This window comes from Vibrio lamellibrachiae (assembly GCF_050337265.1).
Lineage (GTDB): Bacteria > Pseudomonadota > Gammaproteobacteria > Enterobacterales > Vibrionaceae > Vibrio > Vibrio kyushuensis.
The window spans coordinates 57,672-115,342 of record NZ_JAKJSU010000011.1 but is presented as its reverse complement, the minus strand read 5'-3'; the positions used below and the strand labels follow the sequence as shown (position 1 = coordinate 115,342).

At 43.2% G+C, this 57,671-nt stretch carries 46 protein-coding genes and 1 other RNA gene (2 of these 47 cut by a window edge); 35 read left to right on the top strand and 12 right to left on the bottom strand.

Features of this window, described 5'->3' with window-relative positions; all coding sequences use genetic code 11:
* Positions 1-1,677, bottom strand: the 5' portion of a protein-coding gene (locus L4C54_RS18665; protein WP_428809330.1) for a penicillin-binding protein activator. It extends 129 nt beyond the left edge of the window; the window shows 1,677 of its 1,806 coding nt (coding positions 1-1,677); it begins with the start codon at positions 1,675-1,677; its stop codon lies beyond the left edge, outside the window.
* Between the two features lie 69 nt (positions 1,678-1,746).
* On the opposite strand from L4C54_RS18665, the gene rsmI reads away from it, so the two are divergent.
* From rsmI to lpxC, 16 genes are all read left to right on the top strand, one after another.
* Positions 1,747-2,610: a 16S rRNA (cytidine(1402)-2'-O)-methyltransferase gene (rsmI, locus tag L4C54_RS18660; protein WP_428803225.1), complete on the top strand. Its 864-nt coding sequence runs from the start codon at positions 1,747-1,749 to the stop codon at positions 2,608-2,610.
* A gap of 112 nt (positions 2,611-2,722) precedes the next feature.
* An RNA gene (rnpB, locus tag L4C54_RS18655) (RNase P RNA component class A) lies at positions 2,723-3,115 on the top strand.
* Between the two features lie 197 nt (positions 3,116-3,312).
* The gene (gene rsmH, locus L4C54_RS18650) at positions 3,313-4,263 is read left to right on the top strand and encodes a 16S rRNA (cytosine(1402)-N(4))-methyltransferase RsmH (RefSeq protein WP_428803226.1); all 951 of its coding nucleotides are present in this window, start codon (positions 3,313-3,315) and stop codon (positions 4,261-4,263) included.
* Positions 4,264-4,268: 5 nt separating this feature from the next.
* The gene (gene ftsL / locus L4C54_RS18645; RefSeq protein ID WP_428803227.1) at positions 4,269-4,586 is read left to right on the top strand and encodes a cell division protein FtsL; all 318 of its coding nucleotides are present in this window, start codon (positions 4,269-4,271) and stop codon (positions 4,584-4,586) included.
* Complete coding sequence (locus L4C54_RS18640) at positions 4,583-6,331, top strand: penicillin-binding transpeptidase domain-containing protein (protein WP_428809329.1); 1,749 nt, start codon at positions 4,583-4,585, stop codon at positions 6,329-6,331. Before ftsL ends, L4C54_RS18640 begins: the two co-directional genes overlap by 4 nt.
* Positions 6,332-6,343: 12 nt before the next feature.
* Positions 6,344-7,831, top strand: a complete 1,488-nt coding sequence (murE, locus tag L4C54_RS18635) for a UDP-N-acetylmuramoyl-L-alanyl-D-glutamate--2,6-diaminopimelate ligase (RefSeq protein WP_428809328.1) — start codon at positions 6,344-6,346, stop codon at positions 7,829-7,831.
* Entirely contained in the window at positions 7,828-9,189 is a 1,362-nt protein-coding gene (gene murF / locus L4C54_RS18630; RefSeq protein WP_428809327.1) for a UDP-N-acetylmuramoyl-tripeptide--D-alanyl-D-alanine ligase, read from the top strand. The genes murE and murF overlap by 4 nt, the downstream gene beginning before the upstream one ends.
* On the top strand, positions 9,186-10,268 hold the full coding sequence (gene mraY, locus L4C54_RS18625; protein ID WP_428803231.1) for a phospho-N-acetylmuramoyl-pentapeptide-transferase: 1,083 nt from the start codon (positions 9,186-9,188) through the stop codon (positions 10,266-10,268). Before murF ends, mraY begins: the two co-directional genes overlap by 4 nt.
* A 28-nt stretch (positions 10,269-10,296) precedes the next feature.
* Positions 10,297-11,616 (top strand): UDP-N-acetylmuramoyl-L-alanine--D-glutamate ligase, encoded by a 1,320-nt coding sequence (gene murD / locus L4C54_RS18620; RefSeq protein ID WP_428809326.1) that lies wholly within the window; start codon positions 10,297-10,299, stop codon positions 11,614-11,616.
* Positions 11,617-11,634: 18 nt separating this feature from the next.
* Entirely contained in the window at positions 11,635-12,834 is a 1,200-nt protein-coding gene (gene ftsW / locus L4C54_RS18615; protein WP_428809325.1) for a cell division protein FtsW, read from the top strand.
* Positions 12,821-13,882, top strand: a complete 1,062-nt coding sequence (gene murG / locus L4C54_RS18610) for an undecaprenyldiphospho-muramoylpentapeptide beta-N-acetylglucosaminyltransferase (protein ID WP_428809324.1) — start codon at positions 12,821-12,823, stop codon at positions 13,880-13,882. Before ftsW ends, murG begins: the two co-directional genes overlap by 14 nt.
* Before the next feature lie 65 nt (positions 13,883-13,947).
* Positions 13,948-15,402, top strand: a complete 1,455-nt coding sequence (gene murC, locus L4C54_RS18605; RefSeq protein WP_428803235.1) for a UDP-N-acetylmuramate--L-alanine ligase — start codon at positions 13,948-13,950, stop codon at positions 15,400-15,402.
* Positions 15,403-15,637: 235 nt separating this feature from the next.
* Positions 15,638-16,420, top strand: coding sequence for a cell division protein FtsQ/DivIB (locus L4C54_RS18600; RefSeq protein ID WP_428809323.1), 783 nt, complete (start codon positions 15,638-15,640; stop codon positions 16,418-16,420).
* Positions 16,413-17,675 (top strand): cell division protein FtsA, encoded by a 1,263-nt coding sequence (gene ftsA, locus L4C54_RS18595; protein WP_428803237.1) that lies wholly within the window; start codon positions 16,413-16,415, stop codon positions 17,673-17,675. Before L4C54_RS18600 ends, ftsA begins: the two co-directional genes overlap by 8 nt.
* A 30-nt stretch (positions 17,676-17,705) precedes the next feature.
* Positions 17,706-18,932, top strand: a complete 1,227-nt coding sequence (gene ftsZ, locus L4C54_RS18590; RefSeq protein WP_428803238.1) for a cell division protein FtsZ — start codon at positions 17,706-17,708, stop codon at positions 18,930-18,932.
* 98 nt (positions 18,933-19,030) lie between these two features.
* Positions 19,031-19,948 carry a UDP-3-O-acyl-N-acetylglucosamine deacetylase gene (gene lpxC / locus L4C54_RS18585; protein WP_428803239.1) on the top strand — a complete coding sequence of 306 codons (918 nt, stop codon included), beginning with the start codon at positions 19,031-19,033 and terminating at the stop codon, positions 19,946-19,948.
* Positions 19,949-20,098: 150 nt separating this feature from the next.
* Here lpxC and L4C54_RS18580 read toward each other — a convergent pair whose 3' ends face one another.
* The gene (locus L4C54_RS18580) at positions 20,099-20,560 is read right to left on the bottom strand and encodes a DUF721 domain-containing protein (protein WP_428809322.1); all 462 of its coding nucleotides are present in this window, start codon (positions 20,558-20,560) and stop codon (positions 20,099-20,101) included.
* Positions 20,561-20,876: 316 nt separating this feature from the next.
* Here L4C54_RS18580 and secA point away from each other — a divergent pair, with 316 nt between their 5' ends.
* From secA to L4C54_RS18545, 7 genes are all read left to right on the top strand, one after another.
* Entirely contained in the window at positions 20,877-23,609 is a 2,733-nt protein-coding gene (gene secA, locus L4C54_RS18575; RefSeq protein ID WP_428803241.1) for a preprotein translocase subunit SecA, read from the top strand.
* A gap of 85 nt (positions 23,610-23,694) precedes the next feature.
* The gene (gene mutT, locus L4C54_RS18570; RefSeq protein ID WP_428809321.1) at positions 23,695-24,093 is read left to right on the top strand and encodes an 8-oxo-dGTP diphosphatase MutT; all 399 of its coding nucleotides are present in this window, start codon (positions 23,695-23,697) and stop codon (positions 24,091-24,093) included.
* A gap of 114 nt (positions 24,094-24,207) precedes the next feature.
* Positions 24,208-25,017 carry a 4-hydroxy-tetrahydrodipicolinate reductase gene (dapB, locus tag L4C54_RS18565; protein WP_428809320.1) on the top strand — a complete coding sequence of 270 codons (810 nt, stop codon included), beginning with the start codon at positions 24,208-24,210 and terminating at the stop codon, positions 25,015-25,017.
* Between the two features lie 535 nt (positions 25,018-25,552).
* On the top strand, positions 25,553-26,692 hold the full coding sequence (carA, locus tag L4C54_RS18560; protein WP_428803244.1) for a glutamine-hydrolyzing carbamoyl-phosphate synthase small subunit: 1,140 nt from the start codon (positions 25,553-25,555) through the stop codon (positions 26,690-26,692).
* A 16-nt stretch (positions 26,693-26,708) separates the two neighbouring features.
* Complete coding sequence (carB, locus tag L4C54_RS18555; RefSeq protein WP_428803245.1) at positions 26,709-29,939, top strand: carbamoyl-phosphate synthase large subunit; 3,231 nt, start codon at positions 26,709-26,711, stop codon at positions 29,937-29,939.
* 223 nt (positions 29,940-30,162) lie between these two features.
* Complete coding sequence (locus L4C54_RS18550; protein WP_428809319.1) at positions 30,163-31,041, top strand: helix-turn-helix domain-containing protein; 879 nt, start codon at positions 30,163-30,165, stop codon at positions 31,039-31,041.
* 160 nt (positions 31,042-31,201) lie between these two features.
* Positions 31,202-33,232 carry an oxidoreductase gene (locus L4C54_RS18545; RefSeq protein ID WP_428809318.1) on the top strand — a complete coding sequence of 677 codons (2,031 nt, stop codon included), beginning with the start codon at positions 31,202-31,204 and terminating at the stop codon, positions 33,230-33,232.
* A gap of 145 nt (positions 33,233-33,377) precedes the next feature.
* On the opposite strand, the gene L4C54_RS18540 is transcribed toward L4C54_RS18545, so the two are convergent.
* The 4 genes from L4C54_RS18540 to mtnN all read right to left on the bottom strand — a co-directional run bounded on the left by L4C54_RS18540 (position 33,378) and on the right by mtnN (position 36,615).
* Entirely contained in the window at positions 33,378-33,998 is a 621-nt protein-coding gene (locus L4C54_RS18540; RefSeq protein WP_428803248.1) for a TRIC cation channel family protein, read from the bottom strand.
* Between the two features lie 70 nt (positions 33,999-34,068).
* Positions 34,069-34,920 carry a vitamin B12 ABC transporter substrate-binding protein BtuF gene (gene btuF / locus L4C54_RS18535; RefSeq protein ID WP_428809317.1) on the bottom strand — a complete coding sequence of 284 codons (852 nt, stop codon included), beginning with the start codon at positions 34,918-34,920 and terminating at the stop codon, positions 34,069-34,071.
* Positions 34,921-35,874, bottom strand: a complete 954-nt coding sequence (locus L4C54_RS18530) for a cobalamin biosynthesis family protein (protein WP_428809316.1) — start codon at positions 35,872-35,874, stop codon at positions 34,921-34,923. It lies immediately after the preceding gene.
* Between the two features lie 45 nt (positions 35,875-35,919).
* The gene (gene mtnN / locus L4C54_RS18525) at positions 35,920-36,615 is read right to left on the bottom strand and encodes a 5'-methylthioadenosine/S-adenosylhomocysteine nucleosidase (protein WP_428809315.1); all 696 of its coding nucleotides are present in this window, start codon (positions 36,613-36,615) and stop codon (positions 35,920-35,922) included.
* A gap of 222 nt (positions 36,616-36,837) precedes the next feature.
* On the opposite strand from mtnN, the gene rpsO reads away from it, so the two are divergent.
* From rpsO to L4C54_RS18500, 5 genes are all read left to right on the top strand, one after another.
* Positions 36,838-37,107, top strand: a complete 270-nt coding sequence (rpsO, locus tag L4C54_RS18520; RefSeq protein ID WP_017035498.1) for a 30S ribosomal protein S15 — start codon at positions 36,838-36,840, stop codon at positions 37,105-37,107.
* A 425-nt stretch (positions 37,108-37,532) separates the two neighbouring features.
* Entirely contained in the window at positions 37,533-39,656 is a 2,124-nt protein-coding gene (gene pnp / locus L4C54_RS18515) for a polyribonucleotide nucleotidyltransferase (protein WP_428809314.1), read from the top strand.
* 127 nt (positions 39,657-39,783) lie between these two features.
* Entirely contained in the window at positions 39,784-40,731 is a 948-nt protein-coding gene (gene nlpI, locus L4C54_RS18510) for a lipoprotein NlpI (protein ID WP_428803253.1), read from the top strand.
* A gap of 140 nt (positions 40,732-40,871) precedes the next feature.
* A complete protein-coding gene (locus L4C54_RS18505) occupies positions 40,872-41,279 on the top strand; it encodes a MarR family winged helix-turn-helix transcriptional regulator (protein WP_428803254.1) in 408 nt (135 codons plus the stop codon).
* Positions 41,280-41,379: 100 nt separating this feature from the next.
* Complete coding sequence (locus tag L4C54_RS18500) at positions 41,380-42,717, top strand: MATE family efflux transporter (RefSeq protein ID WP_428803255.1); 1,338 nt, start codon at positions 41,380-41,382, stop codon at positions 42,715-42,717.
* A 70-nt stretch (positions 42,718-42,787) separates the two neighbouring features.
* On the opposite strand, the gene L4C54_RS18495 is transcribed toward L4C54_RS18500, so the two are convergent.
* The 3 genes from L4C54_RS18495 to L4C54_RS18485 all read right to left on the bottom strand — a co-directional run bounded on the left by L4C54_RS18495 (position 42,788) and on the right by L4C54_RS18485 (position 46,900).
* Complete coding sequence (locus L4C54_RS18495; RefSeq protein WP_428803314.1) at positions 42,788-43,666, bottom strand: U32 family peptidase; 879 nt, start codon at positions 43,664-43,666, stop codon at positions 42,788-42,790.
* 34 nt (positions 43,667-43,700) lie between these two features.
* Complete coding sequence (gene ubiU, locus L4C54_RS18490) at positions 43,701-44,714, bottom strand: ubiquinone anaerobic biosynthesis protein UbiU (RefSeq protein ID WP_428803256.1); 1,014 nt, start codon at positions 44,712-44,714, stop codon at positions 43,701-43,703.
* A gap of 146 nt (positions 44,715-44,860) precedes the next feature.
* Positions 44,861-46,900, bottom strand: a complete 2,040-nt coding sequence (locus L4C54_RS18485; protein WP_428803257.1) for an EAL domain-containing protein — start codon at positions 46,898-46,900, stop codon at positions 44,861-44,863.
* 252 nt (positions 46,901-47,152) lie between these two features.
* Here L4C54_RS18485 and ubiT point away from each other — a divergent pair, with 252 nt between their 5' ends.
* From ubiT to rimI, 4 genes are all read left to right on the top strand, one after another.
* Positions 47,153-47,680 carry a ubiquinone anaerobic biosynthesis accessory factor UbiT gene (gene ubiT / locus L4C54_RS18480; protein ID WP_428803258.1) on the top strand — a complete coding sequence of 176 codons (528 nt, stop codon included), beginning with the start codon at positions 47,153-47,155 and terminating at the stop codon, positions 47,678-47,680.
* Positions 47,664-48,170, top strand: a complete 507-nt coding sequence (locus L4C54_RS18475; RefSeq protein WP_428803259.1) for a GNAT family N-acetyltransferase — start codon at positions 47,664-47,666, stop codon at positions 48,168-48,170. Before ubiT ends, L4C54_RS18475 begins: the two co-directional genes overlap by 17 nt.
* A gap of 65 nt (positions 48,171-48,235) precedes the next feature.
* Entirely contained in the window at positions 48,236-48,637 is a 402-nt protein-coding gene (locus L4C54_RS18470) for a DNA polymerase III subunit psi (RefSeq protein WP_428809313.1), read from the top strand.
* Between the two features lie 8 nt (positions 48,638-48,645).
* Complete coding sequence (rimI, locus tag L4C54_RS18465) at positions 48,646-49,089, top strand: ribosomal protein S18-alanine N-acetyltransferase (RefSeq protein ID WP_428809312.1); 444 nt, start codon at positions 48,646-48,648, stop codon at positions 49,087-49,089.
* A 12-nt stretch (positions 49,090-49,101) separates the two neighbouring features.
* Here the strand turns inward: rimI and L4C54_RS18460 are convergent, their stop codons facing one another.
* Positions 49,102-51,165 (bottom strand): EAL domain-containing protein, encoded by a 2,064-nt coding sequence (locus L4C54_RS18460; protein WP_428809384.1) that lies wholly within the window; start codon positions 51,163-51,165, stop codon positions 49,102-49,104.
* A gap of 218 nt (positions 51,166-51,383) precedes the next feature.
* On the opposite strand from L4C54_RS18460, the gene prfC reads away from it, so the two are divergent.
* The gene (gene prfC / locus L4C54_RS18455; protein ID WP_428803262.1) at positions 51,384-52,973 is read left to right on the top strand and encodes a peptide chain release factor 3; all 1,590 of its coding nucleotides are present in this window, start codon (positions 51,384-51,386) and stop codon (positions 52,971-52,973) included.
* A gap of 210 nt (positions 52,974-53,183) precedes the next feature.
* Here prfC and srmB read toward each other — a convergent pair whose 3' ends face one another.
* Together srmB and L4C54_RS18445 are read right to left on the bottom strand one after the other, a co-directional pair.
* Positions 53,184-54,404 carry an ATP-dependent RNA helicase SrmB gene (gene srmB, locus L4C54_RS18450; protein ID WP_428803263.1) on the bottom strand — a complete coding sequence of 407 codons (1,221 nt, stop codon included), beginning with the start codon at positions 54,402-54,404 and terminating at the stop codon, positions 53,184-53,186.
* A 90-nt stretch (positions 54,405-54,494) separates the two neighbouring features.
* Entirely contained in the window at positions 54,495-55,214 is a 720-nt protein-coding gene (locus L4C54_RS18445) for a tRNA1(Val) (adenine(37)-N6)-methyltransferase (protein WP_428809311.1), read from the bottom strand.
* A gap of 307 nt (positions 55,215-55,521) precedes the next feature.
* Between L4C54_RS18445 and brnQ the strand changes: the two genes are divergently transcribed.
* Positions 55,522-56,838, top strand: coding sequence for a branched-chain amino acid transport system II carrier protein (brnQ, locus tag L4C54_RS18440; RefSeq protein ID WP_428803265.1), 1,317 nt, complete (start codon positions 55,522-55,524; stop codon positions 56,836-56,838).
* Positions 56,839-56,981: 143 nt separating this feature from the next.
* A protein-coding gene (gene prfB, locus L4C54_RS18435) for a peptide chain release factor 2 (RefSeq protein ID WP_428803266.1) occupies positions 56,982-57,671 on the top strand; the annotation gives its coding sequence in 2 pieces (ribosomal slippage) (positions 56,982-57,056 and positions 57,058-57,671; 1,098 coding nt in all) (it continues 409 nt past the right edge of the window).

Genomic DNA, 57,671 nt, shown 5'->3' with positions numbered 1-57,671 from the left:
CATATGATAGGCATCGATACCTAATGCTTGAAGTCGGCGTTCAGCGTTTGAATCACGTGGCCATAACTGCTCCATCTGCGCATTTAAAGCACTGTCGTTTTGCAATAGCAGAGGAATATCGCTATAGGTGATCCCTGTTAGATCTTCGTATTGTTTATTGCCGCTATTACTGCGAGAGTTTGAAAATAGCTCTGGTGGCTTAGTGTCTGGGTTGATCGCGACTTCAATAAAGGGCTTAATCAGCGTTAACTCTGAACTGTTAGCAACAATGTAGACAGCATCGATATCACGACGGCTGCGCGGTTGGCTCTCTAAAGGAATATCCATCAGTGCTTCTATTTGAGCAATATGTTGCTGGCTCTGCTGAAGCCCAAACACGGAATTTATATTACGTTGAAGCTGTCTTTTATCACCAAATAAATTCACGGCAACTTTATTGTCGTTGAGTTTTTCCCACTCAGCGCTGAAGGCTTCACTCACTCGCTGACCAAGCTTACCTTGAGGCGCAAGGACTAGTGGGTATTGATAACCCTGCTGGTGAAGGTATTTAGCGGCTTGAGCGACTTCTTGCTCAGGGGAAAGCGCTAAGTAACAAGTTCCCGTCCCTACTTCTAGGTGCTCTGGAATGTTAAGTGCGAGCGTTGGGATGTGATAAGCCAGATTTGCTTGGATCTCTTCAAGTTGCTCGACATTATCCTTGGTCAATGGACCAACAACAAAATCGATATTTTTCTCAATCAAGATCGTTTCAAGTTCATCTTTTGATGTTTTGTTAGTATCAATAATGGTTAAGGTCGCTTCTTCATCGCGATCACTGTCGTTCATCATTGCCATAATAAAGCCATCGCGAATAAGCTGAGCTTGCTTACCAAACTTGCCTGATAGCGGCAGTAAAATAGCGGTATTTGTTGGTTTAGCTATTTCTAGATCCAAAATATCCTGAATCGCTTTTGGTGTATAAAGACTTGCAGGGTGATTGGGATTCTCTTCTAGCCAGTTAGCCAGGCTATTTTTGAGCATTGGAATATCTGTTGAGAGCGTTTTCATGTAAACGCTTAATTGCACCCACCCATCAATAACGGCTTCATCCGTTGAAGAGCTGAGCAGTGCCATTTGATCGGATTCATAGCGTTCTAAATTACTCCAAATCAAATCAGCAGTGTTATGTTGCTCGACTTCGTCTTGATACTCAGTGAGTTGAACAAGCTCTTTACTTGCTTCAAAGAATCTCGATTGATTGGTGTATAGCTCTGACCTTAGCTGGTAGTAATCGATCCATTGCTCATCTGGTAGGGACCAATCTGATTGGAAATTGAGTCGGGATAAAGCCTGATGATACTCACCTTGAAGGCCTAATGATTCAGCTCTTGAGAGCTGCCACTCTGATTGCTGCAATTGAGTCAGAGGTTGTTTAACAATTCGTTTTGATAGACGGTCTGCCAATTCCAAGTCATTACTTTCAATCGCAGCTTTAAATGCCATGATTAACCAATCATTTTGAATCTGGCCTTGTGAACTGTCCGCCTGCATTAGGTAGTTCTGAGCAGATTGGACAGGGTCGAGCAAAATATCAACATAGGTAGGTGCTGAAGGTTTAGACGAACACGCTGACAACACGATTGCGAGTGCAACAGGGGTGAGTAAGCGTGGTACACTGATTCTCTTATGGTTCTTCATAGCCATGCATTCTTATACTTGTATGTGTAAAATTATCTCTATATTAATCGTTGAAGTGATGGTAAACAAATGACAGACAACAAAACATTGCCAGCAGAGATCCCAACTCTCTATATTGTTCCGACTCCAATAGGCAATTTGGGTGATATTACCCAGCGTGCCATCGATATATTATCCACTGTCGATGTGATTGCCGCTGAAGATACTCGCCATACGGGTCGTTTACTTGCTCACTTCAATATTAAAACCAAAACGTTCCCCTTGCATGATCACAATGAACAGCAAAAAGCTCAAGTCTTAGTTGATAGATTATGTGAAGGGCAGTCCATTGCATTAGTTTCTGATGCTGGAACGCCGTTAATTAGTGATCCAGGATACCATTTAGTTAATAAATGTCGTCAAGCAGGTGTAAGAGTTGTTCCTCTGCCAGGTGCTTGCGCCGTTATTACCGCTTTAAGTGCTTCGGGTCTTCCGTCTGACCGTTTTAGTTTTGAAGGTTTTTTGCCGCCGAAGAGTAAAGGCCGCAAAGATAAGTTCTTAGAAATTGCTAAGGCAGAGCGAACCTGTATTTTCTATGAATCACCACATCGTATCTTAGACTCTCTGGCTGACATGCTCGATATATTGGGTCCAAACCGTGAAGTGGTATTGGCTCGAGAGATCACCAAGACGTTTGAAACCATTAAAAAATTGCCTTTGGGCGAGCTTATTGAGTGGGTGAGCAGTGATGAAAATCAACGTCGTGGTGAAATGGTACTGTTGATCCACGGCTATCGTGAAATTGCTGACGATACTATTGCAGAGGAAGTCACGAGAACGTTGACGATTTTGACCAAAGAGTTACCTCTTAAAAAGGCCGCAGCAATGACGGCTGAAATTTACAACTTAAAGAAAAACGCGCTTTATAAATGGGGTCTTGAAAACCTAGATTAAACTGGTCTTTGTTGGCTGTTTATTGAACGATTGAACGGGCTGTTTAACCCTAATGGCGTTTAAGCTTACTTCACTCTAGACACGCTCTGCGCTTATCTATACAATCCGCCTCGGAGTTGACTGGGTAATCGCTGCTTCATTGATGTCCTTCGGGAGACTGATGAAGGGGAGGAACGTCCGGGCTCCTTAGAGCAGGGTGCCAGGTAACGCCTGGGTAGCGTGAGCTAACGACAAGTGCAGCAGAGAGAAGACCGCCGATGGCCTCATTTCTTCGGAAGAGGTACAGGTAAGGCTGAAAGGGTGCGGTAAGAGCGCACCGTGCGTCTGGCAACAGTGCGTAGCAAGGTAAACTCCACCCGGAGCAAGATCAAATAGGCCCTCACATTGCGCTGCTCGCGTATGGGGGCGGGTAGATTGCTTGAGCCTGTGAGCGATTGCAGGCCTAGACGAATGGTTACCGCCGCGCAAGCGGAGACAGAACCCGGCGTATGTGTCAACTCCACCAATTCGAAGCCCATCATAACGTAGAGTTATGATGGGTTTTTTGCTTTATATTGACGAAAATTATTCTGTTACCACTAAACTTAGCGCAATATCACGTGATGTTTTGCGCAAACAGTAGCGATAGCTCGTGAAATCAGTACACTGATGTTTATCTGTTTTTAGTGTTATCGCCTTCAGCCCAAGCTTGATGAGACCAACATGACTGAATCATTCCAACATATTTCTGTTTTACTCCACGAATCGATTGATGGATTAGCCATTAAGCCCGATGGTACCTATATAGATGGGACATTTGGCCGTGGTGGCCACAGTCGAACGATCTTGTCTCAGTTGGGAGAGAATGGTCGCTTGTTCAGTATTGACCGAGATCCACAGGCGATCGCTGAAGCGCAAAAAATTGATGACCCCCGCTTTACTATTATCCACGGCCCGTTCTCTGGAATGGCAGAATACGCTGAGCGTTACAACTTAGTGGGTAAAGTAGACGGCGTATTACTTGATCTAGGCGTCTCATCGCCTCAGTTGGATGACGCTGAACGTGGCTTTAGCTTTATGAAAGATGGTCCATTGGATATGCGCATGGATCCAACCAGCGGAATTTCTGTATCTGAATGGATACTAGGCGCTGATTTAGATGACATTACCTGGGTTATCCGCGAGTTCGGTGAAGATAAACACGCACGTCGAATTGCAAAAGCAATCGTGGCTCATCGCGATGATGAAGAAAAAGAGCCGTTGACACGCACCGGTCAGTTGGCCAAGTTAATTTCAGAAGCTGCACCTAAAAGCTTCAAAGAGAAGAAGCATCCTGCAACGCGTGCATTCCAAGCTTTTCGAATCTACATCAACAGTGAACTAGAAGAGATTGATACAGCACTCAAAGGTGCTGCAAGCATTCTAGCACCGCAAGGTCGCTTGTCTGTGATTAGCTTTCACTCGTTAGAAGACCGCATGGTTAAGCGTTTTATTCGTAAAGAGAGTAAAGGACCGCAAGTTCCTCACGGTATTCCACTCACTGAAGCTCAGATTAGTGAGTTAGGCTCACCTGATTTAAAGCCGATTGGTAAAGCGAATAAGCCAAGTGAAGGTGAGGTCGATCAGAACCCACGTTCTCGTAGTTCTGTATTACGTATTGCTGAAAAACTGTAGATTGCATGAGTGATCGCGCACCAAACTTAGCTAAAGTCATCGTAACTGACCTGTTTACAGTCGGTCGGTTGCCGTTACTGATGCTAATTTTGATCTTTACTAGTGCGATGGGAGTGGTGTTTATTACTCACCACTCCCGACAAGCAATTTCCGAAAAAAACACCATGCTGCTTAATCGAGATCAGCTAGCCAATGAATGGCGAAACCTTATTTTGGAAGAGACAGCACTTGCTGAGCATAGTCGAGTTCAGGCTATGGCAAAGAAAGAGCTCGAGATGCGTCGCCCTGACGCAGACAAAGAAGTGATTATTAACCTGCAATGAAAAGCAAAAAAGCCTCAGTCATACCTAAAAGCAACAAAACCAAACCGAAACCTAAAGCGGATGCTCCTCTGCTGATTCGTTGGCGTTTCTATTTATTGATCTGTTGTGTGTTTGCTTGTTTTTCGATTCTTGTTGCTCGTATCGGTTACATTCAAGTGATTGAACCTGACAACCTCATCCGTCAAGGTGATATGCGTACTGTCAGAGCCAAAACCATTCATTCTGCCCGAGGGATTATTTCAGACCGAAATGATGAGCCACTTGCGGTGAGTGTTCCGGTTGAAGCTGTTTGGGCCGATCCTGTTGCTATCTTCAAGAAAAGTGGACTTGATGATCTTGACCGATGGTATGCACTTGCCGACGTTTTAGGGCTTGATCGTAAAGGGTTAGTTGAAAAAATTCGCAGTAATGAAAAGCGCCGATTTATCTACCTTCAAAGACAGGTAAGCCCGGCCATGGCGAACTATATCCGAGAGCTAAAGCTAACTGGTGTTGGTCTGAAGTCTGAATCTAGACGCTATTACCCGGCTGGAGAAGTTAGTGCTCACTTAGTTGGTGTGACAGGTATTGATGGTCATGGCTTAGAGGGTGTTGAAAGAAGCTATGATAAATGGCTAACAGGTGAAGCCGGTAAGCGAATTATTCGTAAAGACCGCTATGGTCGAGTTGTTGAGAATATATCACTTGAAAAACAAGAGGAAGGCGAGCCTCTTGCATTGACTATTGATCAGCGGTTACAAGCCATTTCATTTAGAGCGATTAAGCAGGCTGTGGCGGACACAAGAGCAACGTCTGGCTCTGCGATTCTACTTGATGTAAAAAGTGGTGCAGTATTGTCAATGGTCAATGCGCCTTCTTACAATCCGAATAATCGTTCTGATTTACAATCATTTAAAATGCGAAACCGCGTTATTACCGATGCGTTTGAACCGGGCTCTACGGTTAAACCATTTGTGGTATTAGCAGCTCTTGAAAATGGCACTGCGAATAAGAATACCGTTATCGATACGGGTAATGGTGTAATGCGTATTGGTGGCAGCCGAGTGGTTGATACCTCTAAAGTTGGCAAAGCCGATCTCACCACGATATTGAAAAAATCGAGTAACATTGGTGTTGCTACCCTTGCTTTAGATATGCCTCTCGAAGCCCTACTAGGAATGTATAGTTCAGTCGGTTTTGGTGAAACCTCGGGTCTTAACTTAGTCGGTGAGACTGCGGGTATATTCCCCAACCGACGTCGCTGGTCAAAGCATGAAATTGCGACGCTATCATTTGGTTATGGATTAACGATTACACCTTTGCAGTTAGCGCACGCTTACGCCACGCTAGGCAATTATGGTGAGTATCAACCAATCCATATTATTGAGAACAATCAGCAAGATCTTTCTAGACAAGTGATTGATGATGAAAACGCTCGTCTTGTACTGGAAATGCTAGAAACAGTAACTCAACCCGGTGGTACCGCGACTCGCGCAGCCGTTCCTGGATACAGAATTGCAGCTAAAACGGGGACCTCTCGTAAAGCCGTTGCTGGTGGTTATGGTGATGAGTATTTTGCCTATACGGCAGGCGTTGCCCCTGCGAGCGACCCAAGATTAGCGTTAGTTGTTGTGGTCAATGAGCCTCAGGGTGATAACTATTACGGTGGTTCAGTTGCTGGCCCTGTCTTTGCTGAGATCATGAAAGGCGCACTACAGATATTGAACGTCGCACCCGACGAAAACCAATTAAAAGTCATTAAATAAGAGATAAATAGCATGAGTTCTGAAATTACACTTGGTCAGCTTTTGTTACCTTGGATTGAGTTATCCGATCAGGTTGTTGCTCTTCTCCCTGTGACTCATCTCGAGCTAGATAGCCGTAAGGTTTCAACAGGTGATACCTTTGTAGCCGTAAAAGGGCATCAAGTGGATGGGCGAAAGTACATTGACTCAGCTGTTGCACAAGGCGCTTCATCGGTTATCGCTCAGGCTTGCGACCAGTTCCCTCATGGTTTTATCTGTCACAAGTTAGGTGTACCTGTTATTTACGTGGATGAGCTTGATATTTATCTATCTCCGCTTGCTGGTCGTTTGTATTCCGAGAAGCCAAATACTTTAATCGGTGTTACCGGAACAAACGGTAAAACAACCATTACTCAGCTTATTGCTCAGTGGATTGGTTTATTAAACAAATCAGCTGCGGTGATGGGGACAACCGGTAACGGTTTCTTAGACAACTTAAAGCCTGCGCTTAATACCACTGGCAGTGCGATTGAAATCCAGCAAACACTTAGCCAATTGGCTCTAGATGGAGCGGATTACGCGGCGCTTGAAATATCTTCCCATGGATTAGTCCAAGGGCGAGTGAGCGCATTACCATTTTCAGTTGGCGTGTTCACCAACCTAAGCCGAGATCATTTGGATTATCACGGTACAATGCACGAGTACGGTGAAGCCAAAAAAGCACTGTTTACCAAGCATCATTGTGAAACCGCTGTGATTAATATTGATGATCCTGTTGGCGCGGGTTGGTGTAAAGACCTACCCAATGCTATTGGTGTTTCCTTAATGCCAAATGCAAACGAACAAGGTTGTGTGTATGCAACTGATGTTCAATACAGTGAAGTGGGAATAACACTGACATTTTCCGGACAATTTGGTGATGGCAGTTTTACTTCGCCTCTCATTGGTGAATTTAATGCAAGCAATCTGTTGTTAGCATTGACTACCTTATTGAGCTTAGGCTTTGATAAGCAAAGCCTGATTGATACGGCCCCTCAGATCACGCCAGTACTTGGGCGAATGGAGCTGTTCAAGAACGTTCAGCAAGCAAAGGTAGTGGTCGATTACGCTCACACGCCTGACGCTTTAGAGAAAGCGTTATTAGCACTCAAGGTTCATTGTACTGGCAAGTTATGGGCTATCTTTGGTTGTGGCGGGGATAGAGATATTGGTAAGAGACCAATGATGGCTAAAATTGCTGAGACTCATGCTGATGAGGTGATACTAACCGATGACAATCCACGCAGTGAATCACCGCAATTAATCGTTGCTGATATGTTGGCTGGATTAAGTGCACCGGAGAAGGTGCGTGTTGAGCATAGTCGTTTTAACGCATTGGATTACGCTTTATCAAACGCGAGTAACCAAGATATTATTTTATTAGCCGGTAAAGGCCATGAAGATTATCAAGTGATGGCAACTGAAACCGTACATTACTCTGATAGAGAGTCAGCACAAAAATTGTTAGGTATCACACTATGATCTCTGTCTCTTTATCTCAGCTCGCTAAGGTTCTTGATGCTCAGCTAATTGGTTCCGATAACACTATTACTCAAGTATCGACGGATACGAGAAAGATCGAATCAAATACACTGTTTATCGCCTTGATTGGTGAACGCTTTGATGCTCATGGTTTTGTTCAACAGGCTATTGATAATGGTGCTAAAGCACTGTTAGTTAGCCGAGTGTGTGATGTGGATGTAGCGCAGCTTGTCGTTAGAGATACAAAACTGGCATTAGGCCAACTGGGCGCATGGATTCACAAGCAGTGCGAGATCCCAACCGTTGCAATTACCGGAAGTTGTGGCAAAACCACGGTGAAAGAGATGCTAGCCAGTATCTTATCGACACAGGGGCAAGTGCTCTATACGGCTGGAAACTTTAATAATGAGATTGGAGCTCCTTTAACGCTGCTTCGATCGCACCCAAGTGATGACTATGCGGTTATTGAACTCGGTGCTAATCACATTGGTGAAATTGCTTATACCACAGCGTTGGTAAAGCCGGATATTGCACTCGTCAATAATGTAGCGGCTGCACATTTAGAGGGCTTTGGCTCAATTGAAGGAGTGAAAATCGCGAAGGGTGAAATTTATCAAGGACTGCCTGAAAACGGGGTCGCAGTGATGAACCTTGATAGCCACGGTGGCGAACGTTGGAGTGAAGTTCTTGCTGATAAAAAGATCGTCTCTTTTTCGGTGAATAATACAAAAGCTGACCTTTTCGCATCTGACATCTCAATAAATGAACAGGGTGCGGCGCAATTTTTGATGCAAACGCCACAAGGCAGTATAACTGTTCAACTGGGTATTATTGGTCGTCATAATATTTCCAATGCACTGGCTGCTGCGGCACTCGCTATAGAGTGTGGTGTTGAGTTAGAAGATATCAAACATGGCTTAACGCATTTAATGGAAGTAAAAGGCCGTGTAGAAGCAATTGAGCTATCGTCTTCTATTCGTTTAATTGACGACAGCTATAACGCTAGTGTGCCTGCTATGAACGCGGCAGTAGACTTGTTATCTAGCTTCCAAAGTCAGCGTTGGTTAATTTTAGGTAATATGGCGGAGTTAGGCGGCGAAAGTCTTGCACTTCATCGCCAAGTCGGTGAATATGCAGCCCGATTTAATTTCGAATACGTTTTAACGTATGGTGACGATGCCAAAGTTATTAGCGAGCTTTGCCATGGCCATCATTTTGAAACACATGAACGTATGAATACATACATTGAGCAGCAATTAGAACAGCATAATAAACAGCACCACACACTATTAGTCAAAGGGGCAAATAGTGCGGGGATGAGCAAAATTGTAGCTGCTTTGAAGGAGAACCATTCATGATTATTTGGCTTGCAGAACTATTTCAGCCATACGTGTCTTTTTTTCGTTTGTTTGAATACCTTTCATTTCGAGCGATTGTTAGTATTTTAACGGCTTTGGCCCTCTCACTGTGGATGGGACCGCGATTAATTAAGCGCTTGCAGATGCTACAAATCGGCCAAGTTGTTCGTAACGACGGCCCTGAATCTCACTTTAGCAAACGTGGTACCCCGACAATGGGCGGCATCATGATTCTAGCTGCCATTATTATAACGGTACTATTGTGGGCTGATTTATCTAACCCCTATGTTTGGGCTGTTATTGGTGTACTCGGAGGCTATGGTGCGGTTGGGTTTGTCGATGATTACCGCAAGGTAGTGCGTAAGAATACCGATGGCTTGATTGCTCGTTGGAAGTATTTTTGGCAGTCAGCGATTGCTCTCGTTGTTGCGTTTGCGCTGTACTGGCATGGTAAAGATACTGCGGCAACTCAGCTTGTTGTGCCTTTCTTTAAAGAAGTCATGCCGCAGTTGGGCTTGTTCTACATTGTACTGACTTACTTTGTTATTGTGGGAACCAGTAACGCGGTTAACCTTACCGATGGCCTTGATGGTTTAGCGATTATGCCAACAGTGTTGGTTGCTGCTGGTTTTGCTGCGATCGCTTGGGCAACGGGTAATGTTAACTTTGCCAACTACCTACATATTCCTCATATCCCACTCGCCTCTGAGCTTGTTATTGTCTGTACGGCAATTGTTGGGGCTGGGTTAGGCTTTCTATGGTTTAACACTTACCCTGCGCAAGTATTTATGGGCGATGTTGGCTCACTAGCATTAGGCGGCGCACTTGGAACTATTGCTGTGCTTGTTCGCCAAGAGTTTGTACTGGTGATCATGGGCGGTGTTTTTGTTATCGAAACATTGTCAGTGATTCTACAAGTTGGTTCTTACAAATTACGTGGTCAGCGTATTTTCCGCATGGCACCGATTCATCACCACTATGAACTCAAAGGCTGGCCTGAACCTCGTGTTATCGTTCGCTTTTGGATCATCTCTATTGTGTTAGTGTTAGTTGGACTTGCGACACTAAAAGTACGTTAAGCCGTTGTAGAATTATTATGGATAGCCAATGAATCCGTGGGATAAAGTTGAAAACGTTGTCGTAGTAGGGCTTGGTATCACCGGGCTTTCAGTCGTTAACCATTTACTGAATATATCAAAGCCTTTTTCAATTAAAGTGATTGATACACGTTCCGCACCACCAGGTGCAGACAAGCTTTCCCACGACATTCAATTACATCAAGGTAGTTGGAATCTAGAATGGTTACTAGGCGCTGATCTTGTCGTCGTTAACCCTGGCATCGCATTGGCGACTCCAGAGCTTCAGCAAGTCGCGAAAGCTGGAATTAAAATTGTTGGTGATATTGAGCTATTTGCATGGCATGTGAATAAGCCCGTTATTGCCATTACTGGCTCAAATGGTAAAAGTACCGTTACCGATCTCTCTGGTGTGGTTGCTAAAGCATCTGGTCTAAAGGTGGGAGTCGGCGGTAATATCGGCGTGCCTGCATTGGATCTACTTCAGCAAGATGCCGATCTCTACATTCTTGAGCTTTCTAGTTTTCAATTGGAAACCACATCAAGTCTCAATCTATCAGCCGCTGCATTTTTGAATCTCTCTGAAGATCACATGGATCGCTACGAGGGTATGCATGATTATCGAGACGCCAAGCTACGTATTTTTGACAATTCTGAGCACTGCATAGTTAATCATCAGGATAAACTGACTTATCCAGATGCCGCCGTTAACTCTTTAATTACATTCGGTCTTGATGATAAAAGTGACTTTTGTTTAGGTGAATATCTAGATACAGAATATCTGTTCGCTAAAGGCAAGCCTGTCATTGCGACCGAAGAGCTAACGCTAGTTGGCCGACATAATGTGGCTAATGCTTTAGTTGTTCTCGCTTTATTGTCTCAAGCTGAGATCGATTTTACACAGGGTCTTTCTGCACTGAAATCTTACAGCGGCCTGACTCATCGATGCCAGTTAGTCGCTGATAATAAAGGGGTCAAATGGGTCAATGATTCAAAAGCGACCAACGTTGCTAGTACAATAGCTGCTTTATCTGGCCTTCACTGCCAAGGTACTCTTTATTTGTTGGTTGGTGGAGATGGAAAAGGGGCTGATTTTTCAGAACTAGTACCTGTGTTGCAACCGTTGACACTAGAGTTGTGCTGCTATGGTGCTGATGCGGATGCTTTCATGCCTCTGCATGCATCGGCGAAAAAATTTGAATCAATGAGTGACATTATTACCGAGGTTTTACCAAAATTAGAGCGTGGTGATATGGTGATGCTCTCTCCTGCCTGTGCCAGTTTTGATCAGTACCCGAATTTTATGGCGAGAGGTGATGCTTTCACCGAGTTGGCTTTAAAGTATGCATAAACAGGTTTAAGGAAAAGTATGCAAGTAACGCGTATTTTATCTAATGTCCATCAGTGGTTTTCTCATCCGGCTTCAAAGCCGTTGTTTGATAGACAACTGGTATGGATATCGCTTGGCTTGATGTTAACGGGTCTTGTTATCGTGACCTCGGCTTCTTTTCCTATTAGTTCACGCTTAACGGATCAACCTTTCCACTTTATGTTTCGCCACGCTGTTTTTTTACTATTGGCTCTGTGTACCTCAGCTGTGGTTCTCCAGATTCCGCTTAAAAAATGGCTGCAATATAGCTCAGTGCTTTTAGGTATCTCATTCTTTTTGCTTATTATCGTTCTTTTGATTGGTAAGTCAGTCAATGGGGCATCACGCTGGATCCCTTTAGGGCTATTTAATCTTCAGCCAGCAGAGCTTGCTAAATTATCGCTGTTTATCTTTATGGCGGGCTACTTAGTTAGAAAACAGGCCGAAGTTCGAGAGACATTTTTTGGCGGCTTTATGAAGCCCATCATGGTATTTGCAGCTTTGGCTGTATTGCTTTTAGGTCAACCCGATCTGGGTACCGTTATTGTTATGCTGGTTACCTTGTTTGGTATGCTATTCATTGCCGGAGCGAAGCTGACTCAGTTTCTTGCATTGATGGTAGCAGGGGTTATGGCTGTTATTGCTTTGATCGTTGCTGAACCGTATCGAATGAGGCGTGTTACCTCCTTTTTAGACCCGTGGGAAGATCCATTTGGCAGTGGCTATCAGCTGACTCAATCATTGATGGCATTTGGTCGCGGCGAGTGGTTTGGTCAAGGGCTCGGCAATTCCATTCAAAAATTAGAATATTTGCCAGAAGCGCATACCGATTTCGTTTTTGCTGTGCTAGCGGAAGAGCTTGGGTTTATTGGTGTGGTATTGGTTCTGATGCTGATCTTTAGCTTAGTTCTAAAAGCCCTGTTTATCGGTAAAAAAGCATTTGATAATCAAGAGCTATTTGGTGGCTATTTGGCATTCGGTATTGGTATCTGGTTCGCGTTTCAAACCTTAGTCAATGTCGGAGCTGCGTCGGGAATCGTTCCTACTAAGGGCTTGACGCTCCCATTGATTAGTTACGGTGGTTCGAGTCTTATTATTATGACTGTTGCTGTATCGATCTTACTCAGAATAGATTATGAATGTCGGATCAAGTCAAAACCGCAATCAATATTAGAAATAGATAACGATGAAAAAGAATAAAAGATTATTGGTAATGGCCGGTGGAACCGGGGGACACGTGTTCCCTGGATTAGCTGTGGCTAAAAAACTTCAACAACAAGGCTGGGAAATCCGTTGGCTCGGTACCGCTGACCGTATGGAGGCAGATCTTGTTCCAAAACACGGTATTGAAATTGATTTCATTAAAGTGAAAGGGATCCGCGGCCAGAAAATACTCGGGTTGCTACAAGCTCCTTTTCAGATCATAGGTGCGATAGCTCAAGCAAGACGTTACATTAAAGCTTGGCAACCTGATGCGGTATTAGGCATGGGCGGTTATGTTAGCGGTCCTGGTGGTATTGCCGCTTGGCTGAGTGGTGTTCCGGTTATTCTTCATGAGCAAAATGCCGTGGCTGGGTTAACCAATCAGTGGTTATCAAAGATTGCTAAGAAAGTTTTCCAAGCTTTTCCAGGTGCATTCCCTAATGCTGAAGTTGTGGGTAACCCTGTACGGGAAGATGTTGCTGCAATTATCTCGCCGAAAGAGAGATTAGCGGATCGAAGTGGGCCTATACGCATACTGGTTATGGGTGGCAGCCAAGGCGCTCGAATCCTTAACCATACACTGCCTCCTGTCATGGCGCGGCTAGGTGATCAATATCAGATTCGTCATCAGGCAGGGAAAAATAACCAGGCAGAAGTCGAAGGTTTGTATCAGCAGAACGGTGTTAAACAGTTTGAAGCTGTTGAGTTCATAGATGATGTTTCGCATGCGTATCAATGGGCTGATTTGGTCGTTTGTCGTTCTGGCGCATTAACGGTGTCTGAATTAGCTGCAGCAGGTGTCGGGGCTATTTTTATTCCATTCATGCATAGAGATAGGCAGCAAGCGTTGAATGCTGACCATCTAGTAGAGTGTGGCGCAGCGAAGATGATTGAGCAGCCGGAGTTAAGTGTCGAGAAACTTACCGACATGATTAAAGAATTAGATAGAGAACAACTGTTAAAGATGGCAAGTGATGCACGAGAAGCAGCTAAACTTGAGGCCGACAAGACCGTCGCCGATGCCATTATCGCGATCAGTAAGTAGCGCCTTAAAGTAAACCGCTACCTTGACAGTAGATAGTTGTTCTAAGCAAATAACGAGACAGAATTATGACGATTAAACATACACAAGATCTCGCTCAAATTAGAGCGATGGTGCCAGAAATGCGCCGTGTTAAAAGCATTCACTTCATTGGTATTGGCGGCGCAGGCATGAGCGGCATCGCAGAAGTATTGTTAAATGAAGGATACCAAATTACTGGCTCTGATCTTTCTCAAAATCCAGTAACTGAACGTCTATCTTCAAAAGGTGCAACGGTTTACATTGGTCATCAAGAGAGCAATGTTGAGCATGCAAGTGTGGTCGTAGTCTCTACTGCGATTAATGAAGCGAACCCAGAAATTGTCGCGGCACGTGAATTAAGAATTCCTATTGTTCGACGCGCTGAGATGCTCGCTGAGCTGATGCGTTTCCGTCATGGCATTGCTGTCGCGGGGACTCACGGAAAAACCACTACGACAGCGTTAGTGACTCAAATTTATTCAGAAGCAGGGCTTGATCCCACCTTTGTTAATGGTGGATTAGTTAAAAGTGTCGGTACCAATGCACGTTTAGGTTCAAGTCGAATTTTGATTGCAGAAGCCGACGAGAGTGATGCTTCATTCTTACATTTGCAACCTATGGTCAGTATCGTAACGAATATCGAAGCCGATCATATGGATACCTATGGTGGTGACTTCGAAGTACTTAAGCAGACATTCATTGATTTTTTACATAACTTGCCGTTCTACGGCCAAGCTATAGTGTGTATTGATGATCCAGTGGTAAGAGAGTTAATCCCTCGCATTAGTCGCCAAGTGATCACATACGGTTTCTCAGAAGATGCAGATGTACGCCTTGAAAACTACCGTCAAAACGGCCAGCAGGGTATGTTTACCGTGGTTCGTCAAGGTAAAGCTAACTTAGATATTACATTGAACATTCCTGGAAAACACAACGCACTGAACGCGTCCGCCGCGATTGCTGTCGCGACAGAAGATGACATCAGTGATGAAGCGATTTTGTCTGCCATGATCGGTACTGAAGGAACTGGCCGTCGATTTGAGCACCTTGGTGAGTTTGATACTGGCCGAGGTAAAGCAATGCTTGTGGATGATTATGGACATCACCCAACAGAAGTTGATGTAACCATTCAAGCGGCAAGAAGTGGCTGGGAAGACAAGCGTTTAGTGATGGTATTCCAACCTCATCGTTATTCTCGAACACGAGACTTGTATGATGATTTTGCAAATGTACTTGATCAAGTGGATGTATTGTTGATGCTAGATGTTTACTCTGCTGGCGAACAACCAATCGCCGGTGCTGATGGTCGAGCGTTATGTCGCACTATTCGTAGCAGAGGAAAGATAGATCCAATTTTTGTGGCGGATATTGAGTCATTACCCTCTGTTTTAGCTAATGTTTTACAAGATGGTGACTTGGTACTAACTCAAGGTGCCGGAGATGTTGGCAAAGTAGCGAAACAACTTGCTACTCTCGAGCTAAATATCAATAAGATGAAGTAATTAGCGATAAGAATGATGAAATTTAAGAGTTATGATTAAGTTTACATATATCAGACTCTTAATTATCGAATTCTGTATTTGATACTTTTTGTTAGCTCAGTATAATCTCAAGGTTAAAGTGAATGCTTTACCTTTAGCGTTATACATAAAATAGAGCTATGCAAGTCAATGCTCAGCAGAATATGCGTTAAGTAACAAAGGGACAGTTTGCTAGCCAAGCTAAGGACTACGGGCTTTGATTAAAAGTGCTTTAAGTGAAGGTCGTCGTGTAAGGCATCTACCAATCGTCCAGCAACACGCTGTAGGCAGTGTGTTCTTACTTGCGGTTTTGTTGTTAATTGGCACATTACTTTATTCAACGCTGTCTTGGATGTGGGATGATCAACGCTTACCACTTTCAAAAATAGTACTGCAAGGTGATATGGAGTACGTGACAACAAGGGATGTTCAGCAGTCTTTTGCCAGGCTCGATCATATTGGTACATTTATGTCCCAAGATATTGAATCACTGCAAGAGACGGTACAATCTATTCCTTGGGTGTCTCAAGTATCCATTCGTAAACAGTGGCCTGATACGATCAAAGTCTTTTTGACTGAGCATCAAGCTGAAGCTATTTGGAATGGCGATACTTTGCTTAATGCTAAAGGTAACGTATTTAATGGTGACATTGGTCAGTTAAGAGGCGATAGAGTCAAACTCTATGGGCCAATTGATAGTAGCCAACACGTTTTGGCTATCTGGCGTGAGATTTCACCGTTATTTCAAGCTCTAGATCTAAATATTCGATCATTAGTTTTGAATGACAGAAGAGCTTGGCAAATAATTCTAGATAACGGTATGCGTTTAGAGTTAGGTAAAGAGTCACTGGACGAACGTATCGCTCGTTTTATTTCTCTGTATAAGAATTTAGGAAACGACGCTGAGCGAGTCAGCTACATCGACCTTAGATATGACACTGGAGCTGCCGTTGGGTGGTTCCCTGAACCAGGTTTAGAACAAGAGAGTACGGATGACTAAGGCTGTTGATGACAATTTAATTGTTGGTCTGGATATAGGTACAGCAAGCATATCGGCACTTGTCGGTGAAGTGCTACCTGATGGTCAAATCAATATCATTGGAGCGGGTACAAGCCCATCTCGTGGTATGGATAAAGGTGGCGTTAACGATTTAGAGTCTGTGGTTAAGTCAGTACAACGAGCAGTCGATCAGGCTGAGTTGATGGCCGAGTGCCAAATCAAAAATGTATTTTTATCGTTGTCTGGCCGTCACATTGCTAGTCGTATTGAAAAAGGGATGGGAACAATATCTGAAGAGGAAGTTACTCAAGAAGATATGGACCGTGCTATTCATACGGCAAAATCGATTAAAATAGGGGACGAACTGCGTATCCTTCACGTTATCCCTCAAGAGTTTACGATTGATTATCAAGAAGGGATTAAAAACCCACTTGGATTGTCAGGGGTACGTATGGAAGTTAGCGTGCACCTTATCTCTAGCCACAATGATATGGCTAAGAACTTAGTTAAAGCAGTAGAGCGTTGTGGCCTAATTGTCGAACAACTGGTTTACTCAGGGTTAGCCTCAAGTAACGCAGTAATTACTGAAGATGAGCGAGAGCTTGGCGTGTGTGTTGTCGATATTGGTGCTGGCACAATGGATGTATCCATTTGGACCGGTGGTGCACTGCGCCATACCGAAGTTTTCTCGTACGCTGGTAACGCCGTGACGAGTGATATCGCATTTGCTTTTGGTACGCCAGTCAGTGATGCTGAAGAAATTAAAGTAAAATATGGTTGCGCGCTCAGTGAGCTCGTAAGCAAAGATGATACAGTTAACGTACCAAGTGTTGGTGGGCGCCCGTCTCGCAGTTTACAAAGACAAACATTGTCTGAAGTGATTGAGCCTCGCTACACTGAGCTTATGGGACTCGTTAACCAAACTATTGATACCGTTCAAACTAAGTTGCGAGAAGATGGCATTAAACATCACCTTGCCGCTGGTGTTGTCCTCACTGGAGGTGCAGCACAGATTGAAGGATTGGTAGAGTGTGCGGAGCGTGTATTCCGCAATCAAGTTCGCGTTGGTAAGCCATTAGAAGTTAGTGGCTTAACAGATTATGTAAAAGAGCCGTATCATTCTACGGCTGTTGGTTTACTTCATTACGCTAAAGACAGCCAAATAAATGATGACATTGAGTATAGCGAACCTAAACGCCAATCAATGTCGAGTTTAGTTGGTCGTTTACGTAATTGGATACAAAAAGAGTTTTAACCTGAATAACAGGAAAAACGGAGATAACAAATGTTTGAACCGATGATGGAAATGTCTGACGATGCTGTAATTAAAGTCGTTGGGGTTGGTGGCGGTGGTGGTAATGCTGTTGAGCACATGGTACGTGAATCCATCGAAGGTGTGGAATTCATCAGCGTTAATACCGATGCACAAGCATTGCGTAAAACGAGTGTGAACAGCGTTATTCAGATTGGCGGTGATATCACTAAAGGTCTTGGTGCTGGTGCAAACCCTCAAGTTGGCCGTGATGCAGCTTTAGAAGATCGAGAAAGAATTAAAGAAGTTCTCACTGGTGCCGATATGGTATTTATAGCCGCAGGTATGGGCGGTGGTACTGGTACCGGTGCAGCCCCTGTTATTGCAGAAGTTGCAAAAGAGCTGGGTATTTTGACGGTTGCAGTTGTGACTAAGCCATTTAGCTTTGAAGGTAAAAAGCGTTTAGCTTTTGCTGAGCAGGGTATTGAAGAATTATCGAAGTCAGTTGACTCTCTAATTACAATCCCTAACGAAAAGCTACTCAAAGTACTTGGCCGTGGCGTTACTTTGCTAGAAGCATTTGGAAGTGCGAATAACGTACTTAAGAATGCTGTTCAAGGTATTGCAGAGCTAATTACTCGCCCTGGTATGATCAACGTCGATTTCGCCGATGTAAGAACGGTGATGTCGGAAATGGGTCACGCTATGATGGGCAGCGGTATCTCTAAAGGTGAAGACCGTGCTGAAGAAGCTGCTGAAACAGCGATCTCTAGTCCACTACTAGAAGATATTGATTTAGCTGGCGCTCGTGGCGTACTTGTTAATATTACTGCTGGTTTGGATATGCGACTGGATGAATTTGAAACAGTAGGTAATACTGTTAAAGCATTCGCATCAGATAACGCAACAGTGGTTATTGGTACTTCACTAGATCCAGATATGACCGATGAAATTCGAGTAACGGTTGTAGCGACGGGTATTGGTACTGAGAAAAAACCAGATATTACATTGGTAGCGGGCGGTAAAGCGAAAGTAGCTCCTGTAGCTCAGCCACAGCAGCAAGTAGCGCCAACACAGCAGCCAATTGCTAAAACAGAGGAAAAGCCGGCACAGCCTTTGCAGGAAAAACCTCAGGTTGCCACGCAGCCAACAGCGACGCCGACAACGTCAAGCTCTGGTCAGGCAGCAACAGCGCCTAAGACAGAGAAAGAAAATGCGTATTTAGATATCCCAGCATTTTTACGTCGTCAGGCTGATTAATAACTGTACGTAATTTGACAGCGTTCAAAATTATGTTAGCATGCATGGTCTGCATAACAGCAGGCCGTGATATGTAGCGCGATTATTAAGGGTAGTAGATGATTAGACAACGTACTTTGAAAGAGATAGTGAAAACAACTGGTGTGGGTCTCCACTCTGGTCGTAAAGTCACGCTTACTCTTCGCCCTGCTGCTGCTAATACCGGTGTTGTTTATCGACGCACTGACGTTAATCCTCCTGTTGATTTTCCAGCTGATCCTGAATCAGTTAGAGACACCATGCTTTGTACCGCTTTGGTTAATGAAGATGGCGTAAGAATTTCAACGGTAGAGCACTTAAATGCCGCTCTTGCTGGAATGGGTATTGATAACGTTATTATTGAAGTTGATGCTCCTGAAATTCCGATTATGGATGGTAGCGCAAGCCCATTCGTATTCTTACTGCAACAAGCTGGTATCGAGACGTTAAACTCTCCTAAGCGTTTTATTCGTATTAAAAAACCTGTGCGTTTTGAAGACGGTGATAAGTGGGCAGAATTTGTTCCTTATAACGGCTTTCGCATGGATTTTGAAATTGAGTTTGATCACCCTGCGATTGAAATTGATGAGCAGAGACTGCAATTCGATTTTTCATCTCAAGGCTTCATTAAAGAGATCTCTCGCGCACGTACATTCGGTTTCATGAGAGATATCGAATACCTACAATCGCAGAACCTTTGTCTAGGTGGTAGCTTTGATTGTGCTATCGTACTTGATGAATATCGTATCCTTAATGAAGAAGGTCTACGTTTTGCGAATGAATTCGTAACGCATAAAGTGTTGGATGCGATCGGTGACTTATACATGTGCGGTCATGCCATTATTGGTGAATTCCGTGCTTATAAATCAGGTCATGGGTTGAACAACCAATTACTTCGCGCTGTATTAGCGGATCAAGAAGCTTGGGAGTGGGCAACCTTTGAAGAGCAAGCTGGCTCTCCGGTTGCATTCGCTGACCCTAATATGGTCCTAGCGTAAGAATGCTCTTAGCGTAAACGAAAGAAACCAGACATCGAGTCTGGTTTTTTTAGCTCTCTACATTGCCCTAGAAGCTTTCTCTTTTCCTATCTTGTGCCTATAGCCTCGATTCAATTCTTAAATTAATCGTTACTCGACCAACCTCTTAAGCTAATTCGTTTTCTTAGCTAGCTGAGCTATACGCTCTAAACGTTCACGGATTTTTTGTGGTGCGGATTCAGCAACAATAAGTAAAGACTGAGCGGCATTCTCTGAAAGTGGCGCTCGTTGTATCGCTTCTGACTTTTCGTCCTGTTTGCGTTGTTGTTTATATAGGCTAGGGTTAATTTTTACTTCCAAAGAAATTAATCGAGCAAATCCGGCTGAACGTAAACGATTCAAGATCGTTAGACGGTCATAATCGAGCTTCATCTTTATTGAAGCACTCGCAACTTCAAGTAGTAAATGACTGCCACGCACGTTGGCTGCACGGCAATGTTTTACCACACTGGCAGGAAGGAATTTATGAAGCTCTTGATTGATCGTTAAGATCTCTTTTGCATGCTGTTGTATCTGATTCAATTTAGATTCAGAAAGTAGCTCTTGCGTTAAGGTGGGTCTGTGATCTCTCATAGCAGTCTCAAGCGTTGTGTTATTTCCATTTTAGAGCATCCAGCCAAATGGTAATAGGATTAAATGAGCACAATAGATAACCTATTTCTAAAAAAAATTAAGTGCGCTTCAAACAAATGACGCAGCCATTGGTCGTTAGTGATAAAATTCCTTAAACTATCGGCACTAATTATAACTATCGCCTTGAAATTACAACGTCTCATCACAATATCAGTGATACATGATTTATCTCAGTATCCTTAGTTTAAAACTGGTCGAGACTGAAGGCATTTAGAGTAGATCGCATTCGATCTAAATTTAGAGAGATTCATAGCAAATGATAACTAAGCTACTGACAAAGGTTATTGGTAGTCGCAATGACAGAACCTTGCGTCGCCTAAGAAAGATTGTAAAAGAGATCAATAATTACGAGCCAAGCTTTGAAGCTTTATCTGATGAAGAATTAAAAGCGAAAACTGTTGAGTTTCGCGACCGCCTAGAAAAGGGTGAGTCTTTAGATAATTTACTTCCAGAAGCATTTGCAACGGTTCGTGAAGCCTCTAAGCGTGTTTATGGCATGCGTCATTTTGATGTTCAGCTTATCGGCGGAATGGTACTCAATGATGGCCAAATCGCAGAAATGCGTACCGGTGAAGGTAAAACACTAACTGCAACGCTTCCTGCGTACTTAAATGCTCTCCCAGGTAACGGTGTCCATGTCATCACTGTGAATGATTACCTTGCAAAGCGCGATGCCGAAACAAACCGCCCACTGTTTGAATTCTTAGGTATGACAGTTGGTGTCAATGTTGCGAATATGCCGCCACCGGAGAAAAAAGAAGCCTATCTAGCGGATATCCTTTACGGAACAAATAACGAATTTGGTTTTGATTACCTACGCGATAATATGGCGTTTCGTAACGAAGACCGTGTGCAACGTTCACGATTCTTCGCCATTGTCGATGAAGTGGATTCGATCTTAATTGATGAAGCTCGTACGCCGTTGATCATCTCTGGCCCTGCTGAAGATAGCTCTGAGCTTTATGCAAAAATTAACACACTGATTCCGAGTCTTGAACGTCAAGAGCAGGAAGATTCAGAAGAGTACCGCGGTGACGGTCACTACACACTTGATGAAAAGTCAAAACAAGTACACTTAACGGAAACAGGTCAGGAATTCGTTGAAGAACTGATGCTGAAAAATGGATTAATGGAAGAAGGGGATACTCTTTACTCTCCAACTAACATTAGTTTACTTCACCACGTTAATGCAGCACTTCGAGCTCATGTACTGTTTGAAAAGAACGTCGACTATATCGTGAATGAGGACGGCGAAGTCGTTATCGTTGATGAACACACTGGCCGTACTATGCCAGGTCGCCGTTGGTCTGAAGGTTTACACCAAGCTGTTGAAGCAAAAGAAGGTGTGAAGATTCAGAACGAGAACCAAACATTAGCATCGATCACATTCCAGAACTTCTTCCGTCTGTATGAAAAACTGTCGGGTATGACGGGTACAGCTGATACTGAAGCATTCGAATTCCAGTCTATCTATGGTTTAGAAACGGTTGTTATCCCAACCAACAAACCGATGGTTCGTAATGATATGCCAGACGTGGTTTATCGAACTGAGGAAGACAAGTTCAACGCGATCATTGAAGATATTAAAGAACGCGTTGCGCAAGGCCAGCCATCTTTGGTTGGTACGGTTTCAATTGAGAAGTCAGAACTTCTTTCTAATGCATTAACCAAAGCTAAAATTAAGCACAATGTTCTAAATGCTAAGTTCCACGAAAAAGAAGCTGAAATTGTTGCAAGTGCAGGTACACCAAGTGCTGTAACTATCGCAACGAACATGGCTGGTCGTGGTACCGATATTGTTTTAGGTGGCAGCTGGCAAGCGAAGGTTGAGCAGTTATCTAACCCAACTCAAGAACAAATCGATCAAATCAAAGCTGAGTGGAAAATCATCCACGATGAAGTTCTCGCTTCTGGTGGTCTGCATATTATTGGCACAGAACGTCACGAATCTCGCCGTATCGATAACCAGCTACGTGGTCGTTCTGGTCGTCAAGGTGATGCAGGTTCTTCTCGTTTCTACCTATCAATGGAAGACTCACTACTGCGTATCTTTACCTCAGATCGTATGGCAGGTTTGATTCAAAGTGGTATGGATGAAGGCGAAGCGATTGAGAGTCGTATGCTTTCTCGTTCGATTGAAAAGGCGCAACGTAAAGTTGAAGGCCGTAACTTTGATATTCGTAAACAACTTCTTGAGTATGATGATGTTGCCAACGATCAACGTAAAGTGGTTTATGAGCTTCGCGATGAGCTAATGAGCGCTGATAATATCAGTGAGATGCTTGAGCAAAATCGTGCAGATGTACTTACGTCGGTTATTGATGAGTATATTGCACCTCAATCACTTGAAGATATGTGGGATGTTCCTGGTCTTGAAGACCGTTTGAAGAAAGACTTCGATATTGAAGTGTCGATTCAAACTTGGCTTGAAGAAGACGATAAGTTATACGAAGAAGCGTTACGCGAAAAATTGCTTAACCACGCAGTAGAAGTTTACAAATCGAAAGAAGAAGCCGTGGGTGAAACTGTACTACGTAACTTCGAAAAATCAGTCATGCTGCAGACTCTTGATACATTGTGGAAAGAGCACTTAGCGGCGATGGATCACCTTCGTCAAGGTATTCATCTTCGTGGCTATGCACAGAAGAACCCGAAACAAGAATATAAACGTGAGTCATTTGAGCTATTTGAAGGTTTGCTTGATACGCTTAAATTCGACGTGATTACGATTTTGTCTAAAGTTCGAGTTCAACAGCAAGAAGAAGTTGAACGTATGGAAGCTCAAAGACGTCAGCAAGCAGAAGCTGCAGCACTTCGCGCTCAAGCTCAACATGCGACCGCAGAAAACCAACTTGCCGATAACAGCGAGTCAGAGCAAGAGGAAGGGCATCAACCTGTCGTTCGTGAGGAACGTAAAGTTGGCCGTAATGAACCTTGCCCATGTGGTAGCGGTAAGAAGTACAAGCAGTGTCATGGCAAAATTGCTTAAGCATATTGTGCAATAAAATTGAGTCGCGTAAGCGGCTCTTTTTTTATCTATAAAATATTTAACCCTCATAATTGAAGAATCAGAGATGAAACGAATTCATATTGTCGCCGGAATTATTTTCAATCGTGACAAATCAAAAGTCTATATTACTCAACGACCAAGCCATTTGCATAAGGGTGGCTATTGGGAATTTCCTGGTGGTAAAGTCGAAGCTGGAGAGAGTGTCGAAACAGCGATGGCTCGTGAGCTTGATGAAGAAATTGGTATTATCGTAACTAAGCAATCGCAGTTTGAGCATTTGGAATATGACTACTCCGATAAATCGCTCGAGTTCGATTTTATTGTAGTTCATGATTTTGAAAAAGAGCCTTATGGTAAAGAGGGTCAGTTAGGCCTGTGGGTGGACGTTGCAGATCTTGTTAAATACACTTTCCCTGAAGCAAATCGGCCAATCATGCAGCGAGTTATAAAAGAGTTTACCTAAGCCCTAGTCAAGATTAACGATTGTTGTTAGTTTATAGTGATAAGAGCTTAGTGTGAGTTAGATCAAATAATGGGTTGCCGTAACTGGCGGGCCAATTTTAAGGAGAAATAGTCAATGGTACGAGTTGCAATCGCCGGTGCTGCAGGCCGCATGGGAAGAAACCTAGTTAAAGCGACATTTATCAATCAAGATGCGAAAGTGGCTTCAGGATCTGAACGTCCAGAGTCATCGTTGGTCGGTATTGATCTAGGGGAGCTTTGTGGTGAGGGCAAGTTTGATATTGCGATTGTCGATAGCCTAGAAAAGTCGATTGAAGAATATGACGTTATTGTCGACTTTACTGCACCTGTAAATACTTTAGCCAATATCGAATTGTGCAGAAAGTACGGTAAGCAGATTGTTATTGGTACTACTGGCTTCTCTGAAGAAGAAAAACAGCAAATTGATACTGCGGCTAAAGAGATTGCCATCGTGATGGCGCCTAACTACAGCGTAGGTGTCAACCTTGTTTTCAAATTGCTAGAAAAAGCGGCTAAAGTGATGGGCGACTACTGCGATGTTGAAATTGTTGAAGCTCACCATCGCCATAAAGTCGATGCTCCGTCTGGTACTGCGATAGGTATGGGCGAAGCAATTGCTGGTGCAATGGGCAATGAGCTTAATGATGTTGCTGTTTGGGCACGTGAAGGGATCACAGGTGAAAGAACTAAAGATGAGATAGGCTTTGCGACGATTCGTGCAGGTGACATCATTGGTGAGCACACGGCAATGTTTGCAGATATCGGTGAGCGTGTTGAGATAACCCACAAAGCCACAGATCGAATGACGTTTGCTAATGGTGCAATTAAGGCCGCAGTTTGGCTTAATGAAAAACCAGCTGGTTTTTACACCATGACAGATGTACTCGGTTTGAACGATCTCTAAGTAGTGAGGTTCACTCTAGTGCTCTATATGAGTGCTAGAGTGTCATTCTGCTTAATTTGAGTAATTATGCGTTGTAGAACTTCAGCGCATTTGTCTTTTTTAATCCCTCCTACAAATTCCAAAGGCAATATTAGGCTTTTAACTGCTTTTTATTGTGTTTATTTTCAGTGTTACACCTTCTTATTGGGGGTAGTTGCTCAAAAGTACATGTTAACTCTGGTTGTTGAACGATTGCTTTTGGTGAACCAAAATTCTTGTCGCTTCTTTAGACTCTGCTGGTGATTATTTTGCTAATTTATCGGTTGTCGAATTGCCTCGGCGGGTAAAACTTATTATTTTAGCCGCTTTGCATGGGATATTAGTGCTACCCCATTAAAGTAGTAATTTATTAATAGTAAAACTTGACACAGGTCACAACCATAATTAGAATACCGCCAATTTGTCTAATTTCCATAAAAACGCTGTTTTTCAGCGAAAAGGAAGGTAGATTTGCAAATTAATTCATTTTTAATGCATTTTTATTTTGGAGGTTGCCTTGATTAAGTCAGCACTGCTAGTCCTAGAAGATGGGACAGTATTCCACGGTGAATCCATCGGCGCAGATGGTTCCGCTGTTGGAGAAGTCGTTTTTAACACCTCGATGACGGGGTACCAAGAAATCCTCACTGATCCTTCCTATTCTCAACAGATTGTAACCCTTACTTATCCCCATATTGGTAACACCGGAACTAATTCCGAAGACGAAGAATCCTCAGCGATTCATGCCCAAGGCCTCGTTATTCGTGATCTTCCTCTTCTTGCTTCAAACTTCCGTAATGAACGTTCTCTCTCTGATTACCTTAAATCACAAAATATAGTTGGCATTGCCGAGATTGATACTCGCAAGCTAACGCGTATTTTACGTGAAAAAGGCGCTCAGAACGGATGTATTGTTGCTGGTAGCAATATTGATGAAGCATTAGCGTTAGCTAAAGCAAAAGAGTTCCCTGGCCTAAAAGGTATGGATCTTGCGAAAGAGGTTACAACAAAAGAAGCGTACCAATGGAAACAGGGTTCGTGGACGCTTACGGGTGGTCTTCCTGAAGCGAAAGATGACAGCGAATTACCATTCCACGTTGTTGCCTACGACTTCGGTGCAAAACGAAACATCCTGCGCATGCTTGTCGACCGAGGCTGCCGCTTAACGGTTGTACCTGCTCAGACTTCTGCGGAAGAAGTGTTGGCGTTAAATCCAGATGGCGTATTCCTTTCAAACGGCCCTGGTGACCCAGCTCCATGTGACTACGCAATTGAAGCGACAAAAGTTTTTCTAGATAAAGGTCTGCCAATCTTTGGTATCTGTTTAGGTCACCAAATTCTTGCGCTAGCGTCAGGTGCTCAAACGGTTAAAATGAAGTTTGGTCACCACGGTGCAAACCACCCAGTGAAAGATTTAGATCGTGATGTTGTGATGATTACTTCACAAAACCACGGTTTTGCTGCTGATGAAGACACGCTTCCTGAAACTCTGCGCGCGACCCACAAATCACTATTTGATGGTTCACTGCAGGGGATTCACCGTACAGATAAGCCAGCATTTAGCTTCCAAGGTCACCCAGAAGCTAGCCCAGGTCCAGAAGACGCAGCGCCGTTATTCGACCACTTTATCGAACTCATTAAACAGCACAAAGCTTAATTCGGAGTAGTAGACAATGCCAAAACGTACTGACATTAAAAGTATTCTAATTCTAGGTGCTGGCCCGATTGTTATCGGTCAAGCATGTGAGTTTGATTACTCTGGTGCTCAAGCTTGTAAAGCACTTCGTGAAGAAGGCTACCGAGTTATTCTTGTAAACTCGAACCCTGCGACAATCATGACTGACCCAGATATGGCGGACGCAACTTACATTGAACCAATTCAGTGGGAAGTTGTTCGTAATATCATCGCGAAAGAAAAGCCAGATGCTGTTCTACCTACAATGGGTGGCCAAACTGCTCTTAACTGTGCATTAGACCTAGAAAAATACGGCGTTCTTGAAGAGTTCGGCGTTGAGATGATAGGTGCTACTGCTGACGCTATCGATAAAGCAGAAGACCGTTCTCGCTTTGATAAAGCGATGAAAGCGATTGGTCTTGAGTGTCCAACTGCTGATACTGCTAAAACCATGGAAGAAGCTTACAAAGTTCAAGAAATGGTTGGCTTCCCTTGTATCATTCGTCCATCGTTTACGATGGGTGGTACTGGTGGCGGTATCGCTTATAACAAAGAAGAATTCGAAGAAATCTGTCGTCGCGGTTTGGATCTTTCTCCAACCAACGAACTTCTAATCGATGAGTCTCTTATCGGTTGGAAAGAGTACGAGATGGAAGTGGTTCGTGATAAAAACGACAACTGCATTATCGTATGTGCGATTGAAAACTTTGACCCAATGGGCATTCACACTGGTGACTCAATCACCGTGGCTCCGGCTCAAACGTTAACAGATAAAGAATACCAATTAATGCGTAATGCATCTCTTGCAGTATTGCGTGAGATTGGTGTTGAAACAGGTGGTTCAAACGTACAGTTTGGTATCAACCCTGTCGATGGCCGTATGGTTATCATTGAGATGAACCCTCGTGTATCTCGCTCTTCTGCTCTAGCGTCTAAAGCAACAGGTTTCCCAATCGCTAAGATTGCCGCGAAACTGGCTGTTGGTTTTACGCTTGACGAGCTAATGAACGACATCACTGGCGGTGCAACTCCTGCTTCTTTTGAACCAACGATTGATTACGTTGTTACTAAGATTCCTCGTTTTAACTTCGAGAAATTTGCTGGTGCAAACGACCGTTTAACAACGCAAATGAAATCAGTTGGTGAAGTTATGGCTATTGGCCGTAACCAACAAGAATCTTTACAAAAAGCATTGCGTGGACTAGAAGTTGGCGTTAATGGTTTTGATGAAATGGTTGATTTAGATGCTCCAGACGCACTAACAACTATTCGTCATGAACTTAAAGAAGCGGGTTCAGATCGTATCTGGTACATCGCCGATGCATTCCGTGCTGGTATGTCAGTAGATGGTGTATTTAACCTAACGCAAATTGACCGTTGGTTCCTAGTTCAGATTGAAGACATCGTTTTACTTGAGCAAAAAGTAAAAGCAGGTGGTTTTGCTGGTCTTAATAAAGAACTGCTGAATAAGCTTAAGCGTAAAGGTTTCGCTGATGCTCGTCTGTCATCAATCTTAGGTGTTGCTGAGAGCGAAATTCGTCGTCTACGTGACCAATACGATATCCACCCTGTCTACAAACGCGTTGATACATGTGCTGCTGAATTCTCTTCAGATACAGCTTACATGTACTCTACTTACGATGATGAGTGTGAATCAAACCCGACAGATAAAGAAAAGATCATGATCTTAGGCGGCGGTCCAAACCGTATCGGCCAAGGTATTGAATTTGATTACTGTTGTGTACACGCTTCACTAGCACTTCGTGAAGATGGCTACGAAACAATCATGGTTAACTGTAACCCTGAAACGGTTTCGACAGACTACGATACTTCAGACCGCTTGTATTTCGAACCAGTAACTCTGGAAGACGTATTAGCAATCGTACGCGTTGAGAAGCCAAAAGGCGTTATCGTTCAGTATGGTGGTCAAACACCACTTAAACTGGCTCGTGAACTTGAAGCTGCTGGCGTTCCAATTATCGGTACTAGCCCAGACGCTATTGACCGCGCAGAAGACCGTGAGCGTTTCCAAGTTGCCGTTGACCGTTTAGGCCTTCTACAACCAGAAAACGCAACAGTAACAACAATGGAGCAAGCGGTAGAGAAATCTCGTGAAATTGGCTTCCCATTAGTTGTGCGTCCTTCTTATGTTCTTGGTGGTCGTGCGATGGAAATCGTATACGATGAGCAAGATCTACGTCGTTACTTCAACGAAGCTGTGAGCGTTTCAAACGAATCTCCAGTTCTACTTGATAGCTTCCTAGATGACGCTGTTGAAGTGGATGTTGATGCGATTTGTGACGGTGAGCGCGTTGTTATCGGCGGTATCATGGAGCATATCGAGCAAGCGGGTGTTCACTCTGGTGACTCAGCATGTTCTCTTCCTGCTTACACGTTAAGCGAAGAAATCCAAGACGTAATGCGTGAGCAAGTTGAAAAGCTAGCATTTGAGCTAGGTGTTCGTGGTCTTATGAATACACAGTTCGCGGTTAAGAACAATGAAGTGTACCTAATCGAGGTTAACCCTCGTGCAGCACGTACAGTTCCATTTGTATCTAAAGCAACTGGCGCGCCAATCGCTAAAATCGCAGCACGTGTAATGGCTGGTCAATCTCTAGAAGCTCAAGGCTTCACAAAAGAGATCATCCCACCTTACTACTCAGTGAAAGAAGTGGTTCTACCGTTCAACAAGTTCCCTGGTGTTGACCCACTATTAGGTCCAGAAATGCGCTCTACTGGTGAAGTTATGGGTGTTGGTACAACATTCGCTGAAGCGTACTCTAAAGCTGAATTGGGTTGTGGCAACATTTACCCAGAAGGCGGTCGTGCACTTCTTTCTGTTCGTGAAGGCGATAAAGAGCGTGTTGTTGACCTTGCATCTAAGCTAACTAAACTTGGCTATCAATTAGATGCCACTCACGGTACTGCAGTTATTCTAGGCGAAGCGGGTATTAACCCACGTCTAGTGAACAAAGTACACGAAGGCCGTCCTCACATTCTTGACCGTATCAAGAACAATGAGTACACCTACATTGTGAACACTGCAGCTGGTCGTCAAGCGATTGAAGATTCTAAAGTACTTCGTCGTGGTGCACTTGCTGAGAAAGTGAACTACACAACAACGCTTAACGCTGCATTTGCCACATGTATGGCGCATACAGCAGACGCGAAAACTTCGGTTACTTCAGTACAAGAGCTACACGCTCAAGTTAAAGCAAACGAAGCATAATCTGATTCAGATTAAACAAGAACCCGCTCACTAGAGCGGGTTTTTTTATGCTTTAATTACACCTGCCTGTAATACCAGAGACGACTTGATGACTTCCCCTTCAATAATAACAACCCGTTCTAAGTATTTAGTTCATTCCGGCTGGTTCAAGTTACTGGATAGCTATCGGCGTGATCATCTTAGTGCTTTCACATTTGATATTGATGCGATCGAGGGGCGCTATATGGATGTTCGAAAAGCTAGGCAATATTATTTTGAACTGCAGAATGAGTCACACGATCATAAGTTACCCATAGCCGTCTCGAACTACATTGATCCGCTTACTTTTGGTAGTTACAGCCTTGCTCTTTGGACGGCACCAGATCTGTATACCTTGCTTAAAGTAGCTTGTGACTATTGTGTTGTCTTAGGCATGCCCATTGATTTGCAGTTCTATGAAAGCCGTCAAGGGAGTATTGAAATATGGATTGTAACGAATGAAGTAGGAGATAAGGACGGTTACGTTACTAATCGAGGTATTCTACTGTATGTGGCAATGCTATTGACGCTATTGAACCGGACTTGCCGCTCTCAACTAGAAGGGGTTGAGGTTCAATTAGACTCTTTATTTAGTGAAAATTCAGCAAGCTTTAAAGTGGTTGAGCAGACCTTCTCTTGTCATTTTCAATCTGGATATATATCGCGGAAAATTATCTTTCAGCGAAAGGGAATGTTCACACCGTTGAAAACATCTGAGCAAGATATTCACCGAGTAAACATGGTTCTATTACGGGAGCAGATGACTGAGCTTAGTACGAATAACATTATATTAAGGGTGAGAAAAACACTCGATAGCTTGAATGATCTCTCATTAGCAAATGTTAATTTTGTGTCTCAAAATATGGGTATGACGGCTCGGACACTTAATCGTAAATTGAATGAAGTCAGCACTCATTATCGTGTGGTATTAGATAACTATAAGCTCGAAAAAGCACTCGGTATGTTAAGTAAAAGTAATCTAAGTATTTCAATTATCGCCGAAAACCTTGGGTTCTCGGATGTGACGGCATTTTCTAGAGCATTTAGACGATGGACCGGCAATGCACCTTCAGATTATCGGTAATGATTGGGTAAAAGATAAAACTGATCTAAATCAGGCAATGTTTCGATGTCTTGATTAGTCATTATAATGTCTCAAAATGTCAGCTTTCATTTTTTGATTATTGTTCTAATAGCGGCAGTTTTTGGTTAACAGCCATATTAAATATTAGGGTAATAACAAGATGATGAAACAAGAACATCGAGTACTATTTGAGCCAAACAAAATTGGCCCAATGGAATTGAAAAACCGATACTCAATGGCGCCTATGGGGACGTTGGGTTTAGTAGATGGTGATGGTGCATACAACAAACGTGGTATTGATTACTACGTTGCACGTGCGAAAGGCGGTGTTGGCCTTATCATTACCGGTATCCATATGGCAGAGAACGAGTTAGAGCCATTGCCAATGCCTTCTCTTCCTTGTCCAACATTGAATCCAACGGCTTATTTGCGTAGTGCGAAAGAGATGTGTGAACGTGTTCATAGCCACGGTGCTAAGATCATCGGTCAGATCACAGCTGGCTGGGGCCGTTCAATGATCCCTGGTTTTACTCCTCCAGGAAAAGCAGTTGCCCCTTCAGAGTGTCCAAACCGTTTTGACCCTTCCATCATTCACCGTGAATTAACGACAGAAGAAGTTCAGTACTACATCCGTCAGTTCATTCAAACTGCTGCAATTATGAAAAAAGCAGGCTTTGACGGTGTAGAAGTTCACGCAGTACACGAAGGCTATTTATTGGATCAGTTTACACTTGAGTTCTTTAATAAGCGTACTGACCAATACGGTGGTTCATTTGAAAACCGTTATCGCTTTGCAGTAGAGATCATTAAAGGCATACGTCATGTATGTGGCGATGATTTTGCTATCACACTTCGTTACTCAGTGAAAAGTAATACCAAAGGCTTCGGTCAAGGGATCCTTCCTGGTGAAGAAGCAAAAGAAGTGGGTCGTGATTTAGATGAAGGTCTAAAAGCAGCGAAGTATCTTGTAGAAGCGGGTTGTGACGCGTTAAACGTTGATGCTGGTACTTATGATGCGTGGTATTGGAACCACCCGCCTAACTACTTTAAACCAGGAATGTACAAGCCATACTGTAAAGCCGTCGCTGAAGTGGTTGATGTACCAGTGATCATGGCTGGTCGTATGGATGAACCAAACATGGCTTCACGCGCTGTAAACGAAGGTGTGGCACAAAATATTTCTTTAGGTCGCCCATTGTTAGCAGACCCAGAGATCGTGAATAAGATTCGTCGTGGTCGCTCTGAAGAAGTTCGCCCATGTTTATCTTGTCACCTAGGTTGTTTAGGCCGCATGGCAGAAGTTGGCAACGTATCATGCGCAGTGAACCCTCAATGTGGTCGTGAAGAAGAGTACAAGCCAGAGCCGCTATACAAAAAGCAGAAGCTTGTTGTTATTGGTGGTGGTGTTGGTGGTATGGAAGCGGCACGTACAGCCGCGGACCGTGGCCACGAAGTGGTTCTGTTTGAAAAGTCAGATCGCTTAGGTGGTAATGTGATTCCTGGTAGCCAAGCACCGTTTAAACATGACGACGCAACGCTGCTAAGTTGGTATGAAGGCGAGATGAAGCGTAAGAATGTTGATGTTCGTATGAGTACCGCTGCAAATGTTGACGTAATTAATGCTGAGAAACCAGATACGGTTATCTTCGCGACAGGCTCTCGTCCTGTTGTACCTCAAAGCATTAAAGGTATCGATAAGTCTCAAGTGATCATCGCTGAAGATATGTTGATGCACCCAGAAAAAATCACCGGTCAGAACGTAACGGTTATTGGTGCGGGCCTTGTAGGCGCAGAAGCGGCTCTATGGATGGCTCAAGAAGGTAAGACGGTAACACTTGTTGATGCAGCAGATGACATCATCGGTGGCCCACACGGGACATGTTTCGCTAATTACTTAATGATGAAAGAGCTGTTAGTGAAAGAGAAAGTGACGGTGAAGACTTCAACCTTCTTGTCGCAAATTACGGATTCAGGTGTTGAATTGCACCCTGCGGATAACTCCGACGAGATTGAAGCTGTAGCTGCAGACCACGTTATCGTAGCTATTGGTTACCGTGCTGAAAACGATATGTTTAAAGAGTTAGAGACGAACCTAGATGTAGAAAACATCTACAACATCGGTGACAGTAAACAAGCTCGTACGATTATGACGGCGATTTGGGATGCCTACGAGGTCACTCGTTCTCTGTAGCTATTGATAATCAAAGTCTTAACAACAAAAAGATTTAACAAAGATAAGCATAATAATCTCCTATTAAGCTAATCACTTTGACGGTATTGGACTTACGCTGATACCGTCTTTTTTTGCTTTATTCAAAGAGTTTATGAACTGTGAATTATTTACCTAACGCAAAAGTAGGTAAAGATAAGTGCCAGCGGATCGCACCAAGACGAATGATTAAGGTGCAGCCTAAACCGGCAAGGAAAGCGGTCGTCGTGTCGAGTCCCATCAATAAAGCCATGGTATGGATAATACCGCCAACGATACAAGCCGTTGCGTAGACCTCACTTCTAAGAACCATAGGGACTTCTCGGGCGAGCATATCGCGAATAATGCCACCTCCGCAGCCGGTGATCACTCCCATAATGACGGCAACCATCGCCGAATCTTGATACATCAACGATTTTTCAACACCAATGCCAACGAATACAGCCAAACCGATAGCATCGCAAACGGGCAAGATCCACCAAGCGAGTCGTTTTGGTCGACGAACAATTAACATGGTAATGAGGCAGGTAATAAAGATAACCCAAAGGTAGGTGGTATCGGTAATCCAAAAAACGGGCGTAGCACCTAAGGCCATATCACGGATGGTACCGCCACCAATTGCGGTCACGCTTCCTAGTACAATTACACCAAAAGGATCCATTTTTAGTCGTCCAGCCAGTAGTACGCCAGAGATAGCGAAAATGGCGGTGCCAAATAGATCAAATAGATAAAGCGCCATGGAGTCCATGTTACAGATTACTCTTATTTAGTGGTGGAAAATTTCAGGCCGAAATTGTACGTAATTCTCCATCAAAACGTTAGCGTTTTTCTCGAATTGACTGTAAGTGTTCGCAGACTTGTTCGATAGCCAAAAGTGTTCTTGGTGTTGGTCGATTTAACCAGTCAGATTGAAGTGTCCAAACCGACTCATTTTTAATTGCAGGCAGTTGCTCTTGCCATTTTAGCCACATATTGCCATCGCTCATTGCGTGCTCAGATAAAAACAGTGCTTCTGGTTGAGCGACAACGACTTGTTCAATACCAACTTGAGGGTATGACGTTGGGCTCTTCTCAAATATATTTACTCCACCACAAAATGAGAAGACCTCACTAGGCCAGTGCCCCTGGGCCACGGTAATGATCGGTTTTTCGCTGAGCTGATAAAAATAGCGAACAGGTTCATCTACTTGATATTTATTCGATAACTCAGTGAGTTGCTTGCGAAATTCTTTAGCTTGATGATAACCGTATTCAGGGTTGTCGCTGTAGTGACTTAGCTGTTCGATATTGTCAGCAATATCATCAAGGGTTGACGTCGTTGAGTAGTAGATATTAAAGCCAAATCGTTCCAGCATCTCTAACTCTTTTTGCGGATTTCCTGATGGCCAAGCAATAATGAGGTCGGGTTGAAGTGCAATGATTCTTTCAAGCTTCATACCTTGATAGTTAGCGACTTTCTCAAGGCTTTGGACTGATTCGGGATAATCACTCATGGCACTGACCGCAATAAGTTTATCGCCAAGGCCTGCGGCGAAAGCTATTTCAGTTGCGTGTGGTGCCAAAGAGATAATGCGCTCTACGGGAGTTGAATCGATTGTTGTCGCTTGTACGGATAGAGAAAATAAAGAGCCAGAAGCGAGGTGCAGTAAAACAGAAATGAAGCGAGGCATTTAAAACCCTTGATAAATGATAAAAAGAACGGTGCTTTGAATAAGGACCCAAGCAAATACACGCCATGCAATGAGAGTCTGGATCTGTGATAAGTGGATTGCAGCAGGGGCGATACGTCCGCCTATTTTAGCTCGTACACTTTTACGTTTTTCATAGATAGCAGGGCCACCGAGTGAGAGTTCAAGCTTGTTTCCAACCGAAGTCAGTAGCCATGCTGGCCCCGGTAGTGGCCATGATGAACTTTGAGTCAGCATAGCTTTGAATGTATAGGTTGCTTTGTTTCCGCAGACAATAAACAGTGCGAATAGACGCAAAGGAATAAAATCCAGTACAGCAACGGCTCGAGTAACCGTGATTCCAAACGGCGAAAAGGTTGAGCGAGATGGTGACCAAGCCCTAGCTAATTCTGCGGATAAACGATACACCAACGCCCCTCCGCCTCCAGCAATGGCAAACCAAAAAAGAACGCATACGACATTGCGACCGTAGCCCATAATAATGGTCTCAGCACCTGCTTTCCCTAACCCTAAGGCTGATAAGCTGGTGGTATCTCGATTAAGCACAGGTGAGAGTAGTGTCCTTGCCCCTACTTTATCATCATGCGCCAGTGCTTTGGTTAATCCATTAGCCAGCTTTTCATTACTTCGCCAATCTATTGCCAAGAGTAATAAAGCAAGCTCAAACAGCTGCGGTTGCCAAACTAGCGGCTTTAACGCCCAAAGGACCAGTAGAGTCGGTATAACCATTAACAGCCAAGCCAGCGTACCGGAAATAAGACTTTGAGAGTAATTGCTATTGATATTCACCTTGTCAGCCAGTTGCTCGGCGAATTTATGCCATAACGTGACCGGGTGAGCTTCTCTGGGAATGGGGATAATTAGGTGGAATAGCAATGCTCCCCACATAACGAGGAGCGTTCCATTTGAATATAGCTGACTAAAAATTTCTTCCATGATATTTGTCGTTAATTACTCTAGCGTCAGTGACTCTTCAGTTTACTACTTAAGCAGTTGCACCATTTTAATTACCATTTCTGATGAGCTTTGCGCTGCTAATGGCAAAAACTCTTCAAAACTCATTGGTGACTCTTTATCTGCCACATCCGAAATAGCACGAACAACAACAAATGGAACGTTAAACTGATGACAAGTTTGTGCAATAGCAGACGCTTCCATTTCAACCGCAATCACCGATGGGAAATACTTGCGTATGAACTCTTGGCGCTCAGCGCTACAAACGAACGCATCGCCAGTGCAAATTAGACCACGAACGGCATGCTTATCTTCCATTTGTGTCAGCGCTTGCTCTGCGATATCCATTAATTTTTGGTCTGCGGTGAAAGCGGCAGGTTGACCAGCCATTTGACCAATTTCATAACCAAATGCCGTTACATCAGCGTCATGATGGCGAACTTCTGTTGAAATAACCACATCGCCAAGGTTAAGCGTTGAATCAAAACCACCGGCAGAGCCTGTATTAATTACAACATCTGGTTGATATTCATCAAGTAATACTGTTGTGCCAATAGCCGCGGCTACTTTACCAATGCCTGATTGTAAAACGACCACATCAACACCGTTTAATTCACCAGAGAAGAAAGTACAGCCAGCTTTGCTGACTTCTTTGCAGTTCGTAATGGCTTGCTTTAGGATGCTTACTTCTTGTTCCATTGCGCCAATGATGCCGATTTTCATGTTTGTTCCTAGTAAATTAATTAAAGGTGTTAAGCCTAAGTTTAACATGAAAAAATTCGACGCAAATAATCTTTAAGCGATAGGGTGAGGGTGTGGGCAAATTCAAGTTACCATATTCAGTTGCCATAGTTCTGAGATTCCCCTATAATCCGCGCTTCGCGTAGTGGCTGAATCAGAGATTGGCTGCTACAACTACAAACCTACTCTTATTAGGAGAGCATTATGTCTCTGAATGCAGAAACTAAAGCAGCAATCGTTGCAGAATACGCACAATCTGAAGGCGACACTGGTTCACCAGAAGTTCAAGTAGCACTACTTACTGCTTCTATCAACCACCTTCAAGGTCACTTCAAAGCTCACAAAGGCGATCACCACAGCCGCCGTGGTCTTCTACGCATGGTATCTAGCCGTCGTAAACTTCTTGATTACTTGAAAGGCAAAGACCTAGCTCGTTACCAAGATCTAATCAAACGTCAAGGTCTACGTCGCTAATAGTAGCTGCATAGAAAGTTTGTTTAGAAAGGGGCTATATGCCCCTTTTTTGTTGCCTGCGATTTACTGCTTTTGTTATATCTTGTCTTTACCTTCTTGTTTCTAAACTTCCCTTGCGCATTTATTCCAACTCAATCCCCATTTATTCTCGGTGATAGCTTATTTATTTTCGGTCAGAGAAAAGGGGAATAGCAAAACACCACTCATATGGTTTATACTACGCCTCGCCTGTAATGCTCTCGCATTTGGCAGATAAAATTGTTCAAGAATTACAGTCACAGATGTCGGCCTATTGGTCGCGACTATTCAAAAGCGATTAGGTTAATCAACTATTACCCTTAGTCTCTTTTCACTAGTCGCGATTGGTAATCTCTTGAACTGTCACTTACTTATTCTAAAGTTACTCTTTAGATCAAGGATATATAATGTTTGAAAAACCAGTTGTAAAGTCGTTTCAATACGGCAATCACACAGTTACTCTAGAAACTGGCGTTATCGCACGTCAAGCTACTGCTGCTGTAATGGCGACTATGGACGATACATCAGTATTCGTTTCTGTTGTTGCTAAAAAAGAAGCGGTTGCAGGTCAAGACTTCTTCCCGCTAACAGTTAACTACCAAGAGCGTACATACGCTGCTGGTAAAATTCCTGGTGGTTTCTTCAAGCGTGAAGGTCGTCCTTCAGAAGCTGAGACACTAACAGCACGTCTAATTGACCGTCCAATTCGTCCACTTTTCCCAAGTGCGTTTAAAAACGAAGTTCAGGTTATCGCTACGGTTGTGTCTATCAACCCAGACGTAAACCCAGACATGATCACTATGATCGCAACGTCTGCAGCTCTTGCTATCTCTGGTGCACCATTCAATGGTCCTATCGGTGCTGCACGTGTTGGTCACGTTGATGGTCAACTAGTACTTAACCCTTCAAACACTGAGCTTGAAAGCTCTAAACTGGATCTTGTTGTATCTGGTACTGAAGGCGCGGTACTTATGGTTGAATCTGAAGCTGATAACCTTTCAGAAGAAGAGATGCTTTCTGCTGTTGTTTACGGTCACGACCAACAACAAGTAGTAATCAAAGCGATCAACGAGTTTGCTGCTGAAGTTGCAACTCCTTCTTGGAACTGGACAGCGCCAGAAGTAAACGCAGAGCTTAAAGCACAAGTTGCTGAGCTTGCTGAAACTCGTCTTTCTGAAGCTTACCAAATTACTGAAAAGATGGCTCGCTACGAGCAAGTTGGCGCAATTAAGAACGAAGCAGTTGCTGCTCTAGTTGCACAAAACGAAGAACTGGACGAGCGCGAAATCCGCGGCATGCTTGGTTCTCTAGAGAAAAACGTTGTACGTAGCCGCATCATTGCTGGTAACCCACGTATCGATGGCCGTGAAAAAGACATGGTTCGTGCACTAGATGTACGTACTGGCGTTCTTCCACGTACACACGGTTCTTCTCTATTCACTCGTGGTGAAACTCAAGCACTTGTTACTGCAACGCTTGGTACACAACGTGATGCACAAATTATCGATAGCCTAATGGGTGAGAAGAAAGATCACTTCCTTCTACACTACAACTTCCCTCCATACTGTGTAGGTGAGACTGGTTTCGTTGGTTCTCCTAAGCGTCGTGAAATCGGCCACGGTAAACTAGCTAAGCGCGGTATTGCTGCGGTTATGCCTTCAATTGAAGAATTCCCATACACAGTACGTGTTGTATCGGAAATCACTGAATCTAACGGTTCTTCTTCAATGGCTTCTGTATGTGGTACATCTCTAGCGCTTATGGATGCTGGTGTTCCAATCAAAGCTTCTGTTGCAGGTATTGCAATGGGTCTTGTTAAAGAAGGCGACGATTTCGTTGTTCTTTCTGACATCCTTGGCGACGAAGATCACCTAGGTGACATGGACTTTAAAGTAGCAGGTACTAACGAAGGTATTACTGCACTTCAAATGGACATCAAGATCGAAGGTATCACTAAAGAGATCATGCAGATCGCTCTAAACCAAGCACAAGGTGCGCGTAAGCACATCCTTACTGTTATGGATGAAGCGCTTGGTGGTGCTCGTGATGATATCTCTGAATTTGCTCCACGTATCCACACGCTGAAAATCAACACTGATAAGATCCGTGATGTAATCGGTAAAGGTGGCGCAGTTATCCGTGCTCTTTGTGAAGAGACTGGTACAACAATCGAAATCGAAGACGACGGTACAGTTAAGATCGCTGCAACGTCTGGTGAGCAAGCTGACGACGCAATCAACCGCATCAAAGCACTTACTGCTGAAGTTGAAGTTGGTACTATCTACACAGGTAAAGTTGCACGTCTAGCTGACTTCGGTGCTTTCGTTACTATTCTTCCTGGTAAAGATGGTCTAGTACACATTTCTCAAATCGCTGACAAGCGTATCGAGAAAGTGTCTGATTACCTGACTGAAGGTCAAGAAGTAAAAGTTAAAGTTCTTGAAATCGACCGTCAAGGCCGTGTACGTCTAAGCATGAAAGAAGCGGTAGATAAGCCTGCTGAAGAAACTCCAGCAACTGACGCTGAGTAATTCGCTATACTTAACTAGGTAATTTAACCTATTGAGTATAAAGCATGTTATAAAGGGAGCATTATCGCTCCCTTTTTTATTATCTAAATTCCAGCAAATTCATGTTGGGCGACAGGAGTATCTATTTGTGAAATGGTTTCGTAGCGCCACTATCAGTGCAATTTTGTTGGTAACAGCGGGTTGTGCATCTACCTCTACAACTGATCAAGAACAGTGGATTTATCCACCTATGGCGGTGCCTCTGCAGGCAAGTGTCCAGCAAGAAGTTCAAATTGCTCGTTTAACTCAGCTTCTTCAACGTGCTGATTTAAAAGATGAAGTAAGAGCTAAAATGCATTATGAACGTGGCAACTACTATGACAGTGTTGGCTTACGTGATTTAGCTCGATTGGATTTCAATCAATCACTTTCATTAAACCCTGCACAACCAGATATCTTTAACTTACTGGGTGTCTACTTTACTCAAGTGGGTGAGTTCGATGCAGCCTACGAAGCATTTGACTCTACTTTGGAACTGGATCCTGATAACTCTTATGCGGAACGCAATCGTGCTATAGCGTTATATTATGGTGGACGTATTGATTTAGCGTTTGAAGAAATGTCTCAGCACTTTGAACGTGATACGAGTGATCCATTTGGCGCACTTTGGCTTTACATTATCCAGTCTGAATTAGATTATGAAGTTGCAAAAGCAGACCTGAAAACTCGATATGATGCTCGTAGTGAAGAGTGGGGCTGGGTTCTCGTCGGTTTAACACTCAATGAAATTTCAGAAGAAAACGCATTTAAAGCGATCTTAGTTGGCACGCGAGACAACACGTTACTAGCTCAGCGACTGACTGAAGTTTACTTCTATATGGCGAAGCGTCACCAACAAGACGGTGATTTTGCAAGTGCTATCTCTTTGTACAAGCTAGCATTAGCTGGCAATGTTTTTGAGTATGTTGAGCACCGCTATTCATTCTTAGAACTGAGCCGTATTTACAATCAAGTTAAAGCCGAACAGTTAGCCAAGGCGAAGCTTGAAGCTGAAACAGAGAAACAGGCCGAACAGCAAGCTAAGAGCGATCAATAACCGAACGTCCAATACGCTCTAAATAGAACCGTTTTTTACTGTAGCTACTGAAAGTAGTGTCGAGTAAAAAGCGGTTTTTTATTGTCTTTTATAAATTATGCATTATTATAGTTAGCCTTGCTAACTAAGTAACTTCGACTGTGCTAAGTGATAACCTAGAAAAAATTGAACGATTTGCTTCGAAAATATGGCGAGTACAGAGCAAAGCCGACCCTATTGGTCAGCTGAGCTTTAACGAATACGACTATTTGAAGGTGATTCAATCTTCAAAAGAAGCGATTCGATTAACGGATCTTGCCAGCGAGATGCAAGTCTCTAAACCTTCAGCGACCAACATGGTTAAACGGCTAGAGAGAAAAGATTTGGTTCAGCGCTTAAGCTGCCCTGAGGATGCGCGTTCAAAACGGGTCATATTAACAGAGAAGGCAATTGTTGGGTTAGAGGATGAAAGTCGAGTGTATGAAGTCATGGCACAAAAACTAGAGCTGAATTTATCCAATGAACAAGTAGAGCAATTAAATAGCCTTCTAAAAAAAGCGCTTAAATAAACATTTAATTATTTAGTTAGCTATGTTAACTAAATGAGATTGGCTCGTGTTAATGAACACGTGCTTCCTTAAATATATAAAAATTCAGTGAGAAGTCATTATGAGTAACAGCATATACCGTCAGTTCTGGCGTTATACGATCCCTACCGTAGCCGCAATGCTGGTCAATGGTTTGTATCAAGTTGTTGATGGAATATTCATTGGTCACTATGTTGGCGCAGATGGATTAGCAAGTATTAACCTAGCGTGGCCCGTTATCGGAACCATCATGGGTTTAGGGATGATGATTGGTGTCGGGACTGGCGCTTTTGTATCTATTAAGCAAGGTGAAAAAAAGGCATTAGAGGCAAAACAAGTACTCGCAACTGGGCTGCTTGCCTTATTTTCTCTTGCGCCAATTGTCTCGGTCAGTTTATGGTTTTTATCTGACGACTTTCTGCTGTTACAAGGTGGATCTGGCAATGTATTAGCGCTTGGTATCCAGTATCTAGACGTTTTGATTGTGACGAGCGTCTTTACGCTAGGGTCAATCGCGATGCCATTCTTGCTTAGAAATGATGACAGTCCGAATTTGGCGACAATCTTGATGATCATTGGTGCGTTAATCAATATCGTTTTAGATTTTGTATTCATTGCGTGGCTTGATTGGGCATTATTGGGAGCAGCTGTCGCCACTGGTATCGCTCAGGCAATTGTTACTGTATTGGGCTTGGCTTACTTCTTCTCAAAACGTGCAAAGGTTCGATTGACAGCGACTTGCTTGGTCATGCGATGGGATGCGTTACCCAAGATTCTCTTTATAGGTGCATCGAGCTTTTTTATGTACGCTTATGGTTCGATGATGGTTGCTTTGCACAATGTTCTATTTACTCAATATGGCAGTGTGATGTACATAGGTGCTTATGCCGTATTAGGTTATATCGTCACTGTTTATTATCTAACGGTTGAAGGGGTAGCCAACGGAATGCAGCCTTTAGTGAGCTATAATTTTGGCGCTAAGAAATTCGATAATATGCGTAAGCTCTTGAAAATAGCAATGGCTACCTCTGTTCTTGGCGGTATCGCGTTTATGGCACTACTCAATCTGTTTCCATATCAAACGGTGATGATATTCAATTCAGCTGATAATGAACTTATCGAAGCGGCTGTATTGGGTATTCGTTTACACCTGTTTGCTCTGTTTTTAGATGGGTTCTTAGTGGTGACCGCCGCATATTATCAGGCCGTCAACCGAGGCAGTAAGGCGATGTTTGTGACGATAGGAAATATGCTCATTCAGCTGCCATTTTTATACTTCTTGCCGAAGATGTGGGGAATAGATGGAGTTTGGATTGCTTATCCTCTGTCTAATATCGCACTTAGCTTAGTCGTGATTGTCATGTTATTAAGAGACCTTAAACAGTTTGAACACCAGCAAAGTGACATGGTTCAAGCGTAAGGAGCAAACATAAAAAAGGTTTAACATAAGCTAAACCTTTGAATTTATTTTTGATTGGCAAGGACGCTAATCAGATATTTTTCACATCAAGTCCTGCTAATTGATGCCAGTAACCATTGCACTGTTTATCTTGAATAGTCTGCGGCTTCTGACCGTGTTCGTTTGCTCTGAACTGATCGACATCGCTAAATGTGTCTAGACCAAGAGGGCTTAAACGCACCACATCAACTAACCCTTTCATACTTGGTAAGTCATTGATCAAGTTATAACAATACCCTGATTGTGTCTGAATGCCGTTTAGGTTAAATACCGTTTGGCCTTCTTGGCTGTCTACCTGCATACCAGTTGGATACTTAATACAGCAAGTTTCACAATCATCCTTTGCCTTGTTTTCTGCGCGGGCTGTAAAGCACCGTGCGGAGTAAGCGAGAGGCAAGTAACCGTGACTAAAGACTTCCACTTCAAACTGATTTCTTATGCCAATATCATCACACTGAGTAAGAACGTTGTTTAGCCAATCTCTTGATAGTTCAACCGGCATACACCAACGAATCATGCCCTGTTTTAAGAACAGCTTCAGCGTGTGCGCATTATAAGTATTCACTGCCGGGCCAACAACGAAAGGGGTTTTGTGTTCATGCGCAAGCTGTATTGCAGAGACATCATTCGCTTCAATCGCAAAATCTCCGTTATCAATATATCGTTTCATCACATTGACTTCGCTCGGCGCTTCCAACAGAGCCATTGTGGATAGTATAACCTGCTTACCACTGCCTGTTAGCTCTTTGGCAATATCAAACCAGTGGGCAGCTTTCATTTCACGACGCTTAGAGCAGACGGCCTCTCCAAGGTAAATGATGTCCGAAGAGCTCTCTTTCGCCTGTTGATAAAAACTGTCAACGTCTTGTTTTGGCCAGAAATAAAGGAGAGGACCTAGTGCATATTTCATAGTGTTTTCCATACTGTTCTCCATAACTGAGGCTCTATTGCCACTTACGGTGGTATGCACCCAACGTCGTTTGAGTACCTTCTGAAACGTTGGCAAGTGCTGCGTTCCAAGCGGCTTCAACTTGGTAGGCTTCAGGATTGGCAAGGTAGCGATCAATCGCTGCTCTCCATGTGCGAGTCACCTGTTCTACATAAGCAGGGCTACGCTGTCGACCTTCAATCTTTACCGAAGCGACATTCGCAGCAAAAAGCTCTGGTAACATCGATAAAGTATTTAAACTGGTTGGCTCTTCTAGCGCGTGATAAAGCTTACGCTCACCGTCAACATCGGCTTCAAATCTGCCTTTGCATAATGTAGGGTAGCCCGCGTTTTCACCCGCAGCATATTTATCAATAAGGATCTCATTTAAACGAGACTCTAGGCCAGAATCGGTCTCTTGCCAACGTACGTATTTAGCTGGGGAGCAGGCCCCTACTGTATTTGGTGATTCACCTGTCATGTACGACGATAGGTAGCAACGCCCTTCAGCCATGATACACAGGCTGCCAAAAGCGAACACTTCAAGTTCAACGCCTTGAGGGATGTTACGGGATAGCTGTTTAACCTGATGAATGGATAAAACACGTGGCAGAACAACACGCTTCACGTTGAAGTTTTGCTGATAGAAATTGATGGCGGCTACGTTAGTGGCAGACGCTTGAACCGACAAATGTAATTCAAGATCAGGGTATTTATTAGCCGCGTATTCAAGAACTGCAATATCGGCAACAATTAGCGCATCGACACCCAAAGCCGCGGCATTATCGACGGCACTCGTCCAACGCTCAAACCCATTAGGGTGTGCAAAAGTATTTAGTGCGACATGAATTTTTTTACTGCGGTCGTGAACATATTGCACCGCTTTATCTAATTTTTTTCCGGCAAAGTTAAGACCTGCAAAATGACGCGCATTCGTATCATCTTTAAAGCCAATATATACCGCATCAGCACCACAATCGATGGCCGTTTTGAGTGCAGGCAAATTACCTGCTGGGCATAGGAGTTCCATTGCTCAGTACCAATTTTTTCAAAGTGACCGCATTTTATGAAGAATTATGAATAGCGAATTTGATGTAAGGCAGGTTTCGGTGAATAAATCAGGTTTCAATGAGCAATTAGTGACAAATAGCTAAATGGGGGTAGCGAGATCAGAGGTTAACTTTTATGTCGACGATTCTGGACAAAGAGCTCTTCAACTTCTTGCTTTGGTTGAGGGCGATAGAAATGGAATCCTTGTATTGAATGGCAATTGAGATTAGACAGGAGTGTCGCTTGCTGCTGTGTTTCGACACCTTCTGCAACCACAGACAAATCTAATGATTTACCAAGATTGATGATGTTTTCAATAACAGTAATCTGTTTTGGTAGGGTGTCTATATCACTGATGAAAGCGCGATCTATTTTAAGCTCATCGATAGGGAAGCGAGCCAAATAAGAGAGAGATGAGTAGCCAGTACCAAAGTCATCGATTGAGAGTGAAAAGCCTAGCTTCTTGATGGCGTTGAGCATTTGAATCGTATGCTCACTGTCACTCATTACGGCGCTTTCTGTCAGCTCAAAGGTAATACAGTTAGGATCAAGATCGGTTGAACGGAGTAGTTTCTCCATATAATCAATCAATTTAGGGTTTCCAAACTGCTCAGGAGATAAATTGATCGCCACTCGACCCGGTAAAATACCTTGAAGCTTCCAGCGTTTTACCGTGGCGAATACTTCACGCATGACTACTCGACCTAGATGCTCAATTAGCCCGGCTTTTTCAGCAACAGGAATGAAGGAAGATGGGCTGATATAGCCCTCTACCGGGTGCTTCCAGCGTATTAAAGCTTCAGCGCCGTTGATGCTAAAATCACGGGCATTAACCTTAGGTTGATACCAAACCTCTAAGCCATTTTGCTGGAGTGCTTTTTGTAGTTCGATCTCTAGCCATAATCTCATCCTAGCTTCTTTGTTCATCTGATCATTAAATTTAATCAAACGATTTCGACCACGATCTTTCGCTTCGTACATCGCAGTATCAGCATTTTGCAGTAAGATCCGTGCATCGTTACCATCACCAGGGTAGGCAACGCTACCAATTGAGCATGATAGGCGCTTACTAAAGTGGTGAAGATCAAAGGGTTGATTAATTAGACCAATAATTCGTTCAGCTAGGATCTCCGCCATTCGATTGTTTTCAGGTTGAGGCAAAATCAAACCAAATTCATCGCCACCTAAATGGCCAAGAATGGCTTGTTGAGGCAATAAGCGCTTTAGACGAGAAGAAACTTCTTTAATGACCTTATCGCCAATGTGATGACCTAAAGAGTCGTTAATGTTTTTGAAGTTATCGATATCGAGATAGAGCATGATGAGTGGTGTTTCATTTTGAATGAACTGCTCTAAACGTTTGGTAAAACCAAAGCGATTGAACGATCCCGTCAACGTATCGATATGTGCATCTTCTTGTGAAGAGCTAGAAAGCTGCTTGGAAGCGCTTTCAGCGTCTTGAATCAACACCAATTGTGATTTATTGCCGAGCACAATAGTGGAGTCAGCATGAAGTTGTACTTTTCTCTCTAAACCGCAACGAGGTCCGGTAAGACAAATAAATGGAGCGTCGGCAATGAGCGTGCTTAAAGGGGTGTTAAATACGGTTTTACTTTTTTCATCAACAAACAGTCGAGTAAGGTCTTCGCCTAGCAGGTCTGCGGTTGAATTCATCCCCAGCAAACGAATAGCCGATGGGTTAGCAGAGATAATACAGTCGTCTTCCACGAGAAGCAGTCCGTCAGGAAGAAGTGATGCAAGTGTTGAGTATTTACTTTCCGACTCTTCGAGAGAGCGAATTAAGATCTGTTTTTCAGACGTATCGATAGCATGAAAAACAATTTGCTCAACCTTATTACCATTGATGATAGGGGATAAGCTGAAGTGTAAGCTGGTATCAACATCTATCTCATGAAGCGTTATTTCTGCTTCAAGTGTTTCGCCTTTAAAGGCTCGGTCATAATAAGGTTTGATGTGCTGATAAAAATGACTCCCAAGAATTTGAGTATCATTCATACCAGTGAGTTCGTTTAACGAAAGACCTGCAATGTCACAGTACCGTTCATTGACCATACTGTAGCTATGCTGCTCGTCTAAGACGGCAAAAAAGAAAGGGCTGTGTAGTGTGATTTTTTCAAACCAGTGCTGTAATTGTTGCGCAGGCATCAATAACTACCAACTCTCCATTGCGTTTAGAGTTTCACAGATGTCGTGAAACATGAGACGATACATTAACTATACCCGTGATTCCTTATATGTAAAAGCTTCTGCTCGCTATAAAGCTTTTGTTCTATATAAAGCTTTAATGCTATATAAAGTAAAAAACACAATGTTGAGTTTTTTGACACATAACAGGAATCTGTACCAGTACATCAATTATGATGAAACATTATATTTACAAAGTAACGGATAACACGCGTGATAAACAAGATTCGTACTCAACTAGTTCAAAATGCAGCATCAATTTTGCGATCTCCAGTCCACTTTTTACCTCAAATTGTTCAAAAAAAAGCCTTGCTAGAAGCAATGAAAGCGGTCTTTAAAGAAGCGCTTGAAGATGGTGATTTTGAGTTTTTAGAAGATAAGTGGTTAAAGGTTGAAGTTCGCGATATGGAACTGTGTTGGTATATCAGTTATCAGCAAGAGAAATTAATTGTTGCGGATAATCCAGTCACCGAAGATGTGAGCTTTTCTGGAGACCTTAACGACCTGGTTCTTATTGCAGGGCGAAAAGAAGACCCGGATACACTATTTTTCCAACGCAGACTTTCTATTGAAGGCGATACTGAGCTGGGTTTGGAAGTAAAGAACTTAATGGATAGCGTTGATTTAGAACTTTTGCCTAAGCCGATGCAGCTTGTTTTAGCGCAGTTAGCAGACTTTGTACAAAAAGGTGTTCAAGCATCTGTGAGCAATAATGAGGTAGCCAATGCTTATACGAACTGAAGCTCCAGTTGATATTTTACCGATTGACCGTTTAGTCAAATCAGCCTTTGATACAGAAGCTGAAGCGAATTTGGTCATGAAACTTCGTGAGAATAGTCATCTAACGCTTTCGTTAGTGGCCTGCACCGATGAAGGCGAAGTGATTGCCCACGCAATGTTTAGCCCAATTGTCGTTGAAGGCGAAGATCATCACTGGCAGGGCTTAGCTCCAGTCTGTGTAAAAGAAGAGTATCGCAATCAAGGCATTGCTGAATCTTTAGTGAAAGAAGGGCTCTCTTCGCTACTGGAGTTTGGATACCCGGTATGTGTGGTGTTGGGTGATCCTAGTTACTACTCTCGTTTTGGTTTTGTAAGTGCTAGCCAACACGGTTTTCATTGCCAATGGGACGTGCCTGAAGGGGCGTTTCAAATAGTTGAGCTTGCGGACGGGCAATTAGCGTCGCGCTCTGGTTTGATTGAATATTGCCCTGAATTTAGTGAGCTAGATTAAGCGCTTTCTTTATTGGTTATATTTGTTAGGATCGACGCGTTTTTACGTTTCGCAGGTTACTGTCAATGTCACAAACTGAACTTCAATATTTGCAGGAAATGGGAATCGACACTTGGCAGTTAAGTCATCCTGAGCGGATAGAAGGCTATCAATCGCCTCACTTTAACTTACCATCTAGTTGTAAGTTGTTGTTGGTTTCCAGTGAGCGACCAAGTGGTGAGTTAGCCGTGATGTTCGAACGTGTACTCAAAAGTATTAAGCTTTCGTTAGATCAAGCGCTGCACATCTACCCTGAGCAATTAGCATCTTTAGGTGAGCATCAGCTTACTTGGATCTGGTATGCGGGTGAGGCGTCTGTAGAGGACGCCATTACAGCTAAAAAATTAGAATCACCACTCCTTTCATCAATTAATGGCCACAATGAGCACCGAAGAGCACTTTGGCAGCAAATTTGTTCTTACGAGTAATGATATAAATGTTTGAAATTATCCCTCTTAACGAGTCTCACCTAACGTCTGTTTTTTCAATTGAGCAGAGTGCTCATTCTCATCCGTGGGCTGGATCCATGATCCGTGATGTGAATAGTCGTGGAGCGTGCCATCATGTGATGCTGGTGGATAAGCAGGTTGTAGGCTATTTTTACGCGCAGAATATAGTCGGTGAAGTGACACTACTTAATATTGCCGTCGATCCTAAGTCGCAAGGAAAAGGCTACGGTAAAGAGCTAACAGAGTTCTTTTTAGAAATGTGTGAAAAAGCAAATGCTGAGAGTGCTTGGCTTGAAGTGAGAGAAAGTAATAAGAAAGCGTATCAGCTGTATGAGTCGGCAGGGTTTAATGAACTCGATCGACGAGTAAATTATTATCCAACCGATAAAGGTAAGGAAGATGCCATTATCATGAGCTATCTGTTCTTATAAAATTCAATCCGGTTATTTAGGGAGCGCTTTAACAACGTGTTCCTTGACCTCTCTTTCAGGCACTTGGTATAGGTTCTTCTCAAATCGACTAACCACTTCAGATGCAGGCAGTGGCTTATCAAATAAATAACCTTGGAACTGATCACAACCCAGTTGTTTTAAGGCATGCAACTCATATTGATCTTCCACCCCTTCCGCAATCACTTCCAAATTCAATCGTCTCGCTGTCATCACTATGGTGTCGACGATGGCCTGATCACTTTCATCTAGATGCAATTTAGTCACAAATGAGCGATCAATTTTAAGTACATCAGCTGAAAGTAGCTTTAGATATCGCAGTGATGAGTAACCAGTCCCAAAATCATCAATGGATATTTTTAGCTGATGCTCTTTAAGTAATGCCATCTTTTGAATGGCACTTTCTACGTTTTCCAGTAATAAGCTCTCTGTTATTTCAAGCTCTAGGTGTTCACCAGTAATGCCTGATTGAGAAAGCGCTTGAGTGATGTGTTCGACAAAAGAGTCTTTGGAAAATTGTAGAGGACTGATGTTAATCGCTAAACGACGAAAAGTACTAGGCAGTACGCCCTGTTTCTTCCATATTGAGTATTGATAACAAGCCTGCTCAATGATCCAATCACCGATAGGTAGGATTTGCCCCGTCTCTTCTGCGATAGGCATAAACACGCCCGGCGGTAGCAAGCCTCTCTCTGGGTGATTCCAACGAATTAGAGCTTCTACGCCGACAATTTGATGTTTCTCATTCACTTGAGGCTGGTAGTAGAGTTCAAGCTGATCCTTATTGAGAGCCTCATGAAGACCTTTTTCAATTTCCAGAAAAGATTCGACCTGAGCCTGCATTTCAGGTTCATAAAACATGTAGTTATTTCTACCTGAACCTTTTGCTCGATATAAAGCCGTATCCGCTTGGCGCAGGACATCGATATTTGTACTGCCTACCGAAGGGAAGACGGAGATACCAATGGTGACGGTACAATATAGTTGGTGCTCATCAATAGAGTAGGGGTTGGAAATCAACGCCAATAGCTGTTTTGCGATATCAGCGGCTTTGTCTGTGGTGAGGTGAGGAATTAAAATGACAAACTCATCACCACCAATTCTTGCAGCGATATAATCTTCTTTTAGCCAAGCTTCTAAGCGCTTAGAAATCGCTTTGAGTAAGTTATCTCCAATAGTGTGGCCCAATGAATCATTGATGGTTTTAAAGCGATCAAGATCTAGGTAGAACAAGACACCTGTTGAGTTTGTTCTATTTGCTTCGTCGATATAGTCACTCAATGTTTGTAGTAGTAGCGCTCGATTTGCCAACCCCGTTAGTGTGTCGTAGTAGGCTAACTGATTTAATTGAGCTTCAGCAGCTTCTCGTTGTTGCCATAAATTATGAAAAGAAACAGCAAGCTCTCCGAGTTCGTCGTGGTGTTTTTGGGCGGGAATCGGGACTGAACTGTCTTTATCTTGCAGCGACTTAACCCATGTAATTAAAGTGACAATTGGCTTAGAGAGTTTGTAGTAGAAAAAAGCCAATAAAATGGTAGTCAGTAGTATGTTTCTAATCAAATCAAATAAGATGGCTTGAGTCATCTTAGTTAAAAAGTTCTCGGCAATATTGGTACCGTTAACTGAGAAGCTTAATTGTCCAACGACCAGCTTTGAATTAGGTTGGTGTAGCGCTGTTTTATATACGGGAGCAGTAGGTGTTAAATAATCAGATAAAACTTGAATAATAGAGCTTTGTGAGACGATTTTACGTTCGTTCTCAGTTAGGGTGTCTCCAAAATCGTCAATTATTTCAACTCGATAAATGGCATTGTCCATCATGAGGCTTGAGGCGACTTGTTCTGCAAGTAAGTGATTGAGATGGTAAGCGGCTTGGCTGGCATTTGAGTAATTTTGTAGTAACTTGAATTGGTAGTGTTCTTCAATACGCGTTTGCTCTTTATGAAGGTCAACCAATATATGATAAAAACTAAAACAGAGCCCCAGTATCACAGATACTAGAAATACGGTTTTTGCTTGACGAAATGCGAGAGAATTTATCTGTTTGGATTTATACATAGCTACTTTAAGTTCCACCTACTTACTTAGTTATAGCCCATAATCATCGATAAATTAACAACAAAGCGCATTGAAAGGAATTAATCGTGCCTGTAGTCGGGCTTTAGTTGCTCAAAGTGCAAATATAAGCGAGAATATCGCGCAAAATTGAATCGAACTGCTAGCTCGGCACTGTTTCTTTGTCACCTTAGCTCACTAGCCCAAAAGAAGACCTTTTCATGTCAAATACTCCATTTATTGGTGAAGTTTCTAAACGTAGAACGTTCGCTATTATCTCTCACCCGGATGCGGGTAAAACCACCATTACTGAAAAAGTATTGTTGTTCGGAAACGCTATTCAAAAAGCGGGAACGGTAAAAGGTCGTGGCTCTAACCAGCATGCAAAATCAGACTGGATGGAGATGGAAAAAGAGCGTGGTATCTCGGTAACAACCTCAGTAATGCAGTTTCCATACAATGAGTGTTTGGTTAACCTTCTCGATACTCCTGGGCACGAAGACTTCTCAGAAGATACCTACCGAACGTTAACTGCGGTTGATTCTTGCTTGATGGTGATTGATGCAGCGAAAGGTGTCGAAGATCGTACTCGCAAACTGATGGAAGTTACTCGTCTACGTGATACGCCTATCGTTACCTTTATGAATAAACTTGACCGTGATGTTCGTGACCCAATGGAAGTGCTCGATGAAGTTGAAAGCGAGCTAGGTATGGCTTGTGCTCCTATTTCATGGCCAATAGGTTGTGGTAAAGAGTTCAAAGGTGTTTATCACATTCACCGTGACGAGACGATTTTGTATGAGTCTGGGCATGGTCATGAGATTCAGGAAGTTCGCACAATTAAAGGTCTAGATAACCCTGAGCTTGATGAAGCTGTCGGTGCTGATCTTGCTGAAAGTGTTCGTGAAGAGATTGAACTTGTTATGGGTGCATGCCCAGAGTTCGATCAAGAGCTTTTCTTAGCGGGTGAATTAACGCCTGTCTACTTTGGTACAGCACTGGGTAACTTCGGTGTAGATCATATGCTAGACGGCCTAACAGAGTGGGCTCCTGGTCCTCAAACTCGTCAAGCGAATGAGCGTGAAGTGGTCGCGACTGAAGAGAAGTTTTCTGGCTTCGTATTTAAGATTCAAGCAAACATGGATCCTAAACACCGTGACCGCATTGCCTTCATGCGCATTGTGTCGGGCACTTACAATCAAGGTATGAAGATGAATCATGTTCGTACTGGTAAGAGTGTCAGTATTTCAGATGCCGTTACCTTTATGGCTGGTGATCGTTCTCGTGCTGAAACAGCGTACGCAGGGGACATCATTGGTCTTCATAACCACGGTAAGATTCAGATTGGTGATACCTTCACTCAAGGTGAAAATCTGAAGTTCTCGGGGATTCCTAACTTTGCTCCTGAACTGTTCCGTCGTATTCGTCTTCGTGATCCATTGAAGCAAAAGCAGCTTCTAAAAGGGTTAGTTCAGTTATCAGAAGAGGGCGCTGTTCAAGTATTCCGTCCACTGCAAAATAATGATCTCATTGTTGGCGCGGTAGGTGTTCTACAGTTTGATGTGGTTGTTGCTCGTCTGAAATCTGAATATAACGTTGAAGCGATTTACGAAAGTGTGAACGTTGCAACAGCTCGTTGGGTTGAGTGTGATGATGATAAGAAGCTTGAAGAATTTAAGCGTAAGAGCCAAGCGAATCTAGCTTTGGATGGTGGTGATAATTTATCTTACGTCGCACCAACGATGGTGAACTTGAACTTAGCGAAAGAGCGTTTTCCTGATATTGAATTCCGAGCGACTCGCGAACACTAATATTCTTCATATTTGATACTGTAGCTGCGTTAACTACGCTCAGCTTCCCTAGTCACATAGTCTACTATGCTCCTAGGGTAAGCTTCGCTTGTTGCCTTGCTACAGCAGCAACTATTTTGAATATTTGGTTTAAGAATCTGCTTGCTTTAGATACAAAAATGCCGCTGTTTATTAATAAACAGCGGCATTTTTTCGTCTATCGGAAGGGGGTTATTTCTTCTTGGTGTTCTTTTTCTTAACGACCTTTTTCTTTACATCTTTCTTCTTTTTCTTGGTCGATGTTTTTTTATGTTGAGGACGCATCTCTTTAATGAAACGCTCTTTAATATCTTCATCAATATAACGAGCGACACGTTCAAGCATTGCTTGGTCGTGTGCTTCTACGATTGAGAGTGCGTTACCTTTTTTACCCGCACGAGCTGTACGACCAATACGGTGCAGGTAGATATCTGCTGAACGTGGCATGTCGTAGTTAATAACGTGGCTTACGTCAGGAAGATCGATACCACGAGCGGCAACATCGGTAGCAAGTAATACGTTCACAGAGCCATCGCGGAAACGAGCAATTGCGTTGTTGCGACGATCTTGTGGCATTTCGCCTTGGATCCATGCACAAGGGATCTGCGCTTTTTCAAGCTCGATACGCAGTTCTGCTAATCGTTCGCGAGTTTTCAAAAATACGATAGAACGTTCAGCTTGATCGGTTAGGATCTTTTTAAGTAGTGCGAGTTTGTGTTCCATGCTATCGGCACGGTGATACCACTGAGTGATCTTTTTGCGCTCACGGCGAGAAGGTTCCGCTGAAACTTCTGCAGGGTTTTTAAGAAGATCGGCAGTGAAGCCTTCAACGCCGCGACCTTCTAACGTTGCAGAGAATAGCAACGTTTGCTTACGCCAGCGACACTCTGCGGCTAAACGGTCTACGACAGGAGCAAAACCCATGTCCAACATGCGATCGGCTTCATCTAAGATTAGCCATTCAATAGCACGACAATCAAAACGCTCTGATTCAATGTATTCCATTAAACGACCCGGCGTTGCAACGACGATATCTTGAGTTTGAGCAAGAATGTCTGCGTGTTCTTGGTATTGCACACCACCAGTAATGGTAAATACGTTTAAACGTGTGTTTTTTGCCAGTGCACGCGCTTGATCGGCCACTTGCATCGCAAGTTCACGTGTTGGTACTAAGACCAAAACACGAGCTGGACCAGGCCTTTTACGAGGAAAGTCGAGCAAGTACTGTAGGGCCGGAATGGCAAACGCTGCGGTTTTACCTGTCCCTGTAGGAGCAGAGGCAAGAATGTCTTTACCGTCTAAAGCTTGTGGGATCGCATCTTCTTGAATTTGTGTTGGGCGCTCAAAACCCAGCTCTTCAATAGCTGTAATAAGGGTTTCGTCTAGATCAAGGTCAGCAAAAGTTCTGATCACTATAGTATCTCCACAAGCCGGTAGGCGTGTTATGGCAAAATTTAGGTCGGATATTATAGATGTATTAGTGATTATGATCACATGATATTTCTACATCTTTAGATAAAAGTTATGAGTTAAGGCGCGAAACGTAGCGCTGTATTGTCCATCGGCGTGGATGATTAACTCACTCTCTTCAGTCTCTCTTGCTACTTTACTTAATTCTATCAACAGCCTAGATGTGTTTTTCTTCTCGGTTGTTTTCACGTGACAGACACGTACAGCATGCCAATTTAACAATTTAGCCAGTTCAATAAATTGCTTTCCTTCATATAACGGCAAGATAAAACTGGCTGTAGCGAGAGGTGTTGTTAGGTCAAAACAGCGTTGAAGCAATGTTTGGTGATCCAGAGTGTCGGTATGTCTGGCTTTGGCTCGTTGATTGACTTGAGATTGCTCTCCAGAGTTGAAATATGGAGGGTTACATATAATCGCGTCATACATCGACTCCATGCTTGTCGCTAAAATATCACCTTCGATTAGTTCTAAACGATCATTCCACGGTGATTGTTGAAAGTTGTGTAGTGCACTTTCAATCGCATGCTGATCAATATCAATCGCTGTGACTTTTAGAGTTGAATTTCGTTGTGCACTCATCAGAGACAATAGACCGGTTCCCGTTCCTATATCTAGTAGGGTTTGAATGCCATCTAGCCTTGTCCAAGCACCTAATAAAACCCCATCGGTGCTGACAGGCATGCCTGATTGCCCACCGTAGATGGAAAACTGCTTAAAATTAAAGTCTTTAGTATTTAACGTGCCACTCTTCATGATTATTTTGCTTTCTAACTCTTTGTCGGTAAGTTTGTCTGTTGTTAATTTAATGTTTGGTTTTTTATTCTATTTGTTTTCTAACAGGTAGCTAAGTTGATCTTATTTATATTCTGGAAATTTATAATTAACCAGTGTTATCAACTGCCTTATTGTTGAAAGTGTAGATTAATATTGTGTTTTTTTCTTTAAGGTTGCCAATTGATAAGTGTTTCTTCATTATTCGCGACCAAATTAAAGTGTATTGTGCTGATTAAGCGCACATATGCAAATACAATATCGTTCAACATTATAGTAAGGGTTAGCTGTGAAGCAGACTTTAAAATTGACAGACATTATAGCCGTTGGCTTCATGCTGTTTGCTTTCTTCTTAGGAGCAGGCAACATCATATTTCCACCATTGGCAGGGCAATTAGCGGGCGAGAACTTAATGCCAGCGATGCTTGGTTTTCTACTGACAGCAGTAGGCCTTCCACTTATTACCATTATTGCCGTGGCTAAAGCGGGCGGTACATGGGAACACCTTACGAAAGATTTACCAGTACGCGCAGCAACAATTATTGCAGTACTTATTTTTATCATCATCGGCCCTGCTTTTGCTGCCCCTCGTACTGGTTTAGTTGCTTACGAGATGGCGATTCGTCCATTTTTAGCCGATGCTGCTCAATCTGATCTCGCACTATTCTCTATTGCCTTTTTTGCCATCGCTATGTTCTTTGCTTGGTCTCAAGGACGCTTAATTGATGTGATAGGTAAGGTACTTACGCCTGTTCTGTTCCTCGGTCTCATTATTTTAGCTGTTGCCGTTTTTGTCGATCCACAAGGTGAGATGATTGCTGCTCAAGGCGACTACGCGACACAACCACTAACCAAAGGTTTCTTGGAAGGCTACAACACGATGGACACATTTGGTTCGTTGATGTTTGGTATGCTAATCGTTGACGCTTTACGTAATAAAGGGATCACGGAGCGTAGCGCGACAGCTAAGTATCTTATTACATCTGCTTGTATTGCAGCGGCTGGTTTGGCGTTTGTCTATATCTCTCTTTTCTACTTGGGTGCAACAAGTGCTGTAGTTGCTGCGGGCGCAGATAACGGTGGCGCTGTACTGAGTTTATACGTTCAGGCTCTCTTTGGTCCTTATGGTCAGATTGTTTTGTCTGTGATTGTTCTTCTTGCGTGCCTAACCACCGCGATTGGCCTAATCTCAGCATGTTCAGACTACTTTAGCTCTCTTACATCTGTCTCTTATAAAAAATGGGTACTTATTATTGGCAGTATTTGTGCAACCGTAGCGAACGTTGGGTTATCTCAGTTGATCACACTGTCTGTACCTGTTCTCTTTGCGCTTTACCCAGTCGCCATTGCGCTAGTTGCGTTAGCATTTGTGCGTGACAGATTGCCAAACCCAGAAGTTGCTTATCGTGTTGTGGTACTGGTTGCATTAATCTTTGCACTAATTGACGCTGCGAAAGTAGCGGGTGTCGATGTTTCTGCATTGAATATGTTGCCGTTATTTGAGATTGGTATGGGATGGTTATTGCCTACATCTGCAGCCATCGTATCTATGTTCTTCATTGGTAAATCAGTTGAGCAAGAGTTAACGGAAAAGACCGCTTCATAAGCGTTTTTTTTAGTAACAATGAACAAAGGCTGATGAATACATCAGCCTTTTTTATTTCTATTTCCATCGGTTTTTTCTGTATCTTCATCACATTTTTGAGTAAACTTCTTCGGTTAAATTCTACTCATAACCGATGAGCTAAAATGTTTGAAATCAATCCTATAAAAAACCGTCTTCAGGATGTGTCTGAGCGCACAAATATCCTGAGGGGGTACCTTTGACTATGACGCAAGAAAAGAGCGTCTAGAAGAAGTAAATGCAGAGCTAGAACAACCCGATGTATGGAATGAACCAGAACGTGCTCAAGCACTTGGTAAAGAACGTGCATCACTAGAAGCGATAGTTGAAACGATCGATTTACTTGACCAAGGTGTTGAAGATGTCGATGGCTTACTTGAGCTTGCGGTTGAAGAAGGTGATCAAGAAACGTTTGACGAAATTGAACCAGAACTTGCAGAGCTTGAAGAGAAGCTAGGCAAACTTGAGTTCCGTCGTATGTTCTCAGGTGATCATGACGCGTCAGATTGCTACATCGATTTACAATCAGGTTCTGGTGGTACAGAAGCACAAGATTGGACTTCAATGATGCTCCGCATGTATTTGCGTTGGGCTGAAGCGAAGGGCTTCAAAACCGAAGTTATCGAAGTATCTGATGGTGATGTCGCCGGTCTTAAAGGCGCAACGATACGAATCTCTGGAGAGTATGCTTATGGCTGGTTACGTACTGAAACAGGCGTACACCGTTTAGTTCGTAAGTCTCCGTTTGATTCTAGTGGTCGTCGCCATACTTCATTTGCTTCTGCGTTTATCTATCCAGAGATTGATGACAACAT

Excerpts from the sequence above, each read along its gene's own strand:
- ftsW (WP_428809325.1), top strand. The coding sequence starts at position 11,635 with ATGCAAGTAACGCGTATTTTATCTAATGTCCATCAGTGGTTTTCTCAT.
- rsmI (WP_428803225.1), top strand. The coding sequence starts at position 1,747 with ATGACAGACAACAAAACATTGCCAGCAGAGATCCCAACTCTCTATATT.
- secA (WP_428803241.1), top strand. The coding sequence starts at position 20,877 with ATGATAACTAAGCTACTGACAAAGGTTATTGGTAGTCGCAATGACAGA.
- L4C54_RS18500 (WP_428803255.1), top strand. The coding sequence starts at position 41,380 with ATGAGTAACAGCATATACCGTCAGTTCTGGCGTTATACGATCCCTACC.
- L4C54_RS18445 (WP_428809311.1), bottom strand. The coding sequence starts at position 55,214 with ATGAAGAGTGGCACGTTAAATACTAAAGACTTTAATTTTAAGCAGTTT.
- dapB (WP_428809320.1), top strand. The coding sequence starts at position 24,208 with ATGGTACGAGTTGCAATCGCCGGTGCTGCAGGCCGCATGGGAAGAAAC.
- mraY (WP_428803231.1), top strand. The coding sequence starts at position 9,186 with ATGATTATTTGGCTTGCAGAACTATTTCAGCCATACGTGTCTTTTTTT.
- rsmH (WP_428803226.1), top strand. The coding sequence starts at position 3,313 with ATGACTGAATCATTCCAACATATTTCTGTTTTACTCCACGAATCGATT.
- ftsL (WP_428803227.1), top strand. The coding sequence starts at position 4,269 with ATGAGTGATCGCGCACCAAACTTAGCTAAAGTCATCGTAACTGACCTG.
- L4C54_RS18485 (WP_428803257.1), bottom strand. The coding sequence starts at position 46,900 with ATGCCTGCGCAACAATTACAGCACTGGTTTGAAAAAATCACACTACAC.
- L4C54_RS18470 (WP_428809313.1), top strand. The coding sequence starts at position 48,236 with ATGTCACAAACTGAACTTCAATATTTGCAGGAAATGGGAATCGACACT.
- mtnN (WP_428809315.1), bottom strand. The coding sequence starts at position 36,615 with ATGAAAATCGGCATCATTGGCGCAATGGAACAAGAAGTAAGCATCCTA.
- carB (WP_428803245.1), top strand. The coding sequence starts at position 26,709 with ATGCCAAAACGTACTGACATTAAAAGTATTCTAATTCTAGGTGCTGGC.
- murE (WP_428809328.1), top strand. The coding sequence starts at position 6,344 with ATGAGTTCTGAAATTACACTTGGTCAGCTTTTGTTACCTTGGATTGAG.
- murG (WP_428809324.1), top strand. The coding sequence starts at position 12,821 with ATGAAAAAGAATAAAAGATTATTGGTAATGGCCGGTGGAACCGGGGGA.
- prfC (WP_428803262.1), top strand. The coding sequence starts at position 51,384 with ATGTCAAATACTCCATTTATTGGTGAAGTTTCTAAACGTAGAACGTTC.
- ubiU (WP_428803256.1), bottom strand. The coding sequence starts at position 44,714 with ATGGAACTCCTATGCCCAGCAGGTAATTTGCCTGCACTCAAAACGGCC.
- L4C54_RS18460 (WP_428809384.1), bottom strand. The coding sequence starts at position 51,165 with ATGTATAAATCCAAACAGATAAATTCTCTCGCATTTCGTCAAGCAAAA.
- pnp (WP_428809314.1), top strand. The coding sequence starts at position 37,533 with ATGTTTGAAAAACCAGTTGTAAAGTCGTTTCAATACGGCAATCACACA.
- L4C54_RS18640 (WP_428809329.1), top strand. The coding sequence starts at position 4,583 with ATGAAAAGCAAAAAAGCCTCAGTCATACCTAAAAGCAACAAAACCAAA.
- L4C54_RS18580 (WP_428809322.1), bottom strand. The coding sequence starts at position 20,560 with ATGAGAGATCACAGACCCACCTTAACGCAAGAGCTACTTTCTGAATCT.
- rpsO (WP_017035498.1), top strand. The coding sequence starts at position 36,838 with ATGTCTCTGAATGCAGAAACTAAAGCAGCAATCGTTGCAGAATACGCA.
- L4C54_RS18530 (WP_428809316.1), bottom strand. The coding sequence starts at position 35,874 with ATGGAAGAAATTTTTAGTCAGCTATATTCAAATGGAACGCTCCTCGTT.
- ftsZ (WP_428803238.1), top strand. The coding sequence starts at position 17,706 with ATGTTTGAACCGATGATGGAAATGTCTGACGATGCTGTAATTAAAGTC.
- murD (WP_428809326.1), top strand. The coding sequence starts at position 10,297 with ATGAATCCGTGGGATAAAGTTGAAAACGTTGTCGTAGTAGGGCTTGGT.
- lpxC (WP_428803239.1), top strand. The coding sequence starts at position 19,031 with ATGATTAGACAACGTACTTTGAAAGAGATAGTGAAAACAACTGGTGTG.
- L4C54_RS18475 (WP_428803259.1), top strand. The coding sequence starts at position 47,664 with ATGCTTATACGAACTGAAGCTCCAGTTGATATTTTACCGATTGACCGT.
- murF (WP_428809327.1), top strand. The coding sequence starts at position 7,828 with ATGATCTCTGTCTCTTTATCTCAGCTCGCTAAGGTTCTTGATGCTCAG.
- L4C54_RS18540 (WP_428803248.1), bottom strand. The coding sequence starts at position 33,998 with ATGGACTCCATGGCGCTTTATCTATTTGATCTATTTGGCACCGCCATT.
- mutT (WP_428809321.1), top strand. The coding sequence starts at position 23,695 with ATGAAACGAATTCATATTGTCGCCGGAATTATTTTCAATCGTGACAAA.
- murC (WP_428803235.1), top strand. The coding sequence starts at position 13,948 with ATGACGATTAAACATACACAAGATCTCGCTCAAATTAGAGCGATGGTG.
- L4C54_RS18545 (WP_428809318.1), top strand. The coding sequence starts at position 31,202 with ATGATGAAACAAGAACATCGAGTACTATTTGAGCCAAACAAAATTGGC.
- L4C54_RS18550 (WP_428809319.1), top strand. The coding sequence starts at position 30,163 with ATGGATGTTCGAAAAGCTAGGCAATATTATTTTGAACTGCAGAATGAG.
- L4C54_RS18495 (WP_428803314.1), bottom strand. The coding sequence starts at position 43,666 with ATGAAATATGCACTAGGTCCTCTCCTTTATTTCTGGCCAAAACAAGAC.
- ftsA (WP_428803237.1), top strand. The coding sequence starts at position 16,413 with ATGACTAAGGCTGTTGATGACAATTTAATTGTTGGTCTGGATATAGGT.
- btuF (WP_428809317.1), bottom strand. The coding sequence starts at position 34,920 with ATGCCTCGCTTCATTTCTGTTTTACTGCACCTCGCTTCTGGCTCTTTA.
- rimI (WP_428809312.1), top strand. The coding sequence starts at position 48,646 with ATGTTTGAAATTATCCCTCTTAACGAGTCTCACCTAACGTCTGTTTTT.